The sequence below is a fragment of the Liquorilactobacillus mali KCTC 3596 = DSM 20444 genome (assembly GCF_000260415.1).
GTDB classification, from domain to species: domain Bacteria; phylum Bacillota; class Bacilli; order Lactobacillales; family Lactobacillaceae; genus Liquorilactobacillus; species Liquorilactobacillus mali.
Genome location: NZ_BACP01000056.1, coordinates 1 through 57,671, shown reverse-complemented (window position 1 = coordinate 57,671; position 57,671 = coordinate 1). Strand labels below are relative to the sequence as shown.

Genomic DNA, 57,671 nt, shown 5'->3' with positions numbered 1-57,671 from the left:
CGGTTAGCATTGTGGTAAAAACACCTTTAAATCCTGTGGGAAAAAGTCCATTTGCATAAAGATTGTGAAATAATGGTTGCGGATTATATTTCTTAAAAGAAAATATTCCGAAGATAGCAAGTATCCCAACTCCAATAAAGAAAATAATTGCCAATACTTTAATACTTGCAAACCAAAATTCTGTTTCAGCAAAGAAACGAACAGAAAATGCATTGGAAGCAAAAATAATGATCATGAATAGTAAACTCCAACACCACGTTGGTATCTTAGGAAACCAATTTTGCATAATCAACCCTGCAGCTGTAAATTCTGAACCTAATGCAACGGTCCATGTAAGCCAGTACAAAATGGCGACAGTGAATCCCGTTGCAGGTCCGATAAAACGTGTTGCATAAACATGGAAAGAACCTGTTTGTGGCATAGCAACTGCTAATTCTCCCAAGCAAAGCATTACTAAATAAACAATTACTGCACCAATCCCATAGGCTAAAATCGTTCCGACGGGTCCTGCTTGATGAATTGTATACCCCGAACTCAAGAAAAGACCGGTTCCAATTACACCACCTAAAGAAATCATAAATAGATGCCTTACTGTCATCTCTCGCTTCAATTTCTCGCCCTTATCTGTCATATCAAATTCTCCATTCTTAAATAACTATTTTAAAAAAATTCCAAGCACGATTAACCCAACGCTATCACTATCAAGTATTTCATTTCTGAAAAAATATTGGATACTTCCCAGCAAATGCTTTTACCTCTTACTATATCAAACGTTTAAGTATTCTCCGACTTTATTAATTGAATTACTTAATTCCAAATTTAAATTATGAATTTTTTATAAAACCCATGATTTTTATGCTAATAAAAACCTCATAGTCAATTTAGACTACGAGGCGATTAATCGCGCTACCACTCGATCTTTGATTGCTAAGTCATCTTAACAATCCTCAACAGGTCTTGATTTTAATTTAGAAATCATAACCTTGATACGCTAACGGGCATAACCGTCTCATGCTCACTTTTTCTCAGCTCACAATCAATTTCTCTAAAAAGACCATCTTCTCTTGCCTTTCATGAACTACTCTCAACACCGTAGTCTCTCTGTGCATGTCCAAACAAAATACTCATCTTTCATAAAATACAATAACTCAGATATATACTACTATAATAAAGAGCAGCAACCCCCCTTCCAATTTTATCTACACAAAAAAAGTCCCTTGCTCATAAATAATTATCAAGCAAGGGACGAAATTTATTCGCGGTACCACCCTTTTTCGCACCAAAGGTGCCTCAACAGTACAAAAATACCTGGGAATTTAACGGTTCCTACCGAATACCTGGTTTATAACCAAACACCACTTGTTCAAAGTTCATCTTCACTAATCGCGCTAATACCTACTCTCAGCATCCTAGGTTCTCTTATAATTAGCCCTCACAGTTACTCTTCTTCTCATAAGATTATCATCTTTAATAAAAACTTAAAGCTATTTTACCGCTTATCAGCTATTACGTCAATCATTTTTTAAACATTTTTTACTTTAATGAATTTTCTAATACTTTATCTATATTAATAAATTTTAACGTAAATTGATAATATAAATATAGTTTAAATCAGCTACTAGCTGAAAAGTTTTGATTTATAAAACGCGTTTGTCTGTAATCCTTAAAAATAATTAAGAAGTCGTTATAGTAATAATTCACCATGAACAAGGATAACAAAATTTGCTTAGTACTATTAATTATTCATTTTTAGCCATTAATTCAATCAAATAATCTGCAAATCCGCTTGTTGAAAGTTCAGTTGCTTGTGGCAATGCTGCCGCGAAATCAACTGTCACATGCTGTTCCTCAATTGCAGTCGCAACCGCACGTTTAATCTCCAGTGCAACTTCATTCCACCCAATATATTCAAATAACATTACTCCTGAAAGAATCAGTGAAGTTGGATTCAACTTGTTTTGTCCCGCAAATTGAGGAGCTGTCCCATGTGTGGCTTCAAAAACAGCGCGTTTAGTCTGATAATTAATATTCGCACCGGGTGCAATCCCAATACCACCAACTTGAGCAGCCAGCGCATCTGATATGTAATCTCCATTCAAGTTCAGCGTTGCAACTACATCAAAGTTTTCAGGATGTAATAATGACTGTTGAAAAAAGTTATCGGCAATAATATCATTAACAATCACTTTACCATCCTTTTTTGCTTGTAGTTGAGCTTTGTCAGCAGCCGTCTTATTTTGTTGCTGCTTAATTTGATTGTATTCAACACTTGTAAATACTTGATTTTTTAACTCTGCCGCAACCTCATAGCCCCATTTTTTAAAGTTACCTTCCGTTTTTTTCATAATATTTCCCTTATGTACAAGGGTCAGATAACTTTTCTTTTGCGAAATAGCATAATTAAGGGCTGCTCTTACGATTCTCTTAGAGCCCTCACTTGAAACTGGTTTAATTGCAAAAGATGATGTCTCAGGAAAGCGAACTTTATTCTCTTGGTGATTGTCCTTTAATAAATTCAATAACTTTTTTGCCTCTGCCGAACCGCTCTCAAAATCAATTCCAGCATAAATATCTTCTGTATTTTCTCTAAAAACTGTAATATCAACATTTTCTGGGTGTTTAACAGGTGACGGGGTTCCCGCATAATATTGCACTGGTCGGACACATGCAAATAAATCCAATTCCTGCCTTAGTGTCACATTAATCGAACGGTGTCCCTCTCCAACAGGTGTTGTCAGTGGTCCCTTAATAGCAACTAAATATTCCTTGAAAGCCGCTAATGTCTCGTCTGGAAGCCAACTTCCACTATCCTGATAAGAAGCCTCCCCAGCTAAAACCCTTTTCCAGTGAACCTGCCGATTATCACCATAAATCTTATTAACAGCACTATCAAAAACACGCCGTGCGGCTTGCCATATTTCCGGCCCAATTCCATCTCCAGCGATAAAAGGAATTATTGGATTATCAGGCACAAACAGCTTTCCATCAACAAGCTTTAATTTTTCTGGTTGTTTCATTTATCATTCCACCTTAATCATTTCTTTGTGTAATGTCGGTCAGTAGGTCCAACATATTCTGAGTTAGGACGAATCAGACAATTTTCTTGCCGTTGCTCCATAATATGAGCTAACCAGCCTGCAGTCCTACAAGTTGCAAAAATCATAGTAAAAACTGATTTGTCAAGACCTAAGCAATGATATATCAAAGCAGTATAGTAGTCGACGTTTGGATGAAGTCCAAACCGTTCTAACATATATTCGGCGAGTTCTTGCTGAATCTTAAAATATCGTTCATTTCCAGTTTGTGGAGCCAATTCTGCTGCGATCTTTTCCAAAATAAATGCACGAGGATCTCCATTCTTATAAATTCGGTGACCAAATCCCATTATTTTACGTTTTTTCTTCAGTTGAAGTTCAACATAGTCTTTGGGCTTAATCTGCTTCTTCTCAATATCTTCAATCATCTCAAAAACACGTTCATTAGCTCCTCCATGAAGCGGACCCTTTAAGGCTGAAACTGCCGCTGTTAGGCATGAATAATAATCAGCAAAAGTTGAAGCAACAACACGAGCAGTGAATGTCGAGGCATTAAACTCATGATCAGCTTGTAAAATCATGACGCTCGAAAACATTTTAGTTAGCTTTGCGTCAGGGCGCTCTCCTCTAATCATGTATAAAAAGTTTTCAACAACACTCAAATTAGGATCAACATCAATTAGCGTTTCATTATCTTTGATTCGCAAAATAGCAGCAATTGCCGTTAACATTTTTGCTAAGATTTTAGGCGGTTCATCATGTTCAACATCGTTTGTCGTTCCCAAAAGTGATGTTGTCGTCCTGAGAATACTCATTGGATGCTGCGGCTCCTTAGCAATGTATAGTAATAAACGAATTGTTTCAGCAGGTAAAATCATCTTACTAACCAAATCAGCCCGAAAATCGCGAAGTTCCTGCTCACTAGGCAGCCTTGTATGCCACAGTAAAAAAACAACTTCTTCAAATGAAGCTTCACTCAATTCTTCAATCGGGTACCCAGCATAAGTTAAATGGGCCCCGGCCGTAGAACTTATTTTAGTTTGGTCGACCACTACACCTGCCAATCCTTTTGGATAATCCATCCCAATTCTCCTCCTTTGTATTAACTTAGTTACCAGAAATCTTTTTTTCTAATACATATGGCAAAATTCCATTTGTCTGATAATACTTGATATCAATAGGTGCATCAAACCGCGAAACCACATCAAACTTAGTAATCTTATTTGAAGATTTAGCTGTTACGTGAGCGTATTTACCATCTAATTCAATTGAAAAACTTTCTGCCCCATCTAGTTTAAGTGATTGTGCATTTTCGTTTGGTAAGTATTGCAGCGGCAAGACTCCCATCATTACCAAATTAGAACGATGAATTCTTTCGAAACTCTCAGCAATAACAGCCTTAACACCTAACAATTGAACTCCCTTAGCCGCCCAGTCTCGAGATGACCCCATTCCATAGTCCTTTCCGGCCAAAATTATTGAGCCTATTTTTTTTGCACGATAACTCATTGCGGCATCATAAATTGTAGTTTCTTCACCGGTTAACCAATTCTTGGTAAAACCACCTTGTTTATCTGGAGTTAACTGATTTTGAAGACGAATATTTGCAAGTGTTCCTCTAATCATAACCTCGTGATTTCCCCGTCGTGATCCATAGGAATTAAAATCCTGGGGCTTTACTCCTCGTGATAACAAATATTTTCCTGCTGGTGTTCTTTGACCTATGAACCCAGCCGGAGAGATGTGATCCGTAGTAATTGAATCACCTAATTTTGCTAACACTCTCAAACCAGTCAATTTTTTTTCATTCTTTTCAAACAACGGTGGCGAAGCAAGATATGTTGATTTTTTATCCCAATTGTAATTGGTCGACTTAGTGCTTGGAAGGGCATTCCAGCTTGCATTTTGCTTAAAAATATTCCCATAATTTTTTGAGAATAAGCTTGGCTTCAAATACTTGTGGATTACTTCACTTACTTCTTCAGCAGCGGGCCAAAGATCAGTTAAATATACCGGTTCTTGCTTTTGATTGTATCCAAGTGCTTCTTTACTCAAGTCAATATCCAGTGTACCTGCCAATGCATATGCAACAACTAATGGAGGTGAAGCTAAATATGTGTCCTTAATAAGCGGATTTACTCTACCTTCAAAATTACGATTACCACTTTCAATCGCCGCCAACGGATACCCAGTCTCCGCAACTACTTCCTGCACGCCATCTTTTAACTTTCCTGAATTACCAATACATGTCGTACAGCCATAACCGACTATGTTGAATCCTAAATCATCAAGATATTTTTGTAATTTTGCAGCAGCAAGATATTCTGTAACTACGCGTGAACCGGGTGCAAAAGACGTCTTTACATACTCTGGAATCTTCAAACCATTTTCGACTGCCTTCTTAGCTAGTAAACCTGCTGTGATCAAAATTTCTGGATTTGATGTATTTGTACAACTCGTGATTGCAGCAATTCCTAATGCTCCCGGACGTAACTGAAAATTATTTTCATCTATACTAACCACGCAATCATCCAGCTCATCATATTTTCTGAACTGTTGTGCAAGTTGGGGCAACTTGACCAAATCCTGCGGTCTCTTGGGTCCAGCAACACTGCTTTCGACCTCACTTAAATCTAGTTCTACGTATTCTGAATATTTTCTTTGACTATCTTGATTTTCTTGATAAATCAAGGAATTTTCCCGAGCATATGCTTCAACAATTTCAATTTGATCTTTAGTACGATCAGTCAGCCGCAAATAATCAATTGTTTGTTGATCAATTGGGAAGAATCCGCATGTAGCACCATATTCAGGAGCCATATTTGAAATTGTTGCGCGGTTAGCCAGAGGTAAATTCTTTAACCCCGGTCCATAGAATTCAACAAACTTTCCCACAACATTAAAATCTCTTAACACATGGGTCAAGGTCAACGCTAAATCTGTCGCAGTTGCCGTAGTAGGCAGTTCTCCTGTCAGATACACTCCTACCACCTGCGGCATTGGAAAGTAAGATTCCTGTCCAAGCATGCTGGCTTCGGCTTCAATTCCGCCTACTCCCCAGCCCAGCACACCCAACGCATTAATCATTGTAGTATGTGAATCTGTACCTACCAAGGTATCTGGAAATAAAGTTGGTACTGAATCGTCGGATTGTCTGATAACTGACGAAAGATATTCAAGATTAACCTGGTGAATAATTCCAGTATCTGGAGGAATTACAGATAAATTATCAAAACTTTCCTGTGCCCACTTCAAAAATAAATAACGTTCCCGATTGCGCTTGAATTCTTGCTTGATGTTATATTCAAATGCATCTTCATTCCCAGCCATATCAACTTGAACAGAGTGATCAATCACTAGATGAACTGGAACATCAGGATTTATCTCATCAGGATTTTGTCCGCGTGCTTCATATTCTTCACGCATTGCCGCTAAATCAACCAATGCAGGAACCCCTGTAAAATCTTGCAATATTACTCGTTCAGGTTTATACGGAATATCATGATCATGTTTTTGATCCCAATCCAGAAAATTAGATAAGAATTGTTGCATTTCTGTATGTGTTTCACTTCTACGTAGTGTCAACTCTAATAAAATTCTAATTGAATATGGTAGTTCTTGAATCTTCTTACCATGATCCACCATAAATTTATCAATATTGTAATACTTGTATTTTTTGCCATCAATCACGATATCATTACTATAAGTATCTGGCATAGTTAACCCTCCATCTCTTTTTTGATACGTTTTAATTTCCGCTATTCTAACATAATTTTAATAATGGGCAACTTACATCCTATGTTAATTCATCTTTTTTCTTTACCATTTATAAACTTTATTGCTTTGAATTTTTTCTAAACAATTATGTAAGCGCTACCTTTTTTGCAAAGCAAATTGCTTTACCTGTTATTCTTATTTTTATTATTATATTTATTTTTTTCATAAAAAAAATAAAGTGCATCGAAAATTAAATTTCAATTCACTCTACTTCACTATCTATTATTTTTTTGAATTCTATTCACTATCAAATTCACAGTATTTACTATATTTTTAATTGTTATTACTAGAAAAATAGTTTTTAACTCCTAAATACTGATAAATCGAATTCTGCGTCAAAAGCTGCTCTTTTGTCCCTGAAACCAACTGATTGGCCGTCAAAAACCAAATATTATCACTACATCTCCGTGTGAACTCAATGTCATGTAAACTAACAAGAAAAGTCTGTCCGTTTTCTTTTCCTTCCATTATCATGTTATACAAGACTTGCTGATATTTCACATCTAAATATGTCATGGGTTCATCAAGTAATAAAATATCTGTTGCTTGCAAAAAGGCGTAGGCTAACCACGTTCTTTGCTGCTGGCCTCCTGATAAAGTGTTAATATCACTGGTCAGCAACTTCGTCAATCCTAGATTTTTTATTGTTTTTTCTACACTTACAATGTCATTTTTCCTACCATGTAATTGAGCAATTTCAAGTAATTGACCCACCGTAACGTAATCAAAAACCTGATTCTTCTGTGACAAATAAAAAACTGTTTCTGCATTCTTTATTACTCTTCCCTTACTAGGATTCTTAAGTTGGGCCATTGCCATCATTAAAGTTGTCTTTCCACTGCCATTTGGACCTAAAAGAACTGTTATTCGCTGATCCTGTAGGGCTCCACTGATTCCGTGAAAAACCGGCTTCTTGTTGTATTCCATTGTTAACTCTTCAAACTGCACGCGACCACCTCGTTAGTAGCAATAAGAATGCAGGTGCTAGTAATACTAATAAAACTGCATTCGTAGGTAATTCCGTCGGATAGAAAATAAAATGTGCGACTGTATCTGCCAAAAGCACATCCAAAATGCTAAAAACAATAACAAACGGTATTCTTGCGATTATTCCAAGATGAGTGTATTCACGAATCAATTGATTAATTACCACCCCTGCAAAGAAAACTGTTCCTAAAACAGCTGTTACTGCACCTAACAACCCTGCCGCTATTAACTGTAAATTCAAGGCAATTTTAGCTTCATCGATTCCAAGTTGTTTGGTCTGCAGTTCAGGCAAAGCAAAATATTGTAAATATCTGCTATTTTTTCTCCAAGAAGCAATTGCTACTAAAATAATCAGGACCAACCAGCCAACATCAAGCCATGTGACATTTGCTAGGCTTTTACCAGTCCAGCCACTGCTCTCAGTCAAGATAGTCGTGAGTGCATTGAAAAACATTGCAAGACAAAATCCACCTATAACTAAGAATAAAACATGATTATGATATTTGAAGATACTGCCGCGCAGTAATAACAAACACAGTATTCCCGCAACTGTCCCAATTAAGACACGATATATCAATGAACTTGGTACTAAAACCGTTATTAATGCAATCATTAATTCCGAACCGCTTGCAATCCCTATCATGGAGCCATCAAGATATGGCTGTCTCAATGTTGCTGCCAGCAACAATGCACTTAATCCTATAGCAAACCCTGTTCCAAGTTCAAATATTAACCTTGGCAGCCTTAATTGAACGATAATTAGTTGCCAATCGCTTTGGTTTTCTATTCTGAATATTAACTGAAAAAAAACTAGGAAAATACATCCTAAAAGCATTAAACCAAAACTTTTTTTTGCTTATTTGTCAACCTGATCAAGCCACCTCTTTACCTGATTGTATGCTTGTCTAACTTTCAAGTTAGCTGTTGGTGAAAACTTCGGTGCTTCTACATCGTAGACATGTTTCTCCTTGACTGCTTTCAAATTATTATAAGGGCTTTGTTTGAAAGTTGTTATAAAAGCTGCTTTTACCTGTTTAGGCATTGCATGCGCTAACCGAATAACAATATCTGGATTAGCCTCTGCAATTGCTTCACTGCTTGCTGTGGTATAAAGCGAAGTCGGACTTGCACCGACCACCTCGCCACCAGCTCTTTTAACTAAATCACCTAGGTAAGTTTTTGAGTTCATCGCCAAAAAACTCCCGCCAGGCATTCCCATTAATATCAATACCTTTGGTTTCTTGACTCTGCTGACATTCTTTATCTTTATTCGTGAAAGCAACTTTTGTGCGTCTTTTTGTCTATCATATTTTCTACCCAGGTACTTAATGCTCTTTACTAAACTCTCGTAATTTTGAAAATTCAAGGATTTCATACGTATCTTTTGTTCTTTTAACTTACTTTGATACTCATCCGTCAGTTCTGAGTCTACATAAACTATATCGGGCTTAGCCGTCAGTAAATTATCCCAATTAATACTCACATGATTGCCCACACGCGTAACATTATGGTATTTACTCGGTACTTTTTGAAGGCTACTATCACTCGGAACACCGACCAATTTCATATTTAAGCGGGAGAAAACATCTGTAATAGCTACCGTTGTTGTAACTATTCTAGGCTGCTTTTCTGATGATTGACTATCCAGCTTTTTCTGACTCAAATACACTAATCCAACTACTGCCATTAAGATAATAATGCCTGAAATTATTTTTATTACTTTTTTAGATTTTATAATGGCGAATCAACCCCCATGCTCCAACACAGCCGCCAATTAATATTGCCGTTATTGAAAATCCGAGCACACTCTTATTACCGCTTTTGCTTTTATTATTCTTGTTTTCTTTTTTCTTATTCTTATTCTTTTTTGTTTTATCTTCTTTATCCTTAGTTTTTTTACTGTTGTTTTCCTTTTTACTAGCTGTCTTACTTGTACTTTTACTGGATATGTTTGAAGTAGTGGCAGAAGACTCTATTGAGACAGAACTAGAAGAGGTCGTTGCTACAGTTGAACTAGTGCTGTTTGAAGATGCAGTCTTATTAGCTGCACTGCCACTGGATGTTGAACTATTGGTTTGCTTCGAACTTGCCACAGTACTTTGTGCAGTACTTTGTTGGCTGACCGAAGACGAACTACTAGTAAGTTCAGGAACACTCCCACCATTCATTAGTAAGGTAAAACCATATGTGTGATGGTAATCCATACTATCAATATCAACTTTCATATTGCCTGACATCGACTGCTTTACAGACTTTGTAGTAAAGGAAAAAGTGTAATAATCTGCGTTCCCAGAGGTACTTTTGCTGACCTGTGGCCCCTGACCATTAATATTCAAAATTTGTACAGGAAATGAACCTAAATCATGGCTTGTTTTGATCGTGATACTAACATTATATTGTCCTTGTCCAACCGAAACAGTTGCTGGTTTCACAAAATACGCATCCGCAATAGATGTCTGCGATGTGCCATATTTTTCAATTGTATAGTTAACTTGATACGAAGAAGCAGAAACTTCTATCGTTTTCATAAAGAAAACCAATAAGAAAGTCCCTGCAACTAATAATAAATATTTAATTCTCATTTACTAAATCTCCTAATACTTAAAAGTGTTCCTCCTAATCCAACTGCAGTAATAAGTGCCAAGACACCTAAGATTGAAGCATAGGAATAATTAGACTCACCTGTTTGTGGAAGAGTTGTTCCACTTGATTTCACAGAACTATCAGCACTTAAATTTACAGAACCATCTGTACTTGATGAACTATCACTTGGATCTGTAGAAACTGCCTTAGCTGGTGCAACTACATCTTCAATATCTCCATTTCCCCCAGTTGTTGCAGCTTTACCATCATTATCAGTTTCCACACTTGTTCCTCCAGTGATACTTTTAATGACTGCCAATGCTTGAACATTATGAGTAAACATATTAGGAACTGTATATGTCATATCAAGCAAAATTTTGTTACCTGCTGTTAAATCAGCAGCTTTTTCTTTGCTCAAAACAGCAGTCCATGTTCCACTTGTTGCATCTGCTGAAGCGACGTTTTTGGTCATTTCTACACCATCAAATTTAACCGTTGTCATGTAATCCATCATTTTACCTTGTGTAATTGTAACAGTTGCTGTTCCATCAGCATTCTTTTGGATCTTAATTGTTGTATCCCAGATACCATCCTCTTGAATCATGGACAAAACATTTAGATCATTACCGTTACCATCAACCTGATGATATTCAACTGTTGCTGTTTCAACAGAATTTGTTGAAGCAGCACTTGAACTTATTGAACTTGCATTAGAGCTTGATACACTGCTTGAACTTGCTGCACTGCTACTTGAACTTGTTGAAGTTGCATTAGAACTTGGTGCGCTACTTGAACTTGCTGAACTGGAACTCGTTGAAGTTGCATTAGAGCTTGATGCGCCACTTGAACTTGCCGAACTCGATGATGAACTTGCTGAACTGGAACTTGATGAATCTGCATCAGAAGTTGTCTTAATAACTGCATCAGGTACACCACTATTAATTTTTACATAAAAACTAGGATTTCCATTATATCCACCAGAACTATAACTTACATCTGCTAAATACACATCACCATTAACTAAATCTAAAGCCTCTTGAGACGTTAAGCTAGCAGTCCACGTACCGGTATTTCCTTCACTTTTTTCGACTAGCGAGTGCCCATCGAAATTAGCACCAGTCATTATTGACATGCCCGATACTTGAGAAAAAATTAATTTTGCCTCATTGCTTGAATCAACAACAAGTTGTACAGATGTACCCCACATATTATCCATTGATGAAGCAGTGGTTGTAGCCTCGTCTTTATAATATCCAACATTCAATGTATATGTACCTGATGGCAAGACTTTTACGCTATCTGCATTCGCATTCGCGGTTTTAAAGGCCAGTGTAAAAAATGCAAACGCAATCATTAACACAAAAACAAACTTCTTTTTCATTAAGTATTCCCCCTATTCTTTAATTGAGAATCAATATCAATTAAGTTGAACTAATTCTAGCACACTCACGGAAATATTCAATAACTAATCAAAAAAAATTTATATAGATGAGAAAGTTTATTAGTGCACAATATTTATTACATTAGATTTTTTAAAAATAATATAAATTATCTGCCTATCTTTAATCTTTCTTATTATTTTTGAATTGCTCTTGTTTTTTCTTTTTTAATAAACTATAATGACACATTGTCACATGACAAGTCGTCATAAAAAGGAGGAAGTTATAATGCCCAAAGATACTTTTTTCAATCTTGCTCTCCCCAAAAAAGCGAGACTCTTCGCTGCAATCAGTCATGAATTTTCAACAAAAAGTTTTGATGATTCAGCAATCAGTGAAATTATCGAATCCGCAGGTATCCCTAGAGGAAGTTTCTATCAATATTTTGATGATAAATTAGATTGTTATCTCTATTTTGTTGGACAAATTCAAAAAGAACGTAATGAACTCTATCTAACTATTTTGAAGAAAACTGATGGAGATTTATTCGAAGCATCCAAGCAATTTTTTGCATCAAATATTATGGATGTATTAGAAGGAAGTCATTCCAAATTTTATCAAACAATGATTGAGGCACATGATTTTCGTCTTCAAAAATCACTAGGACATGGAAATATACATCAATTGACCCAGGAACTATATGAGCAAACTAATTTATCTCTCTTACGAATTAAGTCATTTGAAGAATTTAGTGATTTGGTCAGTCTGATGTTGAGTATTTTCTTTAAATCTGTTGGAAATTACTTTCACCTTCAACGAAAAAAAGAAGACTCAATTTCTGTCATTGCTGTGCAGGAGAAGTGTCTTAAAATGCTTTCTTGGCTCCAATATGGGGTTACAAAAATAAATTGATTCAGATGTTACGGAGGTCGATTATGTATAAATTAGTTCGCAATCGCTTAGAAAAATGGCCAGTTTTGGCCGCTGCACTATTCATGATTATTCAGGTTTTCTGTAATCTCAATTTACCAACACTCACTTCTGATATGATCAATAAAGGAGTGTCTACTGGTAACACAACCTATATTTGGCATACTGGTGCAAAAATGTTGGGAATAGCACTAATTGGAATTTTAGCTTCAGCAGGTAATGTTTTTTTTGCATCAACACAAGCTCAAAAACTTGGCACCAAATTGCGAAATGCATTATTTGAAAAAGTTCTTAATTTCGGAAATCACGAAGTTGATAAATTTGGTGCTTCTTCACTCACAACAAGAACAACAAACGATGTATTACAAATTCAAAATGTGACAGTTATGATTTTGCGAATGATGCTTCAAGCACCTGCAATGTTAATTGGCGGCATCATAATGGCTTATCTAAGTGAAAAAAAACTCACAATTGTATTTCTTGTATCACTACCACTATTGGCAATTGCAATTGGAATTGTTATGTCCTTTGCTGGTCCATTATTCAGCAGTTTACAAAAAAAGATTGATCGCATTAACCTTGTTTTTCGTGAAGGATTAACTGGTGTTCGCGTTGTTAGAGCTTTCCGGCAGGATAATTTTGAACAAAATCGTTTTGAAGATGCAAATAAATCATATACAGATACCGCAATCAAAGCCTTCAGCTTGGTATCTTTGATGTTTCCAATTATGACATTAATTCTGAATGGAACAAATATCGGAATTATCTGGATTGGAGCCAACTTAGTTTCCGATCGCTTAATGGAAATAGGAAATTTAGTATCATTTATGACCTATGCTGCAATGATTCTATTTAGTTTCATGATGCTCTCAATGGTTTTTGTATTTATTCCAAGGGCTCAGGCAGCAGCAGTTCGTATTCAAGAGGTCTTAGATACAGAATATTCAATTAAGGAAGATTCAAATCCTACTTCTTTGAATAATTCTGAACTCTCACTAGAATTTAAAAATGTTGCTTTTCGCTATGCTCATGCTGAACGTCGCGCACTTGAATCAATAAATTTTAACCTACATTCGGGTGAAACACTCGCAATCATTGGTGGAACTGGTGCTGGTAAATCAACTTTAGTAAATTTGATTCCGAGGTTATACGACGTTGAGTCAGGTCAAATCAATCTTAATGGAACAGATATTTCCACACTGTCACAAAGCAAACTTCATGAACAGATTGCATTTGTTCAACAAAAAGCTTTCCTATTTAAAGGTACAATTCGCAGTAATTTGCAAGTTGGAAAACCGAATGCGACGGAGGATGAAATGTGGCATGCACTTGAACTTGCCCAAGCGGCCGAATTTATTAAAGACCTAGATAATGGCCTAGACTCCATTGTAGAACATAACGGAGCCAACTTCTCAGGTGGACAGCGCCAACGCCTCGCAATTGCTCGTGCAATCATTAAACCAGCCGATGTCTATATCTTCGATGATTCATTCTCTGCACTTGATTTTAAAACAGATGCAAAATTGCGTAAGGCCCTATCCAATGATAAAAAAATTAGTCAAAGCATCGTTATCATAGTCGCTCAGAGAATTGCAACCGTTACGACGGCTAACCAAATCATTGTCCTTGATGAGGGACAAAATGTTGGTAAAGGAACACATGCAGAACTGAAAAAAACTAACTCAACCTATCAAGAAATTATTAAGTCACAATTGAAAGGAGAGGATATTTAATGGCTAATCACGGACCTGCAAGTAACATAGGTAAAGTAACAGAAAAGCCCAAAAATTTTTGGCAAACAACATGGCGTTTGTGTAAGTATATGGCACCATGGAAATGGTTCTTATTCATTGTTGTTGCATTCGCCATCGGTTCTGTAATATTCCAAATTCTTTCACCCAAAATTTTAGGTGAAGCAACTACTACTATTTATAATGGTTTCCTAAAAGGATATAAAGAAATGAAAGCTGGGCAACAGCTCAACTCGCTTCCTATCAACTTTACAAAAATTAAAAATATTTTGCTGACTGTCGGTGTCATGTATGTTCTTTCAGCTTCTCTATCTTTTTTCCAGCAATTGATTATGGCTAATGTCTCACAAAAAATCGTTTTCCGCCTTCGTCAAGACCTTAAGTCAAAACTACAACGGCTTCCAATCGTATATTACGATACTCATTCAAATGGTGATATCATGTCTCGTGCAATTAACGATATGGATAATATTGCTGGGACACTGCAACAAAGCCTCGCACAGATTGTCACGAGTGCGGTAACTTTTGTTGGTGTCTTGTTCATGATGCTTTCAATCAGTTGGGAAATGACCTTAATTGCCTGTATTACAGTTCCACTTGGTATACTTGTTATTTCACTGGTAGCTCCACGTTCTCAGAAGTATTTTGCGGCGCAGCAAAAGAGCCTAGGGTTGCTTAATGATCAAATCGAAGAAAGTTTTTCGGGTCATGCTGTTGTTAAAACATTCAACAAAGAAAAATCAAGTATCAAGACATTTAAAGAGCAAAACAACACCTACTATCGTTCTTCCTGGAAAGCTCAATTCATCTCTGGTCTGATTATGCCGCTCATGAACTTTGTTTCTAACATTGGCTATGTCTTTGTTGCTGTTGTTGGTGGTTTAAAAGTCGCAAATGGTCAAATTACACTAGGGAATATTCAGGCTTTCTTGCAATATGTCAACCAATTTACTCAACCAATTACACAGCTTGCCAATTTGGCCAACACTATTCAGGCCACGGTTGCATCTGCTGAGCGTATTTTTCAAGTATTGGATGAAGAAGAAATGCAAAATACTAGTGTTGCTGTAGCAGATGAATCACAAAATACCGCAAAAATTAAATTTGGACATGTCGCTTTTGGTTACAATAACAGCGAAATTCTAATTAAGGATATGAATCTTACAGTTAAATCCGGTGAAAAGGTTGCTATTGTAGGTCCTACAGGAGCCGGTAAAACTACTTTGATCAATTTGCTCGAGCGCTTTTATGACATTAAAGGCGGTTCACTTAAAATTGATGGCCGTGATACTAGAAACCTAACGCGTGAACAAGTCCGCTCACATTTTGCAATGGTTTTGCAAGACACTTGGCTCTTCACCGGTTCGATTTACGATAATATCAAATACGGACGTGAAAATGCTTCAGAAAAAGAAATCTATCAAGCTGCTAAAGCTGCCCATGCTGATACATTCATTCGACAATTACCTAATGGCTACCAAACAATTTTGAATGAAGAAGCTTCGAATATATCACAAGGACAGCGCCAACTCCTAACAATTGCACGTGCTTTCTTAGCAAATCCGGATATCCTAATTTTGGACGAAGCAACCAGCTCAGTTGATACTAGAACCGAAATCCTTATTCAAAAAGCAATGGGACGCTTACTCGATAATCGTACTAGCTTTGTAGTTGCCCATCGTCTTTCTACAATTCGTGATGCAGATAATATACTAGTAATGAATCATGGCTCAATTGTTGAAACTGGAAATCATGACTCATTAATGAAACAAAATGGATTTTATGCCGACTTATACAATAGTCAATTTACTGTTCCAGTTGATTAGTCGAAATAAAATAAAAAGAACCGCGATAAAATGTAATGATTCTCTAAAATCAGATTTTTGATCTAATTCCAGAGTTCATCAAACAATTACCGCGGCTCTTTTTTTATCATTATTTGTTACTTCAAAATCTATATTCCAATCACTCTAATAAGAGCTAAGGAGATAATTCCAACAACTACAATTACCAAGAGGCTTCTGGTTAATATCGCACTCAGGATTGTTGGAACTGATGCCACTAAATTCTCAATATCTAAACCTGGTAGCTGACCTAGATGCTGAACAAATAAACTTTCAAACCAGAGAGCAGACATTATTGTGATTGGAACAAAACTCAAAAAGCTCACCGCTTTTTCATTCAACTTATATTTTTTTAAAATCACCAAAGGAAAAACTTTAGATAACCAAACTACAAACCCAGAAGATATAATAATCGTAAACACATAATTAAAAGAATACATTTTTCATTATCACTCCAAAGGAACAGCCTAAAATTGTTGCTAACAAAATTAGTATATTTGCAGGAATAAAAATCAATCCAATATATATTGCAAGTAATGTGAATAAAACAACCAATAATTGCAACATCATCTTGATTTCTCTTTCACTGATGATTTGCAGATACAATAGACCAATGAACATTGCAACTAACGCAAAGTCCAAACCGAATTTCTTTGGTGTTCCTACATAATCACCTATCAAAGCTCCAGTAAATGATGCAATTGCCCACGTAAAATATGCTATCAGATTACTTATATTAAGCCATTCGAAATTCAATCTTTTTTTTGTATAATTAATTTTATTCATACTCAATACGTATGTTTCGTCAGTCAGCAGTGTCCCCAATAATATATTTTTTAAAACTGACTCTTGCTCCAAATAAGGTGCAACTGACATACTGATCAGAATCATTCTTGCATTTACTAGGAAAGTTGCCAAAATAATTGGCAGTAACTCACTATGTCTAATAATCATACTAATTATAACAAATTGAACTGATCCGCCATACGTAATCATTGACATCAATAAGACTTCTAATACTGTCAATCCAGAGGCTCTGCCGACGATTCCAACAGTTATTCCGATCCCAACATATCCAAGAACTGTAGGCATCGTCTCGATAACTGCCCGCTTTCTTGTTAATTGATCATTCACCTTTTCCGCCTTTCACTCTCTTGAGTATTACTCAATCTTGTCTAGTGCTTGTTTAAGATCTGCAATTAAATCTTCGGCATTTTCAATTCCGATTGAAATTCTAATCAAATCTGGCGTAATTCCTGCCTGTAATAATTCATCTTCATTCAACTGTGCATGTGTTGTCGATGCTGGATGAATGATTAATGACTTTGCATCTCCTACATTTGCCAGCAATGAAAAAATTTCGAGATTCTCAATTAATGCTTTTCCTGCTTTTTCTCCACCTGTTAATCCTAAAGTAAAGATAGAGCCCACTCCATTCGGAAAATCTCGCTTCGCTAATTCTTTATATTTATTATCTGCTAATTCAGGATACTTAATCCAGGATACTTTCGGATGTGCTTGCAAAAATTCAATAACTTTTCTTGTATTTTCAACATGACGTTCTACTCTCAGTGATAATGTTTCTAGTCCTTGAAGTAGTAAGAAAGAATTAAATGGGCTTATGGCTGCTCCAGTATCACGTAACCCTTCGGCACGAACCTTTGTCGTAAATGCTCCACCAGCTAAATTAGCAAAAATTAATCCATTATACTGAGGATCTGGTGTCGTAAATTCTGGATATCGTCCACTCTTTTGATAATCGAATTTGTCATTTTCTACAATTGTTCCGCCCATTGCAGTTCCATGTCCGCCGATGAACTTGGTTGCGGACTCAACTACGATATCCGCTCCATGATCGAGTGGTCGATACAAGTATGGTGAAGCAAACGTGTTATCAGAAATAACCAAAATTCCATGTTCATGGGCAATCTTTGCAATTGCTTCAAGGTCAATCAGGTTAATATCTGGGTTACCGATTGTTTCAACATAAATTACTTTTGTATGCTCATTTATTTTTTCAGCAAAATTATTCGGATCATCTGAATCTACAAAGTGCGTCTTAATCCCTAACTTAGGCAGGGTTACATTAAATAAATTATAAGTTCCGCCATAAATTGTACTTGCTGAAATAATCTCATCACCTTGCCCAGCAACATTGGTAATTGCCGCCGTAATCGCTGCTGCACCTGTTGCTAGTGTCACTCCACCGGTTCCATGTTCCAACTCTGCGATACGTTCATCAACAACTGCTGTTGTCGGATTGGTCAAGCGACTATAGATATTACCAGGATCTTGAAGAGCAAAACGTGCAGCCGCCTGTGCCGCATCTTTAAATACATATGATGTTGTCTGATATATCGGAACGGCACGAGCTCCAGTTTCATCAACCTTTTGTCCAGCATGTACCTGCAATGTTTCAAAATGCAATTGTTCTTTTGTCATAATAAGTTCCTCCTATTTTTATTCATGTTTGCTTTTAAAAACTACGATATACTAAACTTCATCACTGGATACTAATCGGCTTTTATTTTAAATCTACATTTTTATTTCCAAATCTGCTTTGACGTGTCAATTACCAATTTGATTTTTGCCCATTGCTGCTCTGGTGATAACTTATTTCCCTCTTCAGTTGAAGCAAATCCGCATTGTGTACTTAATTGCAAGTGTTCTAATGGAACATACTGTGTGGCCTCGTTCACTCTAGCAATCAGAGACTCTGGTGATTCAAGCTCTGGATGTTTGCTTGTCACTAATCCTAAGACAACATCTTTTCCTTCTGGAACCTTGGTTAATGGTGCAAAGTCACCCGAACGATTATCATCGAATTCAAGATAAAATGCAGAAACGTTTTCTTTTGCAAAAAGATAATCAGCTACTGGTGCATATCCACCTGAAGCCGCCCATGTCGAATGATAATTTCCGCGACAGACGTGAGTACTGATCCTTAAATCATCTGGAAGATCTACCAATGCTGCATTATTAACTTTCAGATATACTTTTTGGATTTCTTGCCGGTCTAATCCTTCGCTTGCACGAGTGGCCCAATAATTGTTATCAACAACCATTCCCCATGTACAATCATCTAACTTAATATCCCGGCAACCTGCTTCATATAATGCAAGGATTAATTCATGATATGCTGTACCAATGTCGGCAATCAATTCATCATCATCTTGATAAACCTTTCTTAAAGCTTCAGTATTTGCCTCATCCCTAACAAGTTCTGAATAAAATTGAGCAGGTGCTGGAATACTTTGTCGTGCAGTTATCTCACTGTCATTTTCAACTAACTTTGCTAGAAACTTGTAAGCTAATAAATCTGGATGATCTTCCTTAAATTTTATTTTGCCAACGACCCTTGCAGAATCAGCTCTGGTTTCCTCATCATGGAATAAATATCCATGACTAGGTTTAACATGTTCGATTCCCTCAAAACCCCAAAATGTATCTAGGTGCCAATAACTTCTTCTGAATTCACCATCTGTTACAATTTTCAGGCCACTTTCTTTTTCTTTTTCAACCAACCTACTAATCAAATCATTCTCAACTTTTTGTAATTCTTCTGCAGTAATTTTCTTGCTATGAAAATCCTCACGGGCTTTCTTTAACTCATCAGGTCTCAAAAAGCTACCCACAATATCATAATGTAATTTTGTAACTGTTGAATTAACCATAATTAAAATCCACCTTTCATTGACTTAAAACCAGTACTTGACAACAGCTCAGACTATTAAAACAACAAAAAAGCCCCCTACCCGTCTCATAAAACAGGTAAGGGGCGAATTAGCGCTATACCACCCTTGTTCACACTTAAAAAGTGTCTCATCAGCACATAATAGATACTATGCCTGGGAAGTTAACGGTTCCTACCGAATATTTAGCAATCTACCAAATATCTCTATCTCAAAGCTCATCTTCACTAACCTAATTAATATCTGCTCTCAGCGGCGACAGACTTTCTGTAAAAAATCACAATCAGCTACTCTTCTTCTCACAAGATTATTCATATCGTTCTAATAGCTTAATGGAATTCTAATACTTCATAATCTATATGTCAACCCAAAAAATAAATTATTTTCCCAATTTTTTTGTACGTCTTTCGTACAGTACATAAAGCCAATAACCAATAACTCCAAATAAAACTGGTCCAACTAATTCCAAAAAGAGATTCAAATAATTTTTAGTTGAAATTGCATCAACCATTGTCGAACCAACCCCCATTAAAAGAATGAGATTAACCGCAATAACTATAGTCACATACTTCCATTTCACCTTAAAAATCTCATAGGGTTTCACAATTTTTTGATTGTGCTTAAAGAAAATAAAAGCACTCACTAAGAATAAATATGGCAAGGTAGATGAAACGTTATCCATTAATGTTAAGATCTCGTAAAAAGCTTTTGCAGAATTATTTCCAAACGAAGTCAATGCAATCAGTATACAAACAATCAGTGCTTGCCACCACATAGCATTACTCGGCATTCCAAAGCGATTGAGTGCTGGAAGTGACTTTGGCCATAATTTTTTTGGGGTTCCCAAGATAAATGACTTTATTGGCATATAAACAATTACAAAAAAAGATCCTAGATAACTCAATAACATCGTAAAAGATCCAAAGCGAGCAAAGAAGAAACTTAACGATTCAGATCGACTAGCCGATAGTCCAAGCGTATTACCAATACTATATCCTAGGTTACTCATCAAAATATATGTCGTGTTACCCAAATTCACACCGTTCTTTTGAAATACTTCATGCCAATTTGCCGAGGCACTCCACAGAAAGATAATAACTGCATAAGCTGATGCAATCAACAACGCACTGATCCCCAGTGCAATTGGAAAATTCTTTCTTGCATTTTTCATTTTATCCGAAATACCACCCAATGCTTCAATCCCGGCGTATGCATAAACAGCATAAATTAGAAAAGAAATCATTTGACTAGTTGATTGATAACTTGGTCGTGGCGATTCAATGAAACTTTTGGGAAAACTAATTGGTTCTGCCAATTTGAAGCCATTCAGAACAAGAAAAAAAAGACTTGCACCTATAAAAAATAATGCCAAAATAACCGCAGCTACTCCTCCAGCAGCTGCTAAACTAGATACTTTATCTAAGCCTCTCACAGAAATAGCTGTTACAACTATGATAAATAATATACTAATAAAACCGATTGTCTCTGTTGAATTCAAGCCCAAAATATGCCATTGTCCTGTTTTATCAGTACCGCTGATCGTTGTGGATAGCATTATCCAGATTTTAGAAACTGTTGAAACAGTCAGGATTATCCAAGATGCAATCCATATAAAACCACCGATAAACGCCCATTTCAGACCTAAAGACTTTTCTAACCATGTAAAGACCCCCCCTGGTTCATCACGCATTGCAACACCAAATTCTGAAAACATCAGTGTTGAGGGAACAAAAAAGAAAAGGGCAGCTAGAATGTACCATATAATTCCAGCATCCCCCATGGTGTAGTATGCGATTGACGTATTATCAAACGAAAATGTAGAAGTAAATATCATGAGCATCACACTCATTAATGTAAGTTTCCTTTTGTCTGTCATCTTAATTCTCCATAAATTTTAATTAATCTTATTGAATTACTATTCAAAAGTAACATTTTGAGCCTGCTTGTCAAGTAGTATAAACATTCAACGTCATTCATTCTATATTATAAAAAGAGTGTTTTATATAGTAAATAATTAAAAAATCAAAGTTTTTTACAGCATTGTATTTTTAAAGCAAATAGGTTAAAATTGATTTATTAATTTATTATGAGAATTATTCATTTTTGGTTCTTTTAAAAGATATCAAATTTTAATTACTTTTTATAACTTATTAGTCTTGCAATTATTTAGTGTGGTCAATTTTTTGTTAGTCACAAAGAGTTAGTTAATGAACAAAATGCATTTATTGCGTAAATTAGCAGAAAAACTGTGACAAAAAATCGTTTTGTCACAGTCTTTTTTTCTGTCAGAGGAGTGTACATGGTGAAAAAAAGCAACAAGGAATTAAATCGGGCTTTATCTTCACGCCAAATGCAGATGATTGCTTTAGGCGGTACAATCGGGGTCGGACTCTTTATGGGTTCTGCTGCTACAATCAAATGGACTGGTCCATCTGTTTTATTGGCTTATGGTTTAGCAGGACTAGTGCTATATATAGTAATGCGTGCACTGGGCGAAATGCTTTATGTTGATCCCTCAACAGGTTCCTTTGCAAAGTATGCCTCGGAATATATTCATCCACTTGCTGGTTATCTCACCGCTTGGAGTAACATTTTTCAATATCTGGTAGTCGGTATTAGTGAGGTAATTGCTGTTGGTCAGTATTTAAATTATTGGTGGCCGAATCTGCCCGATTGGATTTCGGGAACAATTGTTATTATTACGCTTTGCATAGCGAACCTTGTCTCTGTTAAAGCATACGGCGAGCTCGAATTTTGGTTTGCATTAATTAAAGTTTTAACTATTATCTTCATGCTAATTTTAGGGGCACTCGTAATTCTATTAGGCTTAGGAAATAATTGGCACCCAATCGGTTTCTCTAATCTGTGGTCTCATGGCGGGTTTTTTACGGGTGGTTTTAAAGGCTTTATCTTCGCACTTTCAATTGTAATTGCCTCATATCAAGGAATCGAAGTTATTGGAATTACGGCTGGCGAAGCTAAGGACCCACAAGTTACGGTTATTAAATCAATTAAATCTATTGTCGCCCGCATCTTGTTATTTTATATTGGTTCAATTTTCATTATTGTTACAATCTATCCTTGGAATCAGTTAGCTAAGGTTGGCTCCCCGTTCGTTGAGACATTCTCGCGCGTTGGAATTTCTGCCGCTGCCGCTATCATTAACTTCGTACTTGTAACAGCTGCAATGTCAGGTTGCAACTCAGGAATATTTAGTTCGAGTCGTATGATTTATACACTTGGTTTAAAGAAGGAAATCAATGCTAAGTTTACAAAGTTATCATCAAAGGGCGTACCTGTCTTACCGGTTTTGACAATTTCTCTTGGAATTCTACTTGGTTTAATACTAAATGAAGTTTTACCTTATTTTGTTAAAAGTAGTTCTAATATTTTTGTCTTAGTCTATAGTTCAAGTGTTCTCCCAGGAATGGTGCCGTGGTTTGTAATTTTATTTAGCCAGTTAAAATTCCGCAAAATAAAAAAGAATGAATTAGCAGATCATCCTTTCAAACTACCTTTATATCCATTTAGCAGTTATTTTGCTCTTTTTGCATTATTTCTAACTTTATTATTTATGTTCTTCAATCCAGAAACCAGAATTTCAGTAATAGTTGGTGCTATCTTCTTGATTATTATGTCAGTGATATTTTGGAAGACTCACCCTAATAATCAAAGTTAATTCTTCCCCCCTTATACTGTAACAATGATTTTTAAATAAAAAGACTTTTTAATTCTGAAGATATTCTTCAAACTTAAAAAGTCTTTTTTAGTAAAGATATTTAAATTCGTTTTCCCATAAAAAGCCTTGCTGCATTGTAATACCAATGTTTGAAACCAATATTCTTAATTCCTCAGAATCAATTCCCTCAACCACAAGTTCTAACTTAGCTTCATTCGCAACTAACTTCCAGAATTTAATTAATAGTATCAGCTCTTCTTGGTTTAACAGCCTAAGAGAAACTAGTGATAACTTTAACCTGCTAATTTGCGTAATATTTTCTAACACAAATGAAAGCGTATTAAGGCCCATTCCAATGTCATCAATTGCAACTTCATATTCCATTTCCCTTATCTTGCATATACAACTTATTAGACTTGTACTTTTATCCACCACTTTATCAGGAATCTGCTCTGTTATTTCTATCTTAATATTTTTTCTGAATTCTTTTAGGCTTTTCAAAAATAAATATGTCGAATTAAAGGAAAGCTGTTGAGGATTAATATTTATCCATAGTAGACACTGCGTATTTAGTTCCAAGAACTTTTGAATTTCTCTGTAGCTCCATGCCATTAACAATTCATTCCTGTTGTTGTTTTGACTCAGATACTCAAATTCAACTTCAGGAAACTTTTGATCTTTTTTCCTTCTTAGGAGTAACTCATATTCATTTATATTGCTATCATCACCATTTCTAATAATTGGCTGTAAGCAAAAAAATAAATTATTTAGCAAACTTTTGCTACATTCATTGTTTTTAATGTTCACTGGAGTAATGCCTCCTTGTACCAAACTTTCCAAAGTAAGATATTCTTTTTTATAAATTATTTAGACATCTTTTGATAGAAAAATATAACCATTGAATCTATTTTTTATTAGGGTAGACCCAAAATTGAAATTATTTTGGACCTACTTTCTCAATAATTCTTATAAATGCATATCAATTTGTAACAAAAAAATAATCATTTTTTACCATTTATTTGAGAAATCGCATTTAAATTCACTGAATATGCACACTATATTTTTAATTTTAAAGCTTATTTGACATTCTTAAAGTCCTATTCTATAGTAAAACCATGTTAATTAGGGTCTACCCATAGTAGAATATGAATATCAGAAAAATATGAATATATTCATAATTATTTATTTGGGATGTTATTATATGAAATTTGGTTATGTACGAGTATCTACAAAAGATCAGAATTTAGCACGACAAATTGAGCAACTTAAAAAGATTCCAGTGGGGAAAATTTTTTCAGAAAAAGAATCTGGAAAGAATATTAATAACCGCTCTGAACTTTTAAATTTATTAAAGTGTATTAAAAAAAATGATATTGTTTATGTTACAAGTTTAGATCGTCTTGGAAGAAATGCTGATGATTTAACAGAAATTATTCAGTATATCAAAAAAAGGGGTGCGTCCCTGCAGAGTCTGGACTTACCTGATTTTTCAAATGTTCCAGACATAAATTTAAGAAATATGTTAACAGATATTTTAGTGACCGTGTTCAAATTTCAAGCTCAAAGTGAACGTGAAAAGATTAAGGAACGACAAAGAGAAGGAATTGAACTAGCAAAAAAACGGGGCGTCTACAAAGGACGTCCCGTTCTATATGGTGCTGATTCACCAAACCCTCAGAAAAGAAAAATTTATTTTGCGATAAAGAAAGACCTCAATGATGGACACTCCGTGGCAGAACTTGTCACCAAATACGGAATTAGTCACGGTACAGTGTACCGCATAAAAAAAGAAATCAGTAAGAATGAATAGTCATTCAAAAAAGGCTACCTTATGAGCTTAAATGTAGCTCTAAAGAAAATAGTTTCTTTCTGATAACTTACCCCTATTTTTCCATTAAAAGCATCAACTATACTCGCTGCCATTGAAAGACCTATCCCAAATCCCTTTTTCGCGCTATTTCGGGACTTATCGTTTCGATAGAATCGCTCAAAAAATTTGCTGTAATTGATATTCTTACCTTTGGCATAAGTATTACCTACCATTAAGGTTACTTTCTTAAGCTTTTTATCAGGGATCCATGCTACACTTACTGCTCCACCGTCATCACAATACTTATTGGCATTGTCAAGTAAAACATTGCAAAGCTCAAGAAAACTATTTTCTTCTGCATTTATTCTAAGACTAGGAGAAATATTAATTTTCAGCTTCTTATTTTCTTGCGCAACAACAGACTTAAAACTATTTGTTGCATGCTCAAGTATCTCTGAGGCCTCAATCACTGATAAGTTTAGTCGCTGCTGTTCTTCCAAACGAGCTAATGAGATCAAATTATTTATCAGTTTTGTCAAACGATCAACCTGTTGTTCATTACTTATGGTCCATTCTGTTTGACCAGTTATCATTTCTTGCAACTCATTATTAGCCTTGATTATTGACAATGGTGTTTTTAATTCATGTCCCGCATTTGTTACAAATTCGCGTTGCCGCTTATCCGCTAATACAATTGGTCTAATTACCCGTTTGGATATAGCAATTAATATCAAAGTAAATAGAATTAGACTCGTTATTCCCAAAATCAAACCAATCTTCATAATATTATTGGTACTCTCCATAATTACAGATTGATCAAGAAAAACAATTGTCGTTCTCCCATTCTTTTTTTGAGTTTTATAAGCATAACTTGATACCTCAGATTGAACAGTACCAGACTGCTGCCCACTCTTAAATACTTGATAACCTAGGCTAGCTATGGTTTCTCTAGGTACACTAACAATATGTGAATTATCTAAAGCCACTTGTTTCCCTTTACTATTGAATGAAACACTAAAGTAGCGATATTGGTATAAGCTTTCCTGATTGAATGTTGGTCCAAAACGTTTTCTAACATTTTGAGTGTTAATTTGCGAATTTATTTTCCCATTATTTTGCAGGAGTATTATGAGTACATTATTAACCTGTTGCTTTGCTCTATAGTATGAAACTCCTACAATGCTACCCGTAAGCGTAACTAGTACCACGAATAGAGCAATAGTCGACATATAGATAAAGCTATAGCGAATTTTTTGGATCATTTAGGATCCTCCTTACTGTTATTAATAAGTTGGTAAGGTCCCCTTTTATTACCATAAATACTTACATGTGCGTTAACAGATTGCAGTTTTTGTCTCAAGTAAGAAATATAAATCCAGAGCATCTCTGAATCGATTTTTTCATTTTTGCCCCAAGTATGTTCAATTAATGTCTTATTATCTAACTTTTTCTTAGAATTCAAAATGAGTATATTCAACAATTTTGTTTCTTCTGCAGATAGGCTGATTGAATTATAGCTTTCCAATCTCTGCTCTGTCGTTACTAATGTTATATCTCCAAAATCCAGTGTATCTTCAGTATAATTTTCATTTCTCCGTTCCAAGGACCTCAGCCGTGCAAGTAACTCTTTTAGAGAAAACGGCTTTGTTATATAATCATCAGCACCCGCATCCAGTCCTGTGACTTTGTCATCAACTTCTGCCATTGCAGTCAGCATGATAATGTATGTTTGATTCCCAGCAGCTCGGATTTTTTGTACTGCTTCTATACCAGTCATTACAGGCATCATGACATCAAAAAGCATTGCATCAAAAATTTCTGACTCAGCCTCTTTTACAGCCTCTAACCCGTTATACACTGGTACAACTTCATATCCTGTACTCTGCATAGCAGCTATTAAAACTCTTGATAATTCTTTTTCATCTTCAGCCAGTAATATTCGCATCATGTCACTCCCTAATCATACTCATGAATTACTTGCCTAATCGTTTGCATTTGCACATCACATGAGGCCAGTTGATCTGCACAGCGTTTCAGCTCATTACCTATCTGTTCTGGATTCTTAATATTGTGCTTATATTTTAATTCATGCTCCAAACTAGCCCAAGAATCCATGGCAATCGTTCTTAATTGAATCTCAGCATAATAGTCACCAGGGTTTTTTTCATTAACATCTGGGTATGGAGTACTAACCTTTATAATCAAATGATAGCTTCTATAACCATTAGGCTTTGATTTTGAAACATAATCCTTTTCTTTGACTACTTTACACCATTCCTGTGTTTTCAAAAGGTTGACCAATTTATAGATATCGTCAATAAAATTACATACGACTCTAATTCCAATCGCATCCTTGCAGTTACTAAGCGCACTCTTAGGTGTGAGAGTCAAACCCTTTCTTTGGCACTTTTCAATCATGCTGTCTTCACATTTGACTCTCCCAATTAAATGCTCATACAACTTTCTTCCACCTTGTCCATCAATTTCGTGATTAAGTTCATCAATTTTATGCATAATTTCATCTTTTATTTCTGGAAGATATTTTCCATAAGTTCCGTATATTTCCATATTATTCATTCCTTCAATTACTAATTTAATATTTTTAATACGTAAAATTAAGAATTGATTTTTATATTGCACTATAACTCAAAGTAACACACAAATATTAAGTAAGTATGGATAAAATTTGAAAAAGACTAATACTTATCACTTTTTCAAGATATTAACTTCTACTAACTTAGTTTTTGAAAAATAATTATTTCATACTTGCTGCCATCTTGATAGCCGTTGTGATATCATGCGCACTTAATTGATACACTACATTATTTTGCTGCCATGTAATCACTTGGTTACGGCTACCATATGAACTAGCCACATCCGCTCTAATTGCTCCATATTGCGTAGGTGCTGGTAGCCTATAAGACTCCAGCATATTTACAATATTTGTAGCTAACGGCTTAGGATTCTGCTGATTCACTGCAGCTGCATGGACCATTAACGACCATTTTCCTTCATGCCACGAAAGGTATCTTTGTCCCGCTCCCGCATCTTCGTAACCTGTTATATTGTGACCTAAATCTATCGTAGGTAATCCCTGCAAATCGTCTTGACTCACATAATCAACCTGTGCACTCGCCTCACTTGAAGTACTATAAGATGTCTTTTTTAGCTGCACATACGGTATTTCACTTGTTATTGCAGTATCATTAAATTGACGCGCAACACTGCCAACACTATAACTAATTGTATAATTAGCTTGATTTCCCTCATAACGAACATTTAATTTGTCACTTCCGGTCCCTAACCCATCGACAGTTGGCAAGATAACAGTGCCTAGGGCTTTACGTAGCTGCTGATTGAAAGTACTTAACCGATTTGTTGAAGCAACACTGCTATCGCTGGATGAAGATGTGCTCGAGCTAATTGCATTCTTAACAGAAGATGAGGATTTGGCAACAGAAGCAGAGCTCTTTTTACTACTACTCTTTTGAGAAGAATTAGAACTCTTTTCCACTGAAGTCTGTTCTGAACTTATTTTCTTACTAGAACTTGATGCTTGTTTTTGATTTCCACATGCTGTTAATAGACCTGCAGATAATAAAACCAATAATAAAATAGATTTCTTCCCTTTTTTCATGATAATTCCCCCAAATTTCATATTTCCCAATAATCTACCCTAATTATTTTGCAGCTTCCACCATTCTCTGAAATACCATATTTGCACTCTCAACACTATCGATTAACATTTCTGGATGAAATTGAACACCTAAAAAGAATTCAAAGTTAGAATCTTCAAATGCTTCTACTACTCCATCAGAAGTTGTCCCCGTAATCTGTAAACTTGCTGGCACAGATTTAACTAGCTGATGGTGAAATGAATTAACGATCACACTATTCTTTTGCATAATCTTATTTAACAAAGAATTTTCTGCAATCTTTATCTTATGCGTTGGCATTGGCGGATCTTGAAGTTGAAAATGACGTAATGTATGTTCACCACGATACGAAATATCCTGATATAGTGACCCTCCTCGGTAAACATCAATTATTTGCGCACCTCTACAAATACCTAATATCGGAATTTTTTTCTCTTCTGCTGCCTCAAGTAATGCAAATTCAAACTTATCCCTCTCCGGAAAAATTGCACCACATTTCTGTTGAATTTCTTCACCATAATTAAAAGGGCTTACATCTTGTCCTCCTGAAAGAATCAAACCATCTACTGCGTCAATAATTTGTTTAGCCATTTCGGCAGGACTTGTTGGTAAAATTAGTGCAATTCCCCCATTATTATTCACAGCTCTGATGTAATCATTATTTACATATGCGCGTCGATAACCTGGAAATATTCCCCCCTGGTCTTTAATAATACTTCCCGAAATACCAATAATTGGTTTTTTAGTCATACTTATCCTCCGATTAGTTTCAATAAATCGTTCGTTTCATTCTATGAATCTATACGTCCTAATTTCTATCAGTATAATTATACCAAAAAAAGATTGTCACAACACTTAACAGAATTTGCATTTATTCCAAATTAAAAAAGAAGAGCTCAGCAGCAACTATATTCTGCTCATTCTCTTCTTTTTTAATTCTAAAATATGCTCTATTTTTTTAGCGCACCTGTGGACAGCTATAAAAAATATAAATTTCCTAACTTGCTTTCCTCTAGACTAACTAGCTTTAATCTTTATGATTCTTTGAAGACAAGAGTTCGAGTACCTCATTAAGACTCGGTGCCTTTGAGTCTTTTTCAGATATCTGCTCACGGTTATTGGGGTCAATATGAATTGGCCAGTCAATATTCAAACCTGGATCTAAGGGAGATAATGCTACTCCTGCCATTCCTGGAGCCCATTCATTATCAAAGAAGTATAGATATTCAGTGTTGTCATCAAGTGCTTGAAATCCATTGCACACCCCTTGAGGAACAAAGACTTGAATCCCTGGCGTGAGACGAACTGTCACAACCGCACCTATTGTCTTACTATTTGGTCTCGTATCTACATACGCACCCAAAGCAGAACCATAAGCAACAGTGACAAGTTTTGACATAGCCTCACCATGAAGCCCGCGAACCGCACCAAGCTGAGTTCTTGTTAAATTCACTTGGCTCCATGCAGAAACAGTGCTTGGTAGAATTTCAGAATAACTACTCTGACGGTAAAGTTCACGAACAGTTCCACGACCTTCAGTCACCATTTTTGCATTAATAATTTGTAAACCCTCAATTTGGGAGCCTACGGCAGATAAAGAATCAATTTGTACACTCAATTTCATACCTCCATATACAACATATCTTGTTAGTCTATTATTAAAAATGCTGCAAAGACTACATACTTTATAACAAATAAAAATAGTGCATCTCGTTTTTCAGGAATAAAGCCGTAGCCGTTCTTTATTCAGCAATCAAATTTTTAGACTTATTCTTTTTACAAGTGAAGTCTACTACCTTATTCTTGAATCATCAATAAACTTATTCAAAATCAATAATAGACCATTGCTAAATTTAAACCAAAATTTTTCTGAAGAAGTCTATAAAAAAAGAGCAGCAACACCCTACTTTCGTCGCAACTCTCGTAAGTTTTAATAATAGCGGTCTACCAAAAATTATAAATTTTCCAATTTATTTTTCTTTTCGTTTTTTGCTAGGCAAACTGCAACTGCATAAATCGACCATGCCCAAACAATATGTCCGAAAAATTCTGAAAAATGTTCATCGAATGGTTGGTTCCAAGGTGCTGGCACAGTTCCCATTGCTGGCATAATAATTATATGGAATGCGATCCAAATCACAATACCATATGCAGCGCCCTGCCATAATGTTGTTTTCTTCCAATATTGTGCCAAGAAAATGAATAATGCCGCAAAAACAATTGAAAATGCAAAATGAATAATCAGTGCAACAAAATATACTTTTTGATCCGTAGAATAATAAACAAACGCATGAACAGCTTTTGAAGACATTCCGAATTGTTCTAATAAGTGCTGTGGTGGATTTGTGGCATTTCTAGCCAAAGTACGGGGAGGCAAAATATTCTCCCATCCAATTTTGACCATTCCTGAAATCATACCAGCTATAAAACCATACCATATACTCTTCCAAACAATTGTTTTAAAAGGTATCTTTGGTTTTGATAAATTTAACATTAATTCTTCCCCCTTCTTACAGTTAATTATCATACTATTTGTGAATTATTTGTCAAATTAATTATGTAATATAAGCTCCTAATATTGGGAATATAAATATATTAAAAAGAAAAATATTATATATTTGCTCATATTAACACATTCATAGCCAAATCTATATCCATTAATTATTTAGAGCTAATTTAAACTATAAATTATATAAAACTTTTTTAAATTTTACATGAATTTCCATTTGATAATCATAGAAAATCCCAATTAATTTCATCAATACTTACTTTAGATATATGTTTTTTATGCTAAAATGTCGTTGTAATTCTCCTAAAAATGGAAGGGTGATTAATGTGATTAAGAAATATGATAGTGAAAAAATGCTTCAACTCGTCGTTAAAATCTACAAAGCTTACGGTTTTTCATCTGCTGACAGCAAAAAAATTGCTCATACATTGATTTATACTGATATGCATGGAATTGAGTCACATGGAGTTCAGCGCATGACCATGTACGATAAATTCATTCAAAACGGTAAGATTAAAATCAATAGTACTCCTGAAATTGTAAAGGAAACTACTGTTAGTGCTGTCATTGACGCTCATTTTGGAATTGGTCAATTAAATGGGATCTACAGCATGAACCTTGCAATCAAAAAAGCCAAAGAACATGGAGTGGGCATTGTCACTACAAAGAAATCAAGCCATTATGGAATAGCCGGTTTCTATGCAAATATGGCTGCAGAACAAGGATTAATCGGAATGTCTTCGACAAATTCTCGTCCTGGAATGGTGCCGACCAATTCAACCCAGCCATTTGTAGGAACTAATCCAATTGGATTTGCAATGCCCGCTCAGCCGCATAACTTCATACTTGATTTTGCCACCACTACAGTTCCGCAAGGTAAAATTGAAGTCTATCGTAAATTAGGAAAAGATTTCCCCGAATTTTGGGTAGCCAAAGATGGGATCGACCCCATATATGATCATACCAATGATCAGGATTTAGACTTACTCCGTGTTCCAAAATCAAATGTTGGCTTGACCCCACTCGGTGGAGTTTCTGAACTGACAGGTGGTCATAAGGGATTTGGTTTAGGTATAATAGTAGAAATATTCACCTCGATTCTTTCACAAGGCGACATCTCATCTGAAATTGATGGCAGCAATCCTGAAGTTGGCCCATGTCAAAGTTTCATTGCAATTGATCCAGACATTTTTGGCAATAAAGAAGCGATTATTGCCCGCTTTTCTGATTATCTGCAAGAAATCCGCGAATTGCCTGCTGTTGCCGGTCGTACAATCTATGTTCATGGTGATAAAGAACAACTTAGTTACCTTGATGCAAAAGAAAATGGAATCAATATTGATGATGTTACAATTTCTGAAATTAAATCAATCGCAACACGTCTAGGTGTTGCTTTCAATGAATATTTATCATAATTTAATAAAGGTACAGTCATTTGCTAGTCGTATACAGTGGTTTAAGTTATTATTTATATCTGTATATGTTTTTAGTGCAAAAAAGTACCATCCTGTTATTTTTATACACACTAAATGAGTAAGAGGGACTGGATCAAAAGTTAATTCTTGATCCAGTCCCTCTGTTTATTTCATAATAAACCATCATATAGTTTCCAAGACATCTCAATTTGTTAATTTAATTATTCTGGAATTAATTTTGAAGCCGCTATTGCCAGCGCAACACCAATTCCAAGAGGTAAAAAAGCAGAATAATTCAGATGACTGATCTCGATGATCATCATCAAAGCCATCAGAGGTGCTTGTTGTGAAGCCGCCAATAGCGTGCATGCTCCTAATAACGAGCATTGCCAAATCGGAATAGCAATAAAAAAAGAATGAAAGATTATTCCTAAAACAGTTCCAATTACTGCACCAAGTGCAATTGAAGGAGTTAACGTTCCACCAGAAGCACCTGCTCGAATAGTGAACACTGTAATAATCGCCTTTGCCAAGGCCCCAACGAGCAATAACCAGATCATTTGTTGATTAAAGGTGTCGATGGATAATTGTGCCAGCGCCCGCCCATTTCCCATAATCTGAGGAAATGATAATGCTGCTATTCCTGTTACTAATCCCATCAACGGTAATTGCCATAAAATACAATTTCCTTTTGCCTGAAACTTTCCAGCCCATTTGAAACTCCTACGAAAAATTGCACCCAGTATCCCACAAAGAGGTGCAACAAAGAACACAAATATTAAAAAAGCAAGCGAAAATTGTTGGTTACCAACTAAATAATATGGACCAAAGCCCTTTACAGCTGTACCAATAAGCATTGCAATTGAGGACATGATTAAACTTACTACAATCGCTTTTTTAGTTACCTTTTTAAGCAATATCTCTACACAAAAAAGCATTCCTGTGAAAGGAGCACTATAAATGCCTGCAAATCCTGCACCAGCGGCAGCGGCAATTAATAATTTGCTGTCATCTTCAGATAAGTCAAGCCGCAATCTATGCAATAGGCCATTCCAGCATTGTGCGAGCATTGCACCAGCTTCACGCGGTGCGAGTTCTCGCCCAACTGAGCCACCTGTCCCCACATAAAAAATCTGAGTCATTACATGTATTGCAGTTTGTACAGGAGGCATTTTCTCACCCGCTAGCCCTTTGGTGATGGTCACTGGCTTTTTGACTCTTGTCCTAATAATCCACCAAATAACTGCCGCAACTATTGCCCCAATAAAAACAGATAAAAATCGATGCACTGGAAGTATCTCTAATGATGCCGGATTTCCTGCACTTTCCTGAAAGCTAAGAAATAATCTTTCAACTCCGTCTAGTAAAAGGCTCAGCAATAACGAACTAATTCCGACTATGATTCCAAGCATAATTGTAGAGAATAAAAGAACAAAATTGTCTTTTTTTAAAAAGTCATTCACGCGATACACAACCTAACTGACATATAGTTTTATTATTATCACAACTTCAATTCTTAATTATAGTAAACTATAAACTACATCTCAAATCTAACTTTTAACCCAGCTCAAATTTATAATTTGATTGTAACTTTTTTAATACTCACCCCAATATTTGTGTGTTGTTGTCTTACCAACTCCAGGGTTAAAGCTATTTGTCGGATCGTTCCTCTTATAATGCGCAACCAATGCTGGCGCTGCCTTGTATAAATGTCCAACGTTATGTTCTGCAGGATAAATTGCACCACGTTTATCCAATAATTTCAACATTTCTTCCTTTAATTCATGCGGATCCACACCAGATTTTAGAATATAGTCTTGATGCATAACATGATCCAAAAAATGCCCATAATATAATTTATGTTCAATCTTGTCTTCAATTTCCTTTGGCAATTTTTCAAACCAATCATACTCATTACGTCTCAATGCAACATCGATAGGCAAAATGTCAGTAATTGTATCTTGAAAGACTTCTTGATAACGGATTGCGATTCCCGCTGTTACATAGCGATGAAGCTCAGCCCTCTTCGTTTCCTTAGGAGTTGCTTCAAAATAGTCCCCTTCAGCTGTTTGAAAGTAATCTTTTAAATATTCACGTGCCTCTTGGATACCAGCACCTTCCATTTTTAAGATAAGATAATGCTCATATTTTTCATGGAACTCTTCTAAGCGTTTCGGCAACTGATTCGGAAATAACATTCCAAGTTTTTGCAGAACTCTATCCGGTAGATATGGTTTAATAAAATGAAAATGTCCCAATATTCTTTCAGCTGTTGCCTTTAAAGAGAACAAATATGGTAGGAAATCTGTTCCCAATCTATCAATAACAATCAGTGAATCTTTACCATACTTTTTTGCCAAAGTATACGCTTCACTGTGCATGTATTCTCCTGAAACAGGCAAATTTTCAAAATTCTTCATGATATGACGTCGGAGATCCTCTAATACACTAGGATGGTTTGTCCCAATGTAAAAGACTTGTGATTCACCATCTTTTGGGAAGGTATCAAGCCGCACTGCAAAGGTAGCAACCTTACCTGCAGAGCCTGAGACTTCATACAATTGATGCGGATCAGCATTATAACGTGCTGGTGTGTCAGCCTCAACATCACGTACACGTGCTTGATAATTTGGAATATGGCCATAATGCTCGGCCTTCTTTACATTATCAACATCAAAATTACGCCGCTCTAAATTAGTCAGAATTTCTTCTGGTGTCGTTCCTAAATCAACCCCCAAATGATTGACTAAATGAAGTTCATCATTCTCATCGATTCTTGCATACAGTGACAATTCTGTATAGGCAGGTCCGCGACGGATTAATGCGCCGCCAGAATTATTGCTGACTCCCCCAACTACAGAAGCACCTAAAGTCGATGAACCAATCACTGAATGCGGTTCACGATTAATTGGTTTCAAAGCATTTTCCAATTTAAATAATGTTGTCCCAGGAAATGCTAACACTTGCTTTCCATGATTAATTAGCTGTAAGTCCTTAATTCGATGTCCACTTACAACAGCAACTTCACGATCATATCCATCTGCGGGTATAGATCCTTCTGTTAAGCTTGTATTGGAAGCCTGCATAATGATGATGATATCATGTCGATGCAATATCTTTAGTACTTGCCAAAGTTCCACAAGATTAGCCGGAAAGACGACGGCCAATGCATCCCCTTTGCCAGAACGATATCCCTTTCGAAAACGTAGTGACTTAGCTTTATTTGTAATAACATGTTTTTTCCCGACAACTGCGTTTAATTCTTCAACTGTTGACATTTTTTCTCCCTTATCAAACAAAATTTGTACTAAATACCTATATTTTAATATCTGTGTAAAAAACATCTTATAGGATATATTATAAGTAAGTGTATAATCAAATTTAACAAATACTATAACTATATGTTATTAAAAAGGAGCAATACTCATATGAACTTCCAAGATATCCAGTATTTTAGAAAACTGTATATACTAAAAAACTTCTCAAAAGTTGCCAAGTTCTATAATGTTAGTCAGCCTGCTATCAGTAATTCCATTAAACGATTAGAAATACTGTTTGATGCAAAGCTGATGATCCGCGAATCATCACGTAAAGAACTTATTATCACACCTGCTGGGGAGCAGCTTTTCCGCCATTCAATTACAATTATTAATGAGTTTGAAACCGCCCAAAAAGAAATCAAACGTCTCACTGCCAAAAATTTCAACCTAGGATTAGCTTCCATCATCGAAAATACATATTTTTATAAAATAGCTGAAAAACTAAATAACAAGGGATTACTGAATCATATCAAAATTTACGAATCAGGATCTAACAGCCTCAGAAGATCTCTAAAAAATGGCAAAATTGATGCTGCTTTGATTGGTTCATTAAATACTGAGGAATTCACTGAGACTACACAAAACGACTTAATTATTCAAGACTTTGCTGCAAGTAATTTTCACATCTTCGTATCAAAAAAACACCCTTTAGCACAGAAAAAAGGTGTCCACTTTTCTGAGCTAAAGGATGAAAACTTCATATTATTAAATCAAAACTTTGTTCATTTAAAAGTCGCACAGATTCTATCTAAAACAAATAAATTACAACTGCATGAAGTTCTCGAAACCAATAACGTAAGCTTTCTAATGAATATGGTTTCACAAAATATTGGCATCACAATACTTTCTGAAGTCGCACAAAACAATTATCCTAATATCGTAAGTATTCCCCTGCTAGACGAACTACAACCGCAGTTGATTGCAAGTATTGCCTATCGGCGTAACCATTATTTTACAAATGAACAAAAAGAATTATTAGAATTCATTGCTAATGAATTAGGAACCGAAATCATTATTCAATAATCAGCCTTTCTATTCAAACTTCTTATGTCCTATCCAATAAAATAAGCTGAAGATAATTCATTAGCTCTGCTTGGAAATTTTAGGCTCAGTGTATGTAAAAATATTTAATTCTTTATCAACATAGGTGCCTAAATAAACATCTTTGACCTCTAAATTTTTAGCAGCTAGTTTCTTTTCGAGCCAATCAAGATCATGCCCAGTTTCCTCTAGTATTGTTTCATTTATTTGGCCATCCAAAATCAGCGGATACTTAATTGCTTCATCGCCACGTTGCGTAATTGTCAATTGTCCATTTTGCTCAAGTACTGCAGACTTTACTTGTTTAATATCTGAAATTCCTTCTGTACGCAAGCGAAATGTTAAATCATTGGCACTCATTCCATTTTTCAATGCAGTAGCAACAATCAATTTACCATTTTTAATCAAAGTCTGTGGTTTGCCGTCAATTAACCACTTCATATACTTATTGTGCTTCGTAATAAATCTAAGAATTGCTACCAACAATGTCCATATCAGTAAGACCAAAATATATTGCAGCACAGTAACGCCTTCATTGTAAATCATACCCCCTACAATTCCACCTAAAACGTAATTCTGCATCTGATCAAGGGCATTAATGGGAGCTAAATTACTTTTTCCAGACAAATTGATTTGTAAGATAATCGTCAGCAATCCTATTGCTAATTTAATTGTCACATCTGTATAAGATAACATTTTAATTTTTCACCCTCACGTAATGAATTGTACGATTGATTAGAACTGACTTGGATAGAGTAAAACTATTACTATCATCACTTACTTCTACTTTATAAAAATGCTGTTTAACTTTAATCAACATCCCGTTTGTAATATTAGTTGTATTTGCCCAAACTTGCTCTTTTTTTACATGTTTTTCCCTAGCAGCACTTTGAATAACTCGAATTACCTGTGATTTCTGATTATACTCATTTTTTACATTCTGCCACTCATTCACCTGACTTCCAATGACTAGAAACAGCAAAAGCATCATTATAACAAATAAATCACGATATTTTAATTCTGTGCGCTGCCTCCACCAAAGAGCTCCCATCACGATAGCAACGATTGCTACAACTACAACACTGCTAAGATAAAAAATGTTTTGCTGACTATTTTGTTGAACTAAGTAATCATAAGAATAAAAATTCATTGCAGATTTTCCCTTTCACGTATTAATGCCTTTACGGTATCATACTTTAACTTCAACTCACCATTAATTATACCAGTTATCATTTGTTCTCAGTTCAGCTTTGCACTGTTGAACAGAAAAAATAATTTTTAAATCATCTTTTCACACGTTATCTACTACTCTACATCAACATTTTTCCTAATTGTAATTTTCGCTTTTTCATTTGAAACATCTATAAAAAATGGTGGCTTACATTGACATTTTCCATCACAAACGAAGTCGAATTTCAAATTTATACATACTATCCCTTAATTTTCAGAAAAAGAACCCGATAAAGATTTATAGGCGTTTAATGAAAAGGAGTGTTTAATTGGATGAAAAGCAAAAAAAGTTTGGGAAGGTTTGTCTGGAATTTGTTAGTATGGTTCATTGTTGCAACTGCTCTTTTAATCATGCTTTTTTCATATCTTTCGACGAAAAACATGTTGACCACACGTAATGAAAGCAGTCAGAAAGGTGCTGTTAATACTCTTGTTGCAAGTAATAACGATTTACATACCTCAATAAATCAAGAGCTAGAAAGTCTAGCATCATCTTCCGTTTTCACAAAAACAAATTACAATTCTAAAGATGTTCGCTATGCATTAAAAATGGCAAAAAAAGGCAATGTCGCAATGAAACAAATTGAATTTGGCTCTACTAATGGAGAAATGATTACCTTTGTTAAATTACCTTCAGGATTTGACCCACGTGAACGTCCTTGGTATAAGGGAGCAATTCAGAAAGATGGAGAAGTATTTTGGACAAGTCCCTACAAGGATGCTGGAACTGGTAAAATGCTAACTACAGCCGCAATTGCCGTGAAAAACAATCAAGGAAAGATAGTCGGTGTTTTAGGAATTGATCTATCATATTCTGGTGTCCAAAAGACAATTTCAGGCTTGAATATTGGAAGAACAGGTAGCGTAACATTAGTATCTAAAAACGGAACAATAATTGCCTCACAGGGTAAATCGGAAAAATATACTTTTAACAGCGGTAAAAGTATCACGAAGAATATAGTGTTTAAGGCGCTCAAAGCTGCAAAACAAAAACAAGGAACTCTGAAAGTTAAAAATAGTGATACCGCTCAAATTGTATATAACAAAAAGGGGAACGAATGGTCCTTTTCTGTTGTAGATCAAAATGACTTACAAACAGAATTGCATACCTTACTAATGATCTCAATTGTTACTATGCTCGTATTAATAATTATCGTATCATTTTATGCATTGTATGCTTCGAAATTCATTAAAGAAACTGTTTCCATATATATCCAACATTTTGAGGCTGCAAGTAAAGGAAAACTCACAAAAATAAGTTATTCTAGTGAAAATAAGAACTTCTTTAGAATTATCTTCCACCCAAAAGAATTAGGACATAGATTCAGTAAACCAGATGAAAACGGACACGAGTTTAACCAAATCTCCTTTCATTACAATAGAATGGTCGATGCTGTAGGTAGGGTAATTGACAGTGTACAAAAAGAAAGTGTTACAGTTGCAGATAAGTCTGAGTCATTATTATCTTTGTCACAGCAAACAAGCAAGGCAACAGAAGAAGTTGCACAAGCCATTACGGGTGTTGCTGAAGTAACTACTTCACAAGCACAGGAAACCTCTGATAGCGTGGGTCAACTAGAAACCTTAACCACTATTATTGATAACTTAGGAATTAAAATTGAGAATATGATGAAGCACTCACAAAATTCTGGTAAGATGAATCAGGAAAACCTTACACTTTCCAACCATGTTGCCAACAATTGGGAAGACGAATTAGCTAAAACAAAGGAACTAGGCGAAAGTATCAAGGACTTGAATAAACAAGTTCAAAACGTTAACAAGATCGTATCTGTTATCAGCGGTATTACACAACAAACTAATTTACTAGCTTTAAATGCTTCAATTGAAGCTGCAAGTGCAGGCGAGGCTGGAAAGGGATTCGCAGTTGTTGCAACAGAAATTAGGAAGCTTTCCGATCAGAGTAAGACTTCAACTAAAGAAATTAGTGATATTTTAGGGAAGATACGCAATGATGCTGATGAGATTGCCAATAAAATGAATGACTCTATTGAGGGTGGAGAAAAACAAACCAAATTAATTGAACAAGCTATTACATCGTCCAAAAATGTTTTCGATGTAAATCAAGAACTAATCTTTGGAATCAAAGAAGTTGAGGAGGCTAGCCAAAAAATCGAAAAAATTCAACATAAGGTTCAGACAAGTTTGGAAAATATTGCTGCTTCCACAGAAGAAAATTCAGCTGGCACGGAGGAAGTCTCAGCAAATTCAGAGGAAGTACAAGCATCAATGGAAGAATTTACTAATCATGTAGCTCAGCTGCAAGCATCTTCTACCACATTAAAAAAAGTCATCGAGAAATTTGACTTTAAAAAATAATTTTATTACTGCTCATTACAAGTATCATATCGTTAACTCAGAGTAAAAAGAGGAGGCAAGTCAAAAATTAAATTCTGACTTGCCTCCTCTTTAATTGCATATAAAAATGTTCTTAAAGTTCATAAAAAATATACTTTATCGCTTAAAGAGTTTTTTATTTTTCGACATTCTTTTTCTTCGTCTAAAAAATTGCAAAAATAAAAGTTTTATTAATTTATTATTATAAGTTATGCTTTCGATGGTATGTGAAGGCCGTGCATAAGTCTCTCCTACTAGATAGGCAAACTGTTCAATACTTACTTTAAGGAACTCAACAGCAAGTACCTCAGATGCTATCCATACGACCCTAACATTCAAATACTGATCATCAACCATTAATTTTCCTTGATAATTACCTAACAATAGCTTTTTTTTGGAAATAAAATGAATTCGAGCACCACTTTCATTCCAATCAATTATGTTTGCTTCAAGCTCGACAGATTCTCCTTTTGATGAAACTAGGGACAGCTTTCCTTTTCTATGACTCTCAAATCGTTCTGCCTTCCTTAACCGAGGCCTTTCAATACATAAAAAAATTGCTAAAACTAAAGTTATCAAGTTATATCCAATCCAAAATACATTAATGTAAACGCTACTTAAATTTGTAGATTGGGTCATCAAATATACTACCTTAATCAAACTAACAACTGACAAAAAAGTAATTAATACCAACGGCCACCCAAATTTAAAATTAAATTTCGATTTAGTTGTATTTATCCCCTTCCGTGTTACAGCAAAATTTTTCTGCTTTCTTCCGACTAATTCCGATAAAATTGCATATGCTATATGAGGGGCAGTAGCAGTTTCATACAGGTTACTTAGCATTACATTCTGCCTACCTTGTCCAACTAATTTAAATGCCAATTGTGTAGCTATAAACATTGGCACCCAAATCAATAATAATTGACTGAAAGTTGCATTCAAACTTGAAAAACCAAATAAGATGTACCACAGTGGAGCTATCAAAAAAATTATTTTTCGTATTCCAAAAAACCAATAATTAATACCATCAATATAGAGTAGCTTCTGCATTGAGGTCAATCCCTTCAAAAATAAGGGATTCCACTTTTTTGCTACTTGAATATTTCCACGACCCCAACGATCTCGCTGCTTAATAAGGTCTTGAAAGGTCTCAGGAGCTAGCCCAATTGCGAGGTTTTCATTTACAAAACCTGTTTTCTAGCCTTTAGCTTGTAGCAACATTCCAGTTGCCATATCTTCAGTAAATTAAGCTAACTAAAAAAGCTTATAAAAATTATTTACTAAGATATACTCATTTCTAAACTCCCACTAACATAAACCCCATATATCAATATTTTTATTTGATCATATCAAAATACCGTAGCAGGAAAACAAATAGCTTTTCTCGTTACGGTATATTTTTTGAAGATATTTTTTTAATAGTTCAAATTCTAATTAACAAATTACCTATTTTCTTTTTAAATGTATTAGCTGTTTTCTTTCGTTCAACAATATGATTTATGAATTTTCACTATGTTTAAACAAGTACAAGTCAATTACCACTACCAAACAATATTTATCTATGCTTTTGAAAGTTTCTGGAATCTTAATTTCAGGAGTAATATCAATTATCCATTTCTTGCAGTAAACTATATAAAGCACCATATAAGTTAGCACTATTTTCAAATTTGGCTTTTTTTATATCTGGACGCTTTAAAGTTTCTTTGACTAAAGGCAGCTCTGACAATATTTCATCGTATTCTTCATTAATTGTTTTAACTAACAATGGTTGTCCACTTATACCGCCACCAATTGCATAAGTTGACAAATCAACTACACTTTGAACATTCAAAATGAGATAGGCAATACGACGACAATATGTCCTAAAGATATCCCAAGCCTGTTGATTTTGCTGACTAAGTAGTTCAAAAACAGCTAGCCCGTCCTTTTTATCAGGTAAATCTAAAGTTATTGCAATCTGTTCAATCATTTTAACGGCTGAACAACTCATTCCAACCATTTTATCATAACCATCAAGTTGATAATTATTAATCATGAAACTCAATTCACCTGCTTGAAAATGACTACCAGGTAATAATTGATTATTAATAATAATTCCACCACCTACTCCTGTGCCAAGAATGATGGCAGCTGAATTAGGCTTATTTTGCAAAGAACCCAGCCATAACTCCGCTAAAGCACCAGCTTTACCATCATTTTCAACTGCCACTGACAAGCCATCAAATTGGTTTTGAATTAACTCTTTAAAATTCAACTGATCCAAGAATGGTAATGATCCACCGTAGTATACGATGCCTTTTTGAGAGTTAACCTTCCCAGGAACGCTGATTGCCACACCAAAGATTCCTTGCTGATACACAGCTATAATTTCTTTTAACTTTCTAATGAAAGATACTTTTTCAGTAGGTGTTGCCACCTGTTGTTTGAAGAGCAAATTACCAGAATGATCAATCAAACCGTATTTTAAATTAGTTCCACCAATATCTATACTCAAATAATTTCGCATATAATTCTCTCCTCTTTGCCAAACTATAAATATTCATCACTCTGTTCTTAAGACTTTAGGTACTTTCTAAGCAAATATGCTGGTGTGCAACTCCATGCGTGGCAATAACTATTAATTGCCATGCTCTGATACGGAGAAAAAGTCGGATTTTCAGGTTGAAATGCTTCCCAAAAAGTATCAGCACCATACTCAATCATGCTTCCCCAGTAACTCTTGATTAGATCGAGTGCTGCTGCTGAATGCTGTGTTTCAAATAATGCGGCACACACATGGTGATACATGTAAGGTGTCGCGATTCCAGAAATTGGGAAAAGTTCCTTTTGTGTTGTTTCCATTAGTGCATGATTTTCAGCAGGAGGTAAGACTTTTGCCAACGCCATCCAAACTTGGCTAGCAATACTAAATTCTTTCTCAGCTCCACTCATAAATAAGCCACGTTGCTGATCATACAACTTTTCAATTGCAAAATTAGTCAATTTATTCAAAATTTTCTGATAACTTTTAACCTCAACATTCATTTCTTTCGCCAGTTCTAAAAATTGTTTCACTACGTAGATTGTAACTGCTTGGGCGCAGGCCGCTTTATCAAACTCTTGCGACCAATCAATAAACACTGGCCATTTAGAGTTCAGTTCAATTTGGCCATCTTGATTCATTAACTGCAATGCCAGATCAAGCTGTTGTTGTGCTATTGGAAACAAATCTTTCAATACCGTTAAATCATGATAACGTTCAAAATAATCTGCTAAAGTTGAAACGAAAAACAAACTATAATCATACAAAAAAGTATCATCAGGAATTGGTTCTCTTTGCGTAAAAATATTGGCTGAAATTTGACCATCTTCAGTTGTCAATCCACCAAATAAATACAAACATCTTTTAACCAATTGTTGATTATCAAAAGTTGCATAGTTAGACAATGCCTGCAATCTTAAGTCACCTAACCACAAACGTCGATCGCGTTTAGGGCCATCTTCAAAAACATCCTGCATACAATCATGGAGTGTTTTACAGCTAACCTGATCAATCCGATCCAACACTGAGTCTCCTGAATTCAATTTTGAAACTTGATCTAGAGATACTGCACTTTCTGCTGTAAACAATGGTTCATTGAAAACAGCTTTCCATTTAGGTGATGTATCCAATACTTCTAGCATAATATAACGACAAGCATATCGACGAGGCATTTTCAAAAGTGAAGGTAAAACATCCAAATGTAGATATTCCTCTGCTAACCAAGAGCTGCTCAATAAGCCGTGGTAATCTTCGTGAATGGTTCCTAACTCAACTGGCAATTCAGCAAATACAACATGTAACCAAAGTGAAGCGTCCATTGGCGAACCAACTGAATCAATTTTTATTTGAAAATTACCAACATGATGATCGCCAAGATCTAATATCACACGCTCTCCTTTACCAAATGCCATTTGGTTCAATTCTGTAATTCGATGTGACAATGGTGCAACACGATAGCCAAATAATTCTTCATGATCAGGAACAATCTCAACAGTTCTTTGTGGTACAATTTTTTCGAATTTTAACTCTGGTTTAGCTTGTTGCGCCTTCTCAAGCAATTTAGAATTGTGTTTAAATTTAATCATTTGATTCTTTTGAAATTCCATTATTCAACATCTTCCTTTCTCTATACTATGCTGCATCTTTTCTTCTACTAGAATTAATCTTTACGATTACTATCAATGAAATAATCGATAGTGTAATCATCAGAAAACCTGCGTTTAAAATTGCAGTTTTACCTGATACTCCTAATATTTCCCCCGCGTATGGTGATAAAAAAGATCCTAAATTTGAACCAACTAATGTAATTGAGGTATATAATGGCGCCTTTTTAGGTGAAGATGTCTCACTGATCCGAATAAAAATATATGGGATAATCATCGCACTAACAATTCCCATTATCACACACAGGATGTAAATTAATTCAACACTTTTAGATATACTGATGAATGCCATCCCAATTCCTGATGCAATCAAACCCATTGGCAATAAATATTTACGCAAAACTTTGTAACAATAACCGAATAAAATTCCTCCAGCAACGCTGGCAAAGTTATAAATACTCCATGCATTGCTTGCCTGAGTAGCAGTTCCAATTTTACTTTCAACAAAAAATGTTGGTAACTTAATTGCTAAAACCATAATTGCAATCAAAATTAGGAAGGTTAGAATCGCTAATGTTGCAACTAATAATTTCGAATCCTTTTGAACATTTTGACCTTTATCTTGAGCCTCTGCTAGTTCCTTTTGCTGCTCAACTTCTTGCCGTTCTACTGCACCAGTTTTTTCTGGATCTGGAACAAAAAAGATAAACAATAACAAGGTTGGGACAAATAGCAAATATACCCAATAAGCTGCATGCCAATTAATGTTAAGAAGTTGCCCCGCAAAATATGTCATTAATGATGTGCCGACTCCAGCAATCGCTGAGCGCCACCCCATCAACTTAGCCCTCTCATCACCAAAGAAGAAAACTCCAATTAGACTAATTGCTAGTGGGTTGGCTAGCCCTATCCCAACACCTAACACTGCACGTGATACTAAAATTATAGTAAAATTAGTTGAAAAAGCTGGAATAATCGAACTAACAGTTGCAGTTGTCGATCTAACACAAGAAATCGGTGAATTATTTGTAAAACGAGTTAGGGCAGCACAAAACTTCTCCAATTCAAGCTTGATTTTTTTAATTCAAGATTATATTTTTAAACATTTAAATGAACCTGTTAATTTGACAATCATGGCAGAACAACTGGGTTATTCCAAAAACTATCTCTGTTATTCATTCAAACAAGCTACAAACCAAACTATTGTCAATTATGCGAATGAACAGAAAATACGTGAGATACAGAGTCAACTAGTTTTCTCAAATAAAACTGTTACTGAAATTGCAGCAATGCTAGGCTTTTCAGATCAAAGTTATTTGACCAAACTTTTCAAAAAATATTTAAATACTACACCTACACGTTTCAGAAAAAAATATCACATTTAAAAAAACGTAGCTCTATGTTATTCACTATTTTTCAAACTATTTTAATGTTATTACATTGTCAGTTCATTGTATCCATCAATTGCCATCACTGTCCTTTTACTGCTGTATTTGAAATAAGTTATATTAATTATTCATATTTCCAGTTAAACTATCACCTTTTTTGATGTGATATGACAGATATTCCAACCATATAAAAAAAGCGGCTGATACTAATATTGCAACTAATCATAAATCAATTCATATGCGTTTCTTAGGAAAAGTATTTTTTCTCTGTTCCACAACTACTTCACTCTCTCAATAATTTAATTTATCAAAATTTTTTTAATTCTCATGACAACTATTGTAATTATTCTTATACAAACTCAACTTTCATTTAAAAAAGATTAAAGGTTCTTTTTATAACTAATGGTTCTCGTCTTTTCAAATTAATTGAATTTGATTAAAACACCATTATTTGATACAAAATTTAAAACTAATACGATAGATTAAGCAATCAAATATGATAAGTATACAAAAAAAGACTAGATCAAAATTTAAATTTTTGAACTAGTCTTTTTTCATATTAAAGCTATGCAACTTAGTATTATAAAAGCTCATCGTTACTAATATCCATTAAGTATTAGTGTAATTCCAATCCCTATTAGCGCTACTCAAAATATTATGGCACTCCCAAGACCTGCAAGCAAAAAATTTGAAGTATTCTTCCCCACTATTTTTCTTGGTTCTTACGAATACTCCTCTAACTGTATAAAACTCCCATATTCCTAAAAGAATACAAATAATTCCTGCTGTTATTTTAAGTATCATAGATACTTCTAGTTTGAAATACCAAGTATATAAAGAAAGTTTCTTTAATATTATTCCTATTTTTAAGACATGTTCACACATACAACAAAAGCCCTCCGAAGAGAGCTCTTTAAATCCATCAGTAAAATTGATAAATTTCATATACTAGCCAATTTTGCCCACCTTAATCAGCTAATAGAATCTAGAATTGATCAATTAATATCTGGCGAATTTCATCTAAGCTAGGCTGGCGTGGATTAGCTGGCGTACACTGATCGTTATAAACCAAGTCCACTAATTTATCCAGGGAAACTTCAAACTTTTCCTTAGTAACGCCATTAGCTGATAATTTTGGTGTAACATCAACTGAGGCCATTAACTCTTCAATCTTTTGGCAAAGTTTTTCAACCAATTCAGCATCGTCTTTACCTTGAAGGCCGATAAAACGTGCAATATCAGCATAGTCCTTTTGTCCGCTATAAACTTCATAGCGAGGGAAAGGTGTCCGTTTAACCTTACCGGCAACACCATTGAAACGAACAACATGCTGCATTGCAATAGAGATCGCTAACCCATGAGGTAATCCAAATTCACCACCAGTTTTATGTGCTAATGAATGATTAATTCCTAAGAAAGCATTCGCAAATGACATTCCAGCTAAACAAGCAGCGTAATGCATATTCTCACGAGCTTTTTCTCCTCCACTTGTTGGGTTTTTTGCGTCAAATTTGTATGATTCACCCAGGTTTTCAAAAACCAACTTGATTGCCTGCAATGCCCATGGACGAGTGAAGTCCGAGGCCATCACCGAAACATATGATTCGAGTGCATGTGACAAAGTATCGAGTCCTGACCAAGCAACCGTACGTTTTGGAACTGTCATAACAAATTCTGGATCAACAATCGCAATCTGTGGCGTCAACTCATAATCAGTTAATGGATATTTAACATGTGTATTATCATCAGTGATAACTGCGTATGGTGTCACTTCGGAACCTGTACCGGAAGTCGTTGGAACAGCTACTAACTTAGTATTCAATTGATGATGGAACTTAACAATTCGCTTCCTGATATCAATAAACTTCTGCTGTAAGCGCGTGAAGAGTTCACTTACCTGATCGTAACTATCTAAGAATCCTTCAGGCTGGTCAAGAGAGTACTCATAAATGAAGCGTGCAATCTTAGCAGCATCCAAAGCCGAACCACCACCAATAGCAATAATAGTGTCTGGCCCAAATTGAGCCATCTGTTTCGCAATTTCAATCGTTTGCCCTAGCGTTGGATCAGGCCTAACTGTCCCGTAAATCGAAGTCTTTACAGGTTCATCACGTAACGATAATTGTTCATAAAGCTTATCAACAAAGCCGAATTTTACCATTCCGGGATCGGCAACAACAAAGGCACGATTGATATTTTCAACTTGATCTTGCAGATAGGAAACTGCATTTTTCTCATAGTATATTTTTTCTGGTAAACGAACCCATTGAGGTCGATTACGACGTTTAGCAACAGTCTTTACATTTAATAAATCACTAGTCGATAAATTATGTGACAATGAATTTTTCCCCCATGATCCAGTTCCGAGTGTCATACTTGGACGCAGTGCATCAGAATAAATATCGCCTATTCCACCAAGTGAATCTGGTTGATTGACCAAGATTCGAGCAGCCTTAGTCTGATCTGCATAATCATTAATAAATGGATCTGATTGCGAACCAATTTGAATAGCTGCGTTATGACCGGCACCTTGATAATTGAGTAACTTGCTGACAATTTCGATTCCATCTTGACGATCTTTCGCTTTGTAAACCGACAACAGTGGCGAAAGCTTCTCAGAAGAGAGCTTCTCGCCGATATTCTTCGGATCAAGCTCAAACAACATAACGTCTTTATCTTCTGGTAAAACAACTCCTGATTGCTCTGCAATCCATCTAGCAGGTTTCCCAGCAACTGGTCCATTAACACCATGTCGATCGTTGAAAACAAAGTCAGCAACTTTTTGATAGTCCTTCTTAGGAACAATATAGGCGCCTTTATCTTGCATCTTTTTCAACCAGTCATTATAAACAGGTGATTCAACAACAACAGAGTTTTCAGTTGCACAAATCATCCCATTATCAAACCTTTTAGACAACAGTAAATCTTCGACTGCTCGGTCCAAATCCGCCGTATGATCTACAAAGATTGCTCCATTCCCCGCGCCTACACCCATTGAAGGATTTCCAGATTTCAATGCAGCATTAACCATTCCGGGGCCACCAGTAGCTAAAATTGAAGCAATTTTTGGATTACGAATCAAGGCTGTCGTATTGTCCAAACTTGGCACTTCAATCCACTGAACGATATTTTTGGGAGCACCCGCAGCAATTGCAGCATCATACAGTATTTTAGCTGCATGAGCAGAACATTTTTGTGCTTGTGGATGAAAGGCAAAGATAATTGCATTTCGTGTTTTGAGAGCCAGCAAAGTTTTAAACATTGCTGTTGACGTCGGATTAGTAGTAGGAACAATTCCAGCTAAAACTCCCAGTGGGGCAGCAATTTTAACTTGACCAGCAACTTTATCTTCTCCAATAATACCTACTGTTTTTTCGTTTTTAATTAGATTATAAATATTTTCAGTTGCAAAGCGATTTTTTGTATCCTTATCTTCAACAACACCACGTTGAGTTTCATCAACTGCCTCATGTGCCAATAACAAAGCTGCTTCAGAACCAGCTAGTGCTGCAGCTGCAACAATCTTATCAACCTCAGCTTGAGTGTAAGAGGCATAAGATCTTTCTGCAATCAAGGCTTTCTCAACTAAGCTACCAGTATAAGCTTCTGCCTGTTCATATTGTTTCGCTTTTTCTTCAGGGGAAAGCGCTTTTTTAACTTTTTTTGTAATTGTCATGTGTTAATCCTCCCTAAATGTCAATTTTGCTTTAATATTTGTGAAAATAATCACTATTTTGTTACAAGTTTATAATACCGCTTTCACTTGTGAATTACAACACTTAATAAAAATAAAATCAACATGAGCTTTTTAATTTACAATTACCTACAAATAAGCAATTATAAATAATTTAAATTAATAATTGACAAAAAAATTAATAGTGTTACCATTTTGTGTGAATATAATCACATGTATGAAGGGAGATTTTGTTGATGAAGAAAGTATTATCAATCAATTCCGGTAGTTCATCATTGAAAATCAGCTTGTTTGCAATGCCCTCTGAGCAACGCCTAGCAAAAATTATGGTTGATTACTCAAATGAAACTAATCAACTAGTGACCATCACATTACCAAATCATGAATTAATCGCACAACACTACACGGGGAAAATTACACCCGTTGAACTCGCTTTGGATTTATTGAAGAAACACCAAATTATTACTACTTCGCAAGAAATTACTGCGATTGGCCACCGCATTGTTGCAGGTGGAGAACTTTTTCAACATTCAACAAAAATTACACCAGAAGTAATACAAAAATTAGAAAGCATCAGCGAACTAGCCCCTCTCCATAACCCAGCAAACATAGCCGGAATTTTGGATGCGGAACTACTATTACCCAATTGTCCTCAAATTGCTGTCTTTGATACTTCTTTTCATACTGATCTACCACCAGAAAACTTTTTGTATGCATTACCACTTGAATATTACCGCAAATATAAGGTTAGAAAATACGGTGCACATGGTACAAGTCACCGCTTTGTTGCACAACAGGCAGCAAAAATGTTGAAGTTACCACTAAGTAAATTGAAATTGATTACATTACATCTAGGCTCTGGAGCTTCGGTAACAGCAATTAAAAATGGTAAAAGTTTTGATACTTCAATGGGGTTTTCTCCTCTAACAGGACTGATGATGAGTACTCGCTGCGGCGATGTTGATCCATCAGCCTTGGTCTATTTGCTGAAACATCACGCCTTTTCAAATATGGATGAGTGCATGAAAGTTTTAAACCAACATTCTGGTTTACTGGGTGTATCTGAAGTCAGCCGAGATATGCGCGAAATTGAACGTGAATCTACAAGAAATCCACAAGCTGAACTAGCAATAAAAATGTTTGTAAAACGAATTTGCGATTATATCGGAGCATACTGGCTTGAATTGGGTGGTGCCGACGCTCTAGTTTTTACTGGGGGAATCGGTGAAAATGATAATCACGTACGAGAATTGATTTGCGAACGTCTAAATTGTTTAGGAATTAAATTTGAGTCAATACAAAATCAGTATCATGACTCACCTTTTGACTTTGCAACTGCTGACAGTCAAGCACACTTATTAGTGATTCCAACTGACGAAGAACTGATGATTGCCAGAGATACTTATGAGCTGACTTCAACCAAACAATCATTTAGCAAATCTGCAGTTAATTATTAGTACGCTCGCTAAAAAAAATCTTCTTCTTCCTGGGGGCTGGGTCAAAAGTTAACTTTTGACCCAGCTCTTCTATTTATTCCGGATAAACGTGTTCCATAAATCAAAAGTTTCCGCCTAACCTCGAATTACTCATAGCAAATTACTCGCTATGTTCGTAATTTCTTGTTAGTACTCAAATTTTACCGACTTATGTCACACTCCCCTCTATTTTATTTCGCACAAACGTGTTCCATTTCTTTCCTATATGGTGTAATTTGTAATGTAATTTTGGGAATTTAAAAAGCGTGGTGCCTTTACCATGCTTTTTAACAAAAATTTAATCCTTTAAGTGTTTCTTTATGAATTCTGCAACTGGTAATCTGAAATCTAAATAATACTCTTCTAACTCTTGTCGTGACCAGTCCCACCAGGCAATACGTTCCAAATCAGTTTTAATTTCATCTGGAAAACGCTCTTTGATCACTTTTGCTGATACTCCGCCAACAATCGTGTATGGCTCAACATCATGTGTTACCACAGCTCCTGATCCAATTACTGCACCATCACCAACTGTTAGACCCGATTGAATAATTGCGCCATGACCTATCCAAACATCATTCCCAATTGTTGTCCTTATTTGTTGGCGTTTTTCCAAAAAAGCAGTATCTTTTTGAGGAAAGCCATATGATGCACCATTATACGAAAAAATATGCTGTGAAACACGATCATACGGATGGTTAGTTGGTCCAATTCGAACTTGGGCAGCTATGCTAATGAATTTTTTTAAATCACTATTTTGCATGAAACAATACTGACCAGTATAATCATAATCGCTAATTACACAATTATCGATCAAATTATTTTCTCCTAATTCGACCCATTGTCCTAATGTTGACCGTTTTATTTGGGTTCCTTTGCCAATTATCGGTGTGTCTCTTGACAATTTTGGAAATTCAATATGCATCATTCAGGCCCTCTTTCTCAATAACTTGCTTATGCTTAGTTTGTTTAGCATCATCATTATAAAGCAATGGTCATTGATGTACAAAATAAAAGTAATTACCAAATTAAATTACTTTTATAAACTCAAACATATGCCATTTTTAGACTAGATAAGCCAATCATTTTGCAATAGATAGTGATTATTATAAGTAACAGGGATCCATAGTTTAGCTTCACAAATACTTTGCAATGTTTGCCATAGTACTGGATCTCTTCTTTCTTTTTTTGTTAATTTAACTTTTAAAAACTGGCCTGTTATTGACCGAGCTATAACAAGAGGATAAATAACTTTCATTATTTGCGTAGTAACAATACCAGATATTTTATTCTTTTGATCATCTATAAGCATAACGATTTCTCCTTACATTACAGTAATTCTTTACAAATTATAGTATTTGTTTTATTAAGTCAGATAATATTTCTTTTTATCGCTACAGCGATTGCTTGTGCTCGGTTAGAAACATCTAAAAGTGTATAAATCTCAGTTAAATGCGCCTTCACCGTTCTTTCTGTGGTAAATAATTTTTGTCCAATTTGTTTATTAGTTAAGCCATTAGCCACCATATTTAATACCTCAACCTGTCTATCTGATAGATTGAAATACTTTTTGGACTTATTTTTATTGATTTCATCAATAATTTCAGTACTCAGAGCTACATAGTCATCGTTACTTACAACTTTTTCAATATTATTAACTATATCGTCTGGGTCCTCATCTTTTAACAAATAACCCTGAACACCTAATGAGAGCATATTCATCACCGCATACCGATCAATTTCGGTAGACAAAATAATTATTTTTGAAGTTATGTTTACTGCTTTAATAAACTCTATTCCATCCATCCGTGGCATTAATACATCCACTAGAATCACATCGGGTAAACTATCTTTTAATCCCTTGATAGTTTCTAAAGCCTCAATTCCATCAGATGCACTAGCTACTACCTTTAAATTTTCCCGAGTATTGATGATTCCTGCCAAACCGTTACGGACAATCGGATGATCATCAATAACCATGATTCTATGCACCATTTATTTTCCCTCCTATTGGAATTTCAACAAGAACAATAGTTCCAACTTCTGGCGTACTCCATATCTTAAGATCTCCACCATGTGCTTTTGCTCTTTCTCTAATACCTATCAAGCCATAATGATCATGTCGTTGTTGGTACTTTTCAGGAAATGGTATCCCATTATTTATAATTTTAACAATTAATTTTTCTTTTTTGATGTAAACGTCAACTTGGGCCTTGTCAGTATCTGCATGACGTATTACATTAATTAATGCTTCATTAATCATTCTTAGCACATCAATTAAAAGATTACTAGGTAATTCAAGATCCTCGGTAATATTAATATCAGTAACTAGACCGTATCTTTTCTTCAAAAGTTGTGTTTTTTCAAGCACCTTAGCCTTTACAGTTAATTTAATATCTTCGTCTTTAATTTTACGATATTCCGCAATTGTCTTTCGTGAATCACCTATCGCCTCCTTGGTAAGTCTTTGAGTATCCCTAAGACTTTTGGCAGCGCTATCGAAGTTCTTCTTCTGTACATGATTTTCAATTATAGCTAACTGTAAATTGATACCAACTAAATCTTGGACTAATGTATCATGCAAATCTCTGGCGAGTTTCTGCTTTACTTCACGTGTTGTTAGACGTGCAACTTCTTTATAAGCATCATTTAATTCATTATTTAGCTGTTGTAATTCAATCTTTTTTTTATAATTAGCATTAATCATTGAATAGTAATATCTTGAAACAAAAACCAGTGCAACAATTGATTCAAGTATGAAAAATTCACTCTCCAAATCACTAATAATAAGACCTAAAATCAATAATAAAATAATATATCCTAAAGAAAATGGATTAACCCATCTTTTACTATTGATAAACGTTATTTCTTCAATAACAACTACGGGCAAAAAACCGACTAGGAATGTAAGAGCAGAGGTTGGATTATAAATCATCAAGCCTCCCATAACAAGTGATATCATAATTTGGATACTGAGAACTAAATTAACAGTCTTAAATATTTTCAATAGTTTACGAGCTGTAAAAAGAATTATCACGTGTAGAAAAATTAAAAAACCTGCCATATACGTTATTAATCCTAGCCGGGAATAAGAAAGATAGAGAGAAAAAACAAAAATAAAACACATCCATAATAATATCAACCACTTACCCTTAATAAAAAAAATATCTTTGATTTCAGTTTTAGTTGTTGAGACGGACATTTTTAATTCCTCCTTTCTAATGAAAAAAAGAGGAAATTATTTTCCCCTTCATAAACCACTACTCGACATCAATATGGGGCAGTATTTTGTCTAACCATTTTGGCAAATACCAATTTTTATTTCTAAAAATAGCAATCATTGCTGGAACAAGAATCATTCGTACGATAAACGCATCAAACAAAATTCCCAAGGTTAGGACAATCCCAATCGATTTAACTGTTGAATCACCTGCAAAAACGAAGCCCATAAAGACTGCTGTCATAATCAGAGCCGCAGCAAAAACTGCCTTACCACTACTTTTCAAGCCCTCCAATACTGCCCTTTTATTATCCTTAGTCTGATTGTAAACCTCTCGAATTCGGCTGACAAGAAAGACCTCATAATCCATTGCGAGTCCAAATAAAATCCCAATAACCAAAACTGGGGCAAAATTCAGGATGGCACTTTTGCCAGTCAATCCTACCAAATTTTGCATATGCCCATCTTGAACAATAAAAACTAGCGTTCCTAATGTGGCTAGCAAGGATAACACAAAGCCACCAACAGCGACAGTTGGTATCAATAATGATCTGAAAACAATCATCAACAAAATAAACGAAAATACGACAATGATTGCAGCAAACTTAGGTAAGGCCTTCATTAAAGCATTTGACATATCAATATTGATAGCCGTTGAACCCGTGACCAGTAACTTAGGTATACCCGATTTTTCAGATTGCGATCTGATCTTATTAACCAATTTTTTGGTTGCAAGACTATTGCCATCAGTTTTGGGTGTTACTGTCAGCATGAAATAATTACCAGATTTACCATTACCTTGCATGGGTGGTGTAGTTGATGAAACATTTTTATCGTCTTTTATCGTCTTATACGCGGAATCCGCTTTAGCTTGATCTTTCGTGTGAGCTAAAACAACTAGAGTAGCACTGTTGCCAGCACCATAACCTTTTTTCATGAGATCATATGCCCGTCGTTCTGTGAATTTGGTACTCTTATTACCGTCAGTAGGAAGGCCTAAATTAATATGACTAAAAGGAATAGCCGTTATTATTAGCAGTCCAATCGAAGTAATTGCTAATAAAAATTTGTATTTATTAACAAATTTACCCCAACCATAATTTTTATTTGCTTTGGAAAATATTTTGAGGAATTTATTTTTCTTCTCACCAGTGGCAAATTTCCCCAATAAAACAATCATTGCTGGAACAAATGTCAATGAGGTAAATAGAGCAAATAAAACAGATATCGCTCCTGCAACTCCCATAACAGTTAAGAAACTTATTCCTAGGACGCTCATAGCAAGCAAGGCTACGATGACTGTTATTCCTGCAAAAATAACTGATTTACCGGCCGTTGTCATCGCTTTTGCCAGCGCATTCTTCCTAGCTAAGCCTTTTTTGATCTCTTGTTGGTATCTAGAAATAATGAATAACGCATAGTCAATACCGACAGCCAATCCGATCATACCGCTTAATGACAAATCCGCAGAAACAAACGTGATATGATGTGACAAAATCATAATTCCCATAACACTTATAGCCAGGCCAATCATAGCAGAAAGAATTGGTAATCCGGCCATTGCAAATGAGGCAAAAGTTATTGCTAAAATAATAACTGCTGCAATCAAACCATAAATTTCTGACTTCTCGCCAGTATCCATCTGGTTGATCGTTAAATCACCTGTTAATTCTGTTTGAATTCCCACATTTTTTGTCTTTTTAACTGCATTAAGTACACGATTTACAGATGTTTTTTTAAGATTCTCTTTCTTTTGTTTGTATACAATTGTGGCATAACCAATTGTATCTTTTTTTACAATATTTCCCTGCTGTGCAGGAGTCATCACAGCCTTAATATTCTTATCTTTCATTGCTTCTTGAACAAATTGATTAATTGCTTGAACTTTGTCTGCATCAGTCAATTTACCACTTTTTGCCCTGAAAACAACTTTCTCTGTAGCATTTTCAGATGATACAGAACTAAAATCTTTTTTTACAATATTCAAAGCAGTTTGTGATTCTGTTCCTTTCATTTCCAAACTTGCATCACTAAAATTTGAACCTTGATAGATTGCTGTGCCACCAATAATACCGGCCACTGCTAAGACTAACAAAATTGTTAATTTAGCATGTTTATAAATAAACTCACTTAAAGAACTTAAAAATTTTCCCAATAGTTACTCCTCCAATCAAAATAGTAACTACATATTCTCATAAAGGAATATTATTCGTAATGTACTAAAGGGAAAACTTATAAATAAATCGCTTAAATAAAAATATTATAAAATTTAGTCTTAATTTTAAAAGACTTTTATTTGTACTGTCTTTCCAAAATGAAGTAACAAAAAATTATATCAATTTAATACAAAAGAGCCTCACTTTTCTTTAAAAAAGCTGAGGCTCTTACTTGTTACACATCAAGTTATTACTCAATTCAAAGTAAAAAGTGAACAAATTACTACCGCGTGCACAATAAGTACAAATGAGCATTAATTTGCTCGCTTTATTAAAGTTAGATAGAAGTAATATCTTTCTTCAATGCATTTAAAATATTGGAAAAATCCGTTGGAGACAAATATCTTTCTTCTAAAACACTTTTAATGTCATCAATTCTTATACAAATTAACTTTTTCTCTGCAGCTGTCATTTCAATCACCCCCTTAAATTGTTCAATTTATATAAACCTGCCTTAGCAACTTAAAATATTATTTTTAGGCTACCCCAATTTATTATTTTAATATATAGAATTTAAATGTGCAATAATAATTTTACTTGCTACTCCGTGAAATTAT

46 protein-coding genes and 1 pseudogene (1 of these 47 running past the window's edge) are annotated in these 57,671 nt (G+C 35.2%); 10 read left to right on the top strand and 37 right to left on the bottom strand.

What is annotated here, in order from left to right; translation table 11 throughout:
* From GSM_RS09615 to GSM_RS09575, 9 genes are all read right to left on the bottom strand, one after another.
* Positions 1-631, bottom strand: partial view of an amino acid permease gene (locus GSM_RS09615; RefSeq protein ID WP_003687561.1) — the 5' portion only. The gene continues 761 nt to the left of window position 1, outside the view; 631 of the gene's 1,392 nt are visible here — the first part of the coding sequence; it begins with the start codon at positions 629-631; the stop codon falls past the left edge of the window.
* Positions 632-1,739: 1,108 nt separating this feature from the next.
* Positions 1,740-3,017: an NADP-dependent isocitrate dehydrogenase gene (icd, locus tag GSM_RS09610; RefSeq protein ID WP_003687559.1), complete on the bottom strand. Its 1,278-nt coding sequence runs from the start codon at positions 3,015-3,017 to the stop codon at positions 1,740-1,742.
* A gap of 17 nt (positions 3,018-3,034) precedes the next feature.
* On the bottom strand, positions 3,035-4,117 hold the full coding sequence (locus tag GSM_RS09605) for a citrate/2-methylcitrate synthase (RefSeq protein WP_010078181.1): 1,083 nt from the start codon (positions 4,115-4,117) through the stop codon (positions 3,035-3,037).
* A gap of 25 nt (positions 4,118-4,142) precedes the next feature.
* Positions 4,143-6,752 carry an aconitate hydratase AcnA gene (acnA, locus tag GSM_RS09600; protein WP_010078180.1) on the bottom strand — a complete coding sequence of 870 codons (2,610 nt, stop codon included), beginning with the start codon at positions 6,750-6,752 and terminating at the stop codon, positions 4,143-4,145.
* A 333-nt stretch (positions 6,753-7,085) separates the two neighbouring features.
* Positions 7,086-7,760: an ABC transporter ATP-binding protein gene (locus GSM_RS09595; RefSeq protein ID WP_010078179.1), complete on the bottom strand. Its 675-nt coding sequence runs from the start codon at positions 7,758-7,760 to the stop codon at positions 7,086-7,088.
* On the bottom strand, positions 7,750-8,634 hold the full coding sequence (locus GSM_RS09590) for an iron chelate uptake ABC transporter family permease subunit (protein WP_010078178.1): 885 nt from the start codon (positions 8,632-8,634) through the stop codon (positions 7,750-7,752). Before GSM_RS09590 ends, GSM_RS09595 begins: the two co-directional genes overlap by 11 nt.
* A 21-nt stretch (positions 8,635-8,655) precedes the next feature.
* Complete coding sequence (locus GSM_RS09585) at positions 8,656-9,486, bottom strand: ABC transporter substrate-binding protein (RefSeq protein WP_010078177.1); 831 nt, start codon at positions 9,484-9,486, stop codon at positions 8,656-8,658.
* 37 nt (positions 9,487-9,523) lie between these two features.
* The gene (locus GSM_RS09580; protein WP_010078176.1) at positions 9,524-10,381 is read right to left on the bottom strand and encodes an NEAT domain-containing protein; all 858 of its coding nucleotides are present in this window, start codon (positions 10,379-10,381) and stop codon (positions 9,524-9,526) included.
* A complete protein-coding gene (locus tag GSM_RS09575) occupies positions 10,378-11,763 on the bottom strand; it encodes an LPXTG cell wall anchor domain-containing protein (RefSeq protein WP_010078175.1) in 1,386 nt (461 codons plus the stop codon). Before GSM_RS09575 ends, GSM_RS09580 begins: the two co-directional genes overlap by 4 nt.
* Positions 11,764-12,049: 286 nt before the next feature.
* On the opposite strand from GSM_RS09575, the gene GSM_RS09570 reads away from it, so the two are divergent.
* The 3 genes from GSM_RS09570 to GSM_RS09560 are packed head-to-tail and all read left to right on the top strand — an operon-like array spanning position 12,050 to position 16,268.
* Complete coding sequence (locus GSM_RS09570) at positions 12,050-12,673, top strand: TetR/AcrR family transcriptional regulator (protein WP_010078174.1); 624 nt, start codon at positions 12,050-12,052, stop codon at positions 12,671-12,673.
* A 23-nt stretch (positions 12,674-12,696) separates the two neighbouring features.
* Positions 12,697-14,424 (top strand): ABC transporter ATP-binding protein, encoded by a 1,728-nt coding sequence (locus tag GSM_RS09565; RefSeq protein ID WP_010078173.1) that lies wholly within the window; start codon positions 12,697-12,699, stop codon positions 14,422-14,424.
* Positions 14,424-16,268, top strand: a complete 1,845-nt coding sequence (locus tag GSM_RS09560) for an ABC transporter ATP-binding protein (RefSeq protein ID WP_010078172.1) — start codon at positions 14,424-14,426, stop codon at positions 16,266-16,268. The genes GSM_RS09565 and GSM_RS09560 overlap by 1 nt, the downstream gene beginning before the upstream one ends.
* Before the next feature lie 128 nt (positions 16,269-16,396).
* Here the strand turns inward: GSM_RS09560 and GSM_RS09555 are convergent, their stop codons facing one another.
* The 5 genes from GSM_RS09555 to yjeM all read right to left on the bottom strand — a co-directional run bounded on the left by GSM_RS09555 (position 16,397) and on the right by yjeM (position 21,854).
* Positions 16,397-16,726 (bottom strand): AzlD domain-containing protein, encoded by a 330-nt coding sequence (locus GSM_RS09555; protein ID WP_010078171.1) that lies wholly within the window; start codon positions 16,724-16,726, stop codon positions 16,397-16,399.
* The gene (locus GSM_RS09550; protein WP_010078170.1) at positions 16,713-17,420 is read right to left on the bottom strand and encodes an AzlC family ABC transporter permease; all 708 of its coding nucleotides are present in this window, start codon (positions 17,418-17,420) and stop codon (positions 16,713-16,715) included. The genes GSM_RS09555 and GSM_RS09550 overlap by 14 nt, the downstream gene beginning before the upstream one ends.
* A gap of 27 nt (positions 17,421-17,447) precedes the next feature.
* The gene (locus tag GSM_RS09545; RefSeq protein ID WP_010078169.1) at positions 17,448-18,728 is read right to left on the bottom strand and encodes an O-acetylhomoserine aminocarboxypropyltransferase/cysteine synthase family protein; all 1,281 of its coding nucleotides are present in this window, start codon (positions 18,726-18,728) and stop codon (positions 17,448-17,450) included.
* A gap of 101 nt (positions 18,729-18,829) precedes the next feature.
* Complete coding sequence (locus GSM_RS09540; protein ID WP_010078168.1) at positions 18,830-19,960, bottom strand: 5-methyltetrahydropteroyltriglutamate--homocysteine S-methyltransferase; 1,131 nt, start codon at positions 19,958-19,960, stop codon at positions 18,830-18,832.
* 397 nt (positions 19,961-20,357) lie between these two features.
* Positions 20,358-21,854 (bottom strand): glutamate/gamma-aminobutyrate family transporter YjeM, encoded by a 1,497-nt coding sequence (gene yjeM, locus GSM_RS09535; protein ID WP_003687546.1) that lies wholly within the window; start codon positions 21,852-21,854, stop codon positions 20,358-20,360.
* A 423-nt stretch (positions 21,855-22,277) separates the two neighbouring features.
* Here yjeM and GSM_RS09530 point away from each other — a divergent pair, with 423 nt between their 5' ends.
* A complete protein-coding gene (locus GSM_RS09530) occupies positions 22,278-23,657 on the top strand; it encodes an amino acid permease (protein ID WP_029327418.1) in 1,380 nt (459 codons plus the stop codon).
* An 87-nt stretch (positions 23,658-23,744) separates the two neighbouring features.
* On the opposite strand, the gene GSM_RS09525 is transcribed toward GSM_RS09530, so the two are convergent.
* Complete coding sequence (locus GSM_RS09525) at positions 23,745-24,464, bottom strand: EAL domain-containing protein (protein ID WP_003687543.1); 720 nt, start codon at positions 24,462-24,464, stop codon at positions 23,745-23,747.
* Positions 24,465-24,858: 394 nt separating this feature from the next.
* Between GSM_RS09525 and GSM_RS09520 the strand changes: the two genes are divergently transcribed.
* Positions 24,859-25,467 (top strand): recombinase family protein, encoded by a 609-nt coding sequence (locus GSM_RS09520; RefSeq protein WP_003687541.1) that lies wholly within the window; start codon positions 24,859-24,861, stop codon positions 25,465-25,467.
* 14 nt (positions 25,468-25,481) lie between these two features.
* On the opposite strand, the gene GSM_RS09515 is transcribed toward GSM_RS09520, so the two are convergent.
* From GSM_RS09515 to GSM_RS09485, 7 genes are all read right to left on the bottom strand, one after another.
* Entirely contained in the window at positions 25,482-26,729 is a 1,248-nt protein-coding gene (locus GSM_RS09515; RefSeq protein ID WP_003687539.1) for a sensor histidine kinase, read from the bottom strand.
* Positions 26,726-27,412, bottom strand: a complete 687-nt coding sequence (locus GSM_RS09510) for a response regulator transcription factor (RefSeq protein ID WP_003687536.1) — start codon at positions 27,410-27,412, stop codon at positions 26,726-26,728. Before GSM_RS09510 ends, GSM_RS09515 begins: the two co-directional genes overlap by 4 nt.
* Before the next feature lie 11 nt (positions 27,413-27,423).
* Positions 27,424-28,035, bottom strand: a complete 612-nt coding sequence (locus GSM_RS09505) for a GTP pyrophosphokinase (RefSeq protein ID WP_003687533.1) — start codon at positions 28,033-28,035, stop codon at positions 27,424-27,426.
* A gap of 187 nt (positions 28,036-28,222) precedes the next feature.
* Complete coding sequence (locus GSM_RS09500; protein ID WP_003687531.1) at positions 28,223-29,104, bottom strand: hypothetical protein; 882 nt, start codon at positions 29,102-29,104, stop codon at positions 28,223-28,225.
* A gap of 43 nt (positions 29,105-29,147) precedes the next feature.
* Positions 29,148-29,873 (bottom strand): gamma-glutamyl-gamma-aminobutyrate hydrolase family protein, encoded by a 726-nt coding sequence (locus GSM_RS09495; RefSeq protein ID WP_003687530.1) that lies wholly within the window; start codon positions 29,871-29,873, stop codon positions 29,148-29,150.
* A gap of 277 nt (positions 29,874-30,150) precedes the next feature.
* On the bottom strand, positions 30,151-30,747 hold the full coding sequence (locus GSM_RS09490) for a dTDP-4-dehydrorhamnose 3,5-epimerase family protein (RefSeq protein WP_003687529.1): 597 nt from the start codon (positions 30,745-30,747) through the stop codon (positions 30,151-30,153).
* A gap of 330 nt (positions 30,748-31,077) precedes the next feature.
* Entirely contained in the window at positions 31,078-31,617 is a 540-nt protein-coding gene (locus GSM_RS09485; protein WP_003687527.1) for a YagU family protein, read from the bottom strand.
* Positions 31,618-31,958: 341 nt separating this feature from the next.
* On the opposite strand from GSM_RS09485, the gene GSM_RS09480 reads away from it, so the two are divergent.
* Positions 31,959-33,047 (top strand): Ldh family oxidoreductase, encoded by a 1,089-nt coding sequence (locus tag GSM_RS09480; RefSeq protein ID WP_003687525.1) that lies wholly within the window; start codon positions 31,959-31,961, stop codon positions 33,045-33,047.
* A 221-nt stretch (positions 33,048-33,268) separates the two neighbouring features.
* Here the strand turns inward: GSM_RS09480 and GSM_RS09470 are convergent, their stop codons facing one another.
* Together GSM_RS09470 and dld are read right to left on the bottom strand one after the other, a co-directional pair.
* Positions 33,269-34,459 (bottom strand): chloride channel protein, encoded by a 1,191-nt coding sequence (locus tag GSM_RS09470; protein WP_390173851.1) that lies wholly within the window; start codon positions 34,457-34,459, stop codon positions 33,269-33,271.
* 183 nt (positions 34,460-34,642) lie between these two features.
* Positions 34,643-36,325, bottom strand: a complete 1,683-nt coding sequence (gene dld, locus GSM_RS09465) for a D-lactate dehydrogenase (RefSeq protein ID WP_003687521.1) — start codon at positions 36,323-36,325, stop codon at positions 34,643-34,645.
* A 150-nt stretch (positions 36,326-36,475) separates the two neighbouring features.
* Here dld and GSM_RS09460 point away from each other — a divergent pair, with 150 nt between their 5' ends.
* Positions 36,476-37,390: a LysR family transcriptional regulator gene (locus GSM_RS09460; protein WP_003687519.1), complete on the top strand. Its 915-nt coding sequence runs from the start codon at positions 36,476-36,478 to the stop codon at positions 37,388-37,390.
* Positions 37,391-37,450: 60 nt separating this feature from the next.
* Here the strand turns inward: GSM_RS09460 and GSM_RS09455 are convergent, their stop codons facing one another.
* Both GSM_RS09455 and GSM_RS09450 read right to left on the bottom strand, forming a co-directional pair.
* Positions 37,451-38,104: a DUF421 domain-containing protein gene (locus GSM_RS09455; protein WP_003687517.1), complete on the bottom strand. Its 654-nt coding sequence runs from the start codon at positions 38,102-38,104 to the stop codon at positions 37,451-37,453.
* Position 38,105: 1 nt separating this feature from the next.
* The gene (locus GSM_RS09450) at positions 38,106-38,558 is read right to left on the bottom strand and encodes a DUF3290 family protein (RefSeq protein ID WP_003687516.1); all 453 of its coding nucleotides are present in this window, start codon (positions 38,556-38,558) and stop codon (positions 38,106-38,108) included.
* A 353-nt stretch (positions 38,559-38,911) separates the two neighbouring features.
* Between GSM_RS09450 and GSM_RS09445 the strand changes: the two genes are divergently transcribed.
* A complete protein-coding gene (locus GSM_RS09445; protein WP_003687513.1) occupies positions 38,912-40,975 on the top strand; it encodes a methyl-accepting chemotaxis protein in 2,064 nt (687 codons plus the stop codon).
* Positions 40,976-41,110: 135 nt separating this feature from the next.
* On the opposite strand, the pseudogene GSM_RS09440 reads toward GSM_RS09445, so the two are convergent.
* The 4 genes and pseudogenes from GSM_RS09440 to GSM_RS09425 all read right to left on the bottom strand — a co-directional run.
* A pseudogene (locus GSM_RS09440) lies at positions 41,111-42,175 on the bottom strand (glycosyltransferase family 2 protein); the annotation flags it as partial.
* Positions 42,176-42,599: 424 nt separating this feature from the next.
* Positions 42,600-43,502 (bottom strand): ROK family protein, encoded by a 903-nt coding sequence (locus GSM_RS09435; RefSeq protein ID WP_003687509.1) that lies wholly within the window; start codon positions 43,500-43,502, stop codon positions 42,600-42,602.
* A gap of 47 nt (positions 43,503-43,549) precedes the next feature.
* Positions 43,550-45,124, bottom strand: a complete 1,575-nt coding sequence (locus tag GSM_RS09430; protein ID WP_003687506.1) for an alpha-L-rhamnosidase-related protein — start codon at positions 45,122-45,124, stop codon at positions 43,550-43,552.
* 25 nt (positions 45,125-45,149) lie between these two features.
* Complete coding sequence (locus tag GSM_RS09425; RefSeq protein ID WP_235720371.1) at positions 45,150-46,064, bottom strand: MFS transporter; 915 nt, start codon at positions 46,062-46,064, stop codon at positions 45,150-45,152.
* Here GSM_RS09425 and GSM_RS15080 point away from each other — a divergent pair.
* Positions 46,018-46,506 carry a helix-turn-helix domain-containing protein gene (locus GSM_RS15080; RefSeq protein WP_003687502.1) on the top strand — a complete coding sequence of 163 codons (489 nt, stop codon included), beginning with the start codon at positions 46,018-46,020 and terminating at the stop codon, positions 46,504-46,506. The genes GSM_RS09425 and GSM_RS15080 overlap by 47 nt on opposite strands.
* Before the next feature lie 988 nt (positions 46,507-47,494).
* Here GSM_RS15080 and adhE read toward each other — a convergent pair.
* Positions 47,495-50,185: a bifunctional acetaldehyde-CoA/alcohol dehydrogenase gene (gene adhE, locus GSM_RS09410; RefSeq protein WP_003687498.1), complete on the bottom strand. Its 2,691-nt coding sequence runs from the start codon at positions 50,183-50,185 to the stop codon at positions 47,495-47,497.
* A gap of 254 nt (positions 50,186-50,439) precedes the next feature.
* Between adhE and GSM_RS09405 the strand changes: the two genes are divergently transcribed.
* Positions 50,440-51,660, top strand: coding sequence for an acetate/propionate family kinase (locus GSM_RS09405; RefSeq protein WP_003687496.1), 1,221 nt, complete (start codon positions 50,440-50,442; stop codon positions 51,658-51,660).
* A 316-nt stretch (positions 51,661-51,976) separates the two neighbouring features.
* On the opposite strand, the gene GSM_RS09400 is transcribed toward GSM_RS09405, so the two are convergent.
* The 6 genes from GSM_RS09400 to GSM_RS15525 form a co-directional block, all read right to left on the bottom strand.
* Entirely contained in the window at positions 51,977-52,603 is a 627-nt protein-coding gene (locus GSM_RS09400; RefSeq protein WP_003687489.1) for a DapH/DapD/GlmU-related protein, read from the bottom strand.
* 144 nt (positions 52,604-52,747) lie between these two features.
* Positions 52,748-52,990, bottom strand: coding sequence for a hypothetical protein (locus tag GSM_RS09395; RefSeq protein WP_003687488.1), 243 nt, complete (start codon positions 52,988-52,990; stop codon positions 52,748-52,750).
* Positions 52,991-53,049: 59 nt separating this feature from the next.
* Positions 53,050-53,673 (bottom strand): response regulator transcription factor, encoded by a 624-nt coding sequence (locus GSM_RS09390; RefSeq protein ID WP_003687487.1) that lies wholly within the window; start codon positions 53,671-53,673, stop codon positions 53,050-53,052.
* Positions 53,663-54,880 (bottom strand): sensor histidine kinase, encoded by a 1,218-nt coding sequence (locus tag GSM_RS09385; RefSeq protein ID WP_003687485.1) that lies wholly within the window; start codon positions 54,878-54,880, stop codon positions 53,663-53,665. The genes GSM_RS09390 and GSM_RS09385 overlap by 11 nt, the downstream gene beginning before the upstream one ends.
* A 58-nt stretch (positions 54,881-54,938) precedes the next feature.
* A complete protein-coding gene (locus tag GSM_RS09380; protein ID WP_003687484.1) occupies positions 54,939-57,053 on the bottom strand; it encodes an MMPL family transporter in 2,115 nt (704 codons plus the stop codon).
* A 338-nt stretch (positions 57,054-57,391) separates the two neighbouring features.
* Positions 57,392-57,526 (bottom strand): hypothetical protein, encoded by a 135-nt coding sequence (locus tag GSM_RS15525; protein WP_261974527.1) that lies wholly within the window; start codon positions 57,524-57,526, stop codon positions 57,392-57,394.
* Positions 57,527-57,671 lie beyond the last annotated feature (145 nt).

What these genes read in the sequence shown, in the direction of transcription:
- icd (WP_003687559.1), bottom strand. Translation starts at nt 3,017, where the DNA reads ATGAAACAACCAGAAAAATTAAAGCTTGTTGATGGAAAGCTGTTTGTG.
- GSM_RS09605 (WP_010078181.1), bottom strand. Translation starts at nt 4,117, where the DNA reads ATGGATTATCCAAAAGGATTGGCAGGTGTAGTGGTCGACCAAACTAAA.
- acnA (WP_010078180.1), bottom strand. Translation starts at nt 6,752, where the DNA reads ATGCCAGATACTTATAGTAATGATATCGTGATTGATGGCAAAAAATAC.
- GSM_RS09590 (WP_010078178.1), bottom strand. Translation starts at nt 8,634, where the DNA reads ATGCTTTTAGGATGTATTTTCCTAGTTTTTTTTCAGTTAATATTCAGA.
- GSM_RS09585 (WP_010078177.1), bottom strand. Translation starts at nt 9,486, where the DNA reads ATGGCAGTAGTTGGATTAGTGTATTTGAGTCAGAAAAAGCTGGATAGT.
- GSM_RS09580 (WP_010078176.1), bottom strand. Translation starts at nt 10,381, where the DNA reads ATGAGAATTAAATATTTATTATTAGTTGCAGGGACTTTCTTATTGGTT.
- GSM_RS09575 (WP_010078175.1), bottom strand. Translation starts at nt 11,763, where the DNA reads ATGAAAAAGAAGTTTGTTTTTGTGTTAATGATTGCGTTTGCATTTTTT.
- GSM_RS09570 (WP_010078174.1), top strand. Translation starts at nt 12,050, where the DNA reads ATGCCCAAAGATACTTTTTTCAATCTTGCTCTCCCCAAAAAAGCGAGA.
- GSM_RS09565 (WP_010078173.1), top strand. Translation starts at nt 12,697, where the DNA reads ATGTATAAATTAGTTCGCAATCGCTTAGAAAAATGGCCAGTTTTGGCC.
- GSM_RS09560 (WP_010078172.1), top strand. Translation starts at nt 14,424, where the DNA reads ATGGCTAATCACGGACCTGCAAGTAACATAGGTAAAGTAACAGAAAAG.
- GSM_RS09555 (WP_010078171.1), bottom strand. Translation starts at nt 16,726, where the DNA reads ATGTATTCTTTTAATTATGTGTTTACGATTATTATATCTTCTGGGTTT.
- GSM_RS09545 (WP_010078169.1), bottom strand. Translation starts at nt 18,728, where the DNA reads ATGACAAAAGAACAATTGCATTTTGAAACATTGCAGGTACATGCTGGA.
- GSM_RS09540 (WP_010078168.1), bottom strand. Translation starts at nt 19,960, where the DNA reads ATGGTTAATTCAACAGTTACAAAATTACATTATGATATTGTGGGTAGC.
- yjeM (WP_003687546.1), bottom strand. Translation starts at nt 21,854, where the DNA reads ATGACAGACAAAAGGAAACTTACATTAATGAGTGTGATGCTCATGATA.
- GSM_RS09530 (WP_029327418.1), top strand. Translation starts at nt 22,278, where the DNA reads ATGGTGAAAAAAAGCAACAAGGAATTAAATCGGGCTTTATCTTCACGC.
- GSM_RS09520 (WP_003687541.1), top strand. Translation starts at nt 24,859, where the DNA reads ATGAAATTTGGTTATGTACGAGTATCTACAAAAGATCAGAATTTAGCA.
- GSM_RS09515 (WP_003687539.1), bottom strand. Translation starts at nt 26,729, where the DNA reads ATGATCCAAAAAATTCGCTATAGCTTTATCTATATGTCGACTATTGCT.
- GSM_RS09510 (WP_003687536.1), bottom strand. Translation starts at nt 27,412, where the DNA reads ATGCGAATATTACTGGCTGAAGATGAAAAAGAATTATCAAGAGTTTTA.
- GSM_RS09505 (WP_003687533.1), bottom strand. Translation starts at nt 28,035, where the DNA reads ATGGAAATATACGGAACTTATGGAAAATATCTTCCAGAAATAAAAGAT.
- GSM_RS09500 (WP_003687531.1), bottom strand. Translation starts at nt 29,104, where the DNA reads ATGAAAAAAGGGAAGAAATCTATTTTATTATTGGTTTTATTATCTGCA.
- GSM_RS09495 (WP_003687530.1), bottom strand. Translation starts at nt 29,873, where the DNA reads ATGACTAAAAAACCAATTATTGGTATTTCGGGAAGTATTATTAAAGAC.
- GSM_RS09490 (WP_003687529.1), bottom strand. Translation starts at nt 30,747, where the DNA reads ATGAAATTGAGTGTACAAATTGATTCTTTATCTGCCGTAGGCTCCCAA.
- GSM_RS09485 (WP_003687527.1), bottom strand. Translation starts at nt 31,617, where the DNA reads ATGTTAAATTTATCAAAACCAAAGATACCTTTTAAAACAATTGTTTGG.
- GSM_RS09470 (WP_390173851.1), bottom strand. Translation starts at nt 34,459, where the DNA reads ATGCTTGGAATCATAGTCGGAATTAGTTCGTTATTGCTGAGCCTTTTA.
- dld (WP_003687521.1), bottom strand. Translation starts at nt 36,325, where the DNA reads ATGTCAACAGTTGAAGAATTAAACGCAGTTGTCGGGAAAAAACATGTT.
- GSM_RS09460 (WP_003687519.1), top strand. Translation starts at nt 36,476, where the DNA reads ATGAACTTCCAAGATATCCAGTATTTTAGAAAACTGTATATACTAAAA.
- GSM_RS09455 (WP_003687517.1), bottom strand. Translation starts at nt 38,104, where the DNA reads ATGTTATCTTATACAGATGTGACAATTAAATTAGCAATAGGATTGCTG.
- GSM_RS09450 (WP_003687516.1), bottom strand. Translation starts at nt 38,558, where the DNA reads ATGAATTTTTATTCTTATGATTACTTAGTTCAACAAAATAGTCAGCAA.
- GSM_RS09445 (WP_003687513.1), top strand. Translation starts at nt 38,912, where the DNA reads ATGAAAAGCAAAAAAAGTTTGGGAAGGTTTGTCTGGAATTTGTTAGTA.
- GSM_RS09435 (WP_003687509.1), bottom strand. Translation starts at nt 43,502, where the DNA reads ATGCGAAATTATTTGAGTATAGATATTGGTGGAACTAATTTAAAATAC.
- GSM_RS09430 (WP_003687506.1), bottom strand. Translation starts at nt 45,124, where the DNA reads ATGGAATTTCAAAAGAATCAAATGATTAAATTTAAACACAATTCTAAA.
- adhE (WP_003687498.1), bottom strand. Translation starts at nt 50,185, where the DNA reads ATGACAATTACAAAAAAAGTTAAAAAAGCGCTTTCCCCTGAAGAAAAA.
- GSM_RS09405 (WP_003687496.1), top strand. Translation starts at nt 50,440, where the DNA reads ATGAAGAAAGTATTATCAATCAATTCCGGTAGTTCATCATTGAAAATC.
- GSM_RS09400 (WP_003687489.1), bottom strand. Translation starts at nt 52,603, where the DNA reads ATGCATATTGAATTTCCAAAATTGTCAAGAGACACACCGATAATTGGC.
- GSM_RS09395 (WP_003687488.1), bottom strand. Translation starts at nt 52,990, where the DNA reads ATGCTTATAGATGATCAAAAGAATAAAATATCTGGTATTGTTACTACG.
- GSM_RS09390 (WP_003687487.1), bottom strand. Translation starts at nt 53,673, where the DNA reads ATGGTGCATAGAATCATGGTTATTGATGATCATCCGATTGTCCGTAAC.
- GSM_RS09385 (WP_003687485.1), bottom strand. Translation starts at nt 54,880, where the DNA reads ATGTCCGTCTCAACAACTAAAACTGAAATCAAAGATATTTTTTTTATT.
- GSM_RS15525 (WP_261974527.1), bottom strand. Translation starts at nt 57,526, where the DNA reads ATGACAGCTGCAGAGAAAAAGTTAATTTGTATAAGAATTGATGACATT.